Raw genomic sequence first — 56,385 nt, 5'->3', positions numbered from 1 at the left:
CGCCACGCTGCTCACGCCGTCGAGCCCGAGCAGTTCCACCAACGACAGGCACGCCACCAGCGCGCCGCGCACATTCGCCACGCCGAGCAAGGCCCGGGAGCGCTGGTGCGGCAAGGAATGAATCGCTTGCAGCGGCGCCACTTCCACCAGGCTGCGGGTGGCCAGGCCCAACCATTCTTCGCCGAGGCGGAACATTAGCAGCGAGCGGGTTTTCACCTCGCTTTCGACCGCGACCGAGACTTGTCCGCGGTCTTCCTGTTGCAACGCATAACGGTCGAGCAAACGCGTAGCGGCCGCCGAGTACACCGCGCAATTGCGGCAATGAATGTGTTCGATCAGCAGCGGGCAGGACTTGTCGCCGTGGATACCGATACGGTTCCAGCAATCGTCGATGGCCTGGGCATCTTCATGGGTGAGGCTAAAGCTGTCGGCGGCATTCATCGTTTGCGCTCACTGTTTGCGCGCTCGCTGCGGGCGGCGCGGTCCTGCAATCGTTTGGCGCCCGCCGTGTCACCCTGTGATTGCAGCAAGGCCGCCAGGTGCATCAACGCGTCGGGATGTTGCGGTTCGAGGTACAACGCCTTGCGATAAAAGCCCTGGGCTTCGAGAGCGCTGCCGGCGACATCGCTGAGCAGTCCCAGCCAGTAAAACACCTGGGCTACCGGTTCATGGCTGCGCAAATAACTTTCGCACGCGGCGCGCGCTTCGGCGCTTTTGCCTTCATTGGCCAGTGCGGCGATGTTTGCCAGCAACGTAGCGGCGTCGGGACTGGCGGCTTTTGCCGCCACCGGCAGCGGCGTCACCGTTGCGAAGGGCCGCAGGCGTACCGGTGCCGGCGTGACGCTGCGCACCGGTTGGCGCACTGGCAACGGCGTCGGCACGAAGGCCGCAAAAGGCTCGGGCTCTGGCGCGCTTTGGCGACTGAACGCAAAAGATTGAGGGATACCAATCGAACGCATGCCCAGGCGCCCCAGCAAACTGCCCTCGGCGGGGCCGATAAACAGCACACCCTCGACATGGGTCAGGCGCTTGAGCACTTCGAACACCTGTTGTTGCGTCGGCTGATCGAAATAGATCAGCAGGTTGCGGCAGAACACGAAATCATAAGGCGATTCGTTGGCCAGCAACGACGGATCCAGCAGATTGCCGACCTGTAAACGCACCTGTTCCAGCACGCGCTCGCTGAGGCGATAGGACTCGTCCTCGGCGGTGAAATGCCGCTCGCGAAACGCGATGTCCTGGCCGCGAAACGAATTCTTGCCGTACTGCGCGCGCCTGGCTTTCTCCACCGACAGCGGGCTGACGTCCATGCCTTCGACTTTGAATTGATGCGGTTTGAACCCGGCATCGAGCAAGGCCATGGCAATGGAATAGGGTTCTTCACCGGTGGAACACGGCAGGCTGAGAATCCGCAATGCGCGCATGTTGTTGATATCGGTCAGGCGCTTGGCCGCCAGTTTTGCCAGGGCGGCGAAGGATTCCGGGTAACGGAAAAACCAGGTTTCGGGAACGATCACCGCTTCGATCAGCGCTTGCTGCTCATCCTGCGAGCCCTGCAAGGTGTGCCAATACTCATCGGCCGTCAGCGCGCTGGACGCCGTGCTGCGCTGGCGTACCGCACGTTCGATGATCGCCGGGCCCACCGAGGTGACGTCGAGGCCGATGCGCTCTTTGAGGAAATCGAAGAAACGCTGATCGCTGCTCATGGCTGCACCTCAAGCTGCGCCAGGTCCAGCGGGGGTGACGGAAACAGCAGCGCCCGAACCTGCTCGTCCAACAGATCGGCGACGCGCACCCATTGCAGCAAACCTTGCGCGTCTTCACGCACCGGTCCGAGGTACGGCGCCTGGCGATTATCGAGGCCGTACGGCTGAAAATCCGCCGGGTTGCAGCGCAGCGTGTCGGTGGCCTGCTCCAGGATCAGCCCGAGCAATTGCGCCTCGGCGGTTTCATCCGCACGGTAATTGACCAGCACCAGGCGCGTGCTGGTGCGCGCCTGGGCCGGTTCGCCAAAGGTCAGCGCACTGAGGTCGATTACCGGCACTACCGCGCCGCGATAGGCGAACACCCCGGCGACCCAGTCCGGCGCACGGGGTATCGGCTTCAACGGCAGGCGCGGCAGCACTTCTGCCACCTCGATCGCTTGCAAGGCATAGCGCTCGCTGCCGATGCGAAACACCAGAAACAATGCATGCATCGCCGGCTTCACGGCGGTGCGTTTGGCCGTGAGTTCGCTCATCAGACTTTGAATCGCGAAACGCCACCGCGCAGCCCGACGGCCACCTGGCTCAGTTCGTCGATGGCAAAACTGGCCTGACGCAAGGACTCGACGGTCTGGCTGCTGGCATCGCCCAACTGCACCAGCGCATGGTTGATCTGCTCGGCACCGGTGGCCTGGGCCTGCATGCCTTCGTTGACCATCAACACCCGCGGCGCCAGCGCCTGAACCTGATGGATGATCTGCGACAGCTGCTCGCCGACCTGCTGCACCTCGGACATGCCGCGACGCACTTCTTCAGAGAACTTGTCCATGCCCATGACCCCGGCCGACACCGCCGACTGGATCTCGCGCACCATCTGCTCGATGTCGTACGTGGCCACGGCGGTCTGGTCCGCCAGGCGCCGCACTTCGGTGGCAACCACAGCAAATCCACGACCGTATTCACCGGCCTTCTCGGCTTCGATGGCAGCGTTCAGCGACAGCAGGTTGGTCTGGTCCGCGACCTTGACGATGGTCACCACCACTTGATTGATGTTGCCGGCCTTCTCGTTGAGGATCGCCAGTTTGGCGTTGACCAGATCCGCGGCGCCCATCACCGAGTGCATGGTCTCTTCCATTCGCGCCAGGCCCTGCTGCCCGGAACCGGCAGCTACCGAGGCCTGATCGGCAGCGGTGGAGACTTCGGTCATGGTCCGCACCAGGTCACGCGAGGTGGCGGCGATTTCACGGGAAGTGGCACCGATTTCGGTGGTGGTGGCGGCGGTTTCAGTAGCAGTGGCTTGCTGCTGTTTAGAGGTGGCGGCGATTTCGGTCACGGACGTGGTGACCTGCACCGACGAGCGCTGCGCCTGAGACACCAACGAAGTGAGCTCGGCCATCATGTCGTTGAAGCCGGTTTCCACGGCGCCGAATTCGTCCTTGCGCTCCAGGTTCAAGCGGCCGCTGAGGTCGCCGGTACGCATGACTTCGAGGATCTGCACGATGCGGTTCATGGGCGCCATGATCGCGCGCATCAGCAGCAGGCCGCAGAGACCGGCGGCCAATACCGCCACCAGCAGGGAAATGCCCATGATGACTTTCGCGGTGAACACCGCATCATCAATGTAGGCCATGTCCTGATCCGCCACGGCTTTGTTTTCGCGCAGGATGTCATTGAGCTTCATGCGCCCCGCCGTCCAGGTCGGGGTCAGTTGTTCATTGAACAACTTGATGGCCTCGGCTTCCTGATTGCGCTTATGCAAGTCGAGCACTGCGGCCAGGATCTTGCCGTAATTCTCATGGAATTTTTCGAAGGCTGCGAATTCGAGCTTGTCTTCATCCGTGGTGACGGTGGCGCGATAGCTATTCATCGCGTCCTGCACGCGTGCTTCAAAATTCTTGAAGTCTGCGGCGTCCTCGGCACTGATGCCCTGCCCTTCCTTCAAGCCCAGCATTTCCTGGGTCTGGAGATAGCTGTCGACCCAGGCGCCACGAATCATCGAGCTGTAATACACCCCGGGGAGCGCGTCGTCACGAACGCTTACTTCGCTGGCCTCGATTTTCAACAGCCGGGAATACGAGACGACGACCATCAGCAACATGATGGCGATAATTACCGCAAAGCTCGCCAAAATGCGTTGGCGCAACGTCCAGTTCTTCACAGTCAGTCCTCGGGGCCATTTCAAATGCTGCGCAGTATAGCCGAGGGCGGTGTTTCATTTATAAGACGGATGCGCGGCAGTTACATCTCAGGGGGAAACGTCGTGTTTTGGCTTTGAATGAGGTGGTGTGGCTGATGACGCCTTCGCGGGCAAGCCTCGCTCCTACAGGTTCAGGGGCATTCGCAAATATTGTGGACGACGCTGAACCTGTAGGAGCGAGGCTTGCCCGCGAAGGCGATCTTGAGGGTTACAAAGAAGCCTGGCGAACCTGCTTCTCCAATTCGGCCTTCAAACCCGGCTCCAGCTTCAACTGGCGGGCCAACTCATCCAGGTAAGACTTCTCCATGAAGTTCTCCTCGTCCACCAGCATCACGCTCGCGATGTACATCTCGGCCGCCATTTCCGGCGTGCTGGCGGCGCGCGCAACATCGGTTGGATCGAGGGGTTTGTTCAGTTCGGCGTGCAGCCAGTGTTGGAGTTCCTGATCATTGTCGAGTTTGATGAACTCACCTTCGATCAACGCACGCTCGCGCTCGTCGACATGACCATCAGCCTTGGCCGCCGCCACCAGCGCCTTGAGAATCGCCTGGCTGTGTTGCTCGACCTGCGCCGTCGGCACGCGGTCCACGGTTTGCGGCTCTTGTTTCGGTGCAGTGCCCTGCTGGGCCTGCCAGTTGCCGTAAGCCTTGTAGGCAATCACGCCCAATGCCGCGAGGCCGCCGTAGACAGCGACCTTGCCGCCGACTTTGCGAGCCTTCTTGTTACCCATCAACAGGCCCATCGCGCCAGCGGCCAATGCACCGCCACCCGCGCCTGACAACAAACTGCCAAGGCCACCCGAACCACCGCCACCACCAAGCAATCCGCCCAATCCACCGCTGGACGCCTTGTTCTGCGCGCCACCGGTCTTGTTCTGCAACAGGTCCTGGCCGGATTTGAGTAATTGATCGAGCAATCCACGGGTATTCATTCTTGCCGCCTCCACAAAAGGGGTTAACCGGACACATAAGGCCACCAGCCTAGATCGAAAGTGCCCAGCCCTTCCCGGCGAGAGTGCTTCCAGATGTTGCTCACCTTCTGTAACGCTAAAAAGCCCATCGATTAAAAAGATATACACTCAAGCGAATCTATAAAAACCGCCCACCGGGTACTTCTTCATGATGACTTTGCGTCAAATTCGTCATTTCATCGCCGTGGCCGAGACCGGCTCGATCTCTGCCGCCGCGCAAACCGCGTTCATTTCCCAATCGACACTGACCCTGGCCATCCAGCAACTGGAGCAGGAAATCGGCGTCGGGCTGTTCAACCGCCATGCCAAGGGCATGACGCTGACCCACCAGGGTCATCAGTTCCTACGCCAGGCACACCTGATTCTGGCAACGGTGGACAACGCCAAACGCAGCCTGCAACAAAGCACCGATCAGGTCGCCGGGCAGTTGATCGTCGGTGTAACCAGTCTCGTCGCCGGTTATTACCTCGCTGACCTGCTCACCCGCTTTCAACGCGCCTACCCCAACGTCGAGATCCGCGTGATGGAGGACGAACGCCCGTACATCGAGCATTTGCTGGTCAGCGGCGAGATCGATGTCGGTGTGCTGATCCTCTCCAACCTCGAAGACCGCCACGCCCTGCAAACGGAAGTGCTGACCCATTCGCCCCACCGTTTATGGCTGCCGGCCCAGCATCCGCTGCTGGAACACGACAGCATCAACCTGGCCGACGTCGCCCGTGAACCGCTGATTCAACTGAACGTTGATGAAATGGACCGCAATGCCCAGCGCATGTGGTCGGCGGCGTCGCTTCAACCGCGCATCACCCTTAAAACCGCTTCGACCGAAGCGGTACGAAGCCTGGTGGCCGCCGGATTGGGCGTGTCGATCCAGCCCGACATGACCTATCGCCCCTGGTCATTGGAGGGCGACATCATCGAAGCGCGGCCGATTGCCGACCTGAGCCAGACCCTCGACGTCGGCCTGGCCTGGCGCCGCGGTACGGCGCGCCCGGCACTGGTCGACCCGTTCCTGACCGTCGCGCGCGAGCAGCCCCACGGCGGGCGCAAGCCATCTATTTAATCGAACGCCACCTTCAGTATTTAGTATTTGTCGACCTCGGATCCGGGCACTAGTCTTGGAACATCTATAAGACGGCCGGGCCCCAGTCACAGGGAGCAGCATGGCCACACAAGAAAAGAGAACCCGAAAAATGGCTGGCGCGCAGACCCCGTTGTTCACCGCGTTGTTGATCGATGGCGAACTGGTCGCGGGTCAGGGTTTTGTCGAGCCGATCCTCAACCCGGCCACCGGTGAGGTGATAACGCACATCGCCGAGGCCAGCACCGAACAAGTCGAAGCCGCAATCCTCGCCGCGCACCGTGCGTTCGCCAGTTGGTCGCGGACCACGCCGCAGCAGCGCTCGAACCTGCTGCTGGACATCGCCAACGCCATCGAAAAACAAGCCGACCTGCTCGCCCGCCTCGAATCCCTGAACTGCGGCAAACCGTTGCACCTGGCGCGTCAGGACGACTTGAGCGCGACGGTCGACGTGTTCCGCTTCTTCGCCGGCGCGGTGCGCTGCCAGACCGGCCAGCTCAGCGGCGAGTACCTGCCGGGCTACACCAGCATGGTGCGTCGTGATCCGATTGGCGTGGTCGCCTCGATTGCGCCGTGGAACTACCCGATCATGATGGCCGCGTGGAAAATCGCCCCGGCTCTCGCTGCCGGCAACACGCTGGTGTTCAAGCCTTCCGAGCACACGCCGCTGTCGATTCTGGCCCTGGCGCCCGCGCTGGCCGAGATCCTCCCACGCGGTGTGATCAACATCATTTGCGGCGGCGGTGAAGGCGTGGGCAGCCACTTGGTCAGCCACCCGAAAATCCGCATGGTGTCGCTGACCGGCGATATCGTCACCGGACAAAAAATCCTGCAAGCCGCAGCGAAAACCCTGAAGCGCACGCACCTCGAACTCGGCGGCAAGGCCCCGGTGATCGTCTGCAACGATGCCGACATTCAGGCGGTAGTCGAAGGCGTGCGCACGTACGGTTACTACAACGCCGGCCAGGATTGCACCGCCGCTTGCCGGATTTATGCACAGGCCGGCATTCATGACCGCCTGGTGGCCGAACTCGGCGCGGCGGTCAGCAGCCTGCGCTTCGCCGGTAAACGCGATGCCGACAATGAAATCGGGCCGCTGATCAGCACCCGCCAGCGCGACCGCGTGGCCAGTTTCGTCGAACGCGCCCTGGGTCAGCCGCACATCGAGCGCGTGACCGGCGCGGCCGTGCATTCCGGCGCCGGCTTCTATTACCAACCGACGCTGCTGGCCGGCTGCAAGCAGAGCGATGAAATCGTCCAGCGCGAAGTGTTCGGGCCGGTGGTCACCGTGACCCGCTTCGATGGGCTCGAACAAGCGGTGGACTGGGCCAACGATTCGGAATACGGCCTGGCTTCCTCGATCTGGACCCAGAACCTGGACAAGGCGATGCAGGTCGCCGCGCGCTTGCAGTACGGCTGCACCTGGATCAACAGCCATTTCATGCTGGTCAGCGAAATGCCCCATGGCGGCCTGAAACGCTCGGGCTACGGCAAAGACCTGTCCAGCGATTCGCTTCAGGACTACAGCGTGGTGCGGCACATCATGGCGCGCCACGGACAGCATTTATAAAAGCGCACTACGCTAACAATTAGCCGTAAAGGCATTAGCGCAGAAACGCTGGAACACCGCGAATCCTGTAGGAGCCTGGCTTGCCAGCGAAGGCGTCCGTCCAGTTGACCATCAGGTTGACTGACCCACCGCTATCGCCAGCAAGCCGGCTCCTACAGGATCGTGTTTACAACGCTGAACCACGTTCAAAACTGCCCCGACCATAATTTAAAGAAGAGGGAATTCCCATGTTCGTGCACAAGACCGCACTGCTCAGTGCAATCACCACAGCGCTGTTGGCCAGCGCCAGTATCCAGGCCGCCGAACCGCTGAAAGCCGTCGGTGCCGGCGAAGGTCAGCTGGATATCGTGGCTTGGCCCGGCTACATCGAACGTGGCGAAAGCGACAAGGCCTACGACTGGGTGACCAGTTTCGAGAAGGAAACCGGCTGCAAGGTCAACGTCAAAACAGCCGCCACTTCCGATGAGATGGTCAGCCTGATGTCCAAGGGCGGTTACGACCTGGTGACCGCATCGGGCGACGCGTCGCTGCGGTTGATCGTTGGCAAACGCGTGCAGCCGATCAACACCGCGTTGATTCCGAACTGGAAGAACATCGACCCGCGCCTGAAGGATGGCCAGTGGTACGTCGTCAACAAACAAACCTACGGCACCCCGTATCAGTGGGGCCCGAACGTGTTGATGTACAACACCAACGTCTTCAAGACCGCCCCGGACAGCTGGGGCGTGGTGTTCGAGGAACAGAACCTGCCGGACGGCAAGTCCAACAAGGGCCGGGTCCAGGCCTACGACGGTCCGATCTACATCGCCGATGCAGCGCTCTATCTCAAGGCGAAACGGCCGGAACTGGGGATCAAGGACCCGTACCAGCTCAACGAAGAACAGTACAAGGCCGCGCTGGACCTGCTTCGCAAGCAACAGCCTCTGATCCACCGCTACTGGCATGACGCGACCGTGCAGATGAGTGACGTCAAGAACGAAGGCGTCGTGGCGTCCAGCACCTGGGGCTACATGGTCAACGGCCTGGTGGCGGACAAGCAGCCAGTGGCCTCGGTCATTCCGAAAGAGGGTGCAACAGGTTGGGCCGACACCACCATGCTGCACGCCGACGCCAAGCACCCGAACTGCGCTTACAAGTGGATGGACCATTCGCTGCAACCGAAAGTCCAGGGTGACCTGGCCGCCTGGTTCGGTTCGTTGCCGTCGGTTCCGGCGGGGTGCAAAGAGAGCGAACTGCTCGGTGCCGAAGGCTGCAAGACCAACGGCTTCGACCAGTTCGACAAGATCGCCTTCTGGAAAACCCCGCAGGCTGAAGGCGGCAAGTTCGTGCCGTACAGCCGCTGGACCCAGGACTACATCGCGATCATGGGCGGTCGCTGACGCCTGAAGGTCCTTCGGACCTTATCGCCGGCAAGCCGGCTCCTACGAAGTACGCGTCCCCCCCTGTAGGAGCTGGCTTGCCAGCGATGCTTTTCAGATTTGATATTTCGGAGCACCGCACCATGACGCTTGCAGTCCAGTTCACCAACGTTTCCCGTCTGTTCGGCGAAGTGAAAGCCGTAGACCGGGTTTCCATCGACATCCAGGACGGCGAGTTCTTCTCCATGCTGGGCCCTTCCGGCTCGGGCAAAACCACGTGTTTGCGCCTGATCGCCGGTTTTGAACAACCGAGCGCAGGCTCGATCCGGATTCACGGCAATGAAGCCGCCGGGCTGCCGCCGTATGAGCGTGACGTCAACACGGTGTTTCAGGATTACGCCCTGTTCCCGCACATGAACGTACTCGACAACGTCGCCTACGGTTTGAAAGTCAAAGGCGTCGGCAAGGCTGAACGCCAGAAACGCGCTGAAGAAGCCCTCGACATGGTCGCCCTCGGCGGCTACGGCGCGCGCAAACCGGTGCAACTGTCGGGCGGTCAGCGCCAGCGTGTGGCCCTGGCCCGTGCATTGGTCAATCGCCCACGGGTGCTGCTGCTCGACGAACCGCTGGGCGCCCTCGACTTGAAGCTTCGCGAGCAAATGCAGAGCGAGCTGAAAAAGCTGCAACGCCAGCTCGGCATCACCTTCATCTTCGTCACCCACGACCAGACCGAAGCCTTGTCGATGTCTGACCGTGTGGCCGTCTTCAACAAGGGTCGCATCGAGCAGGTCGACACGCCGCGCAACCTCTACATGAAACCGGCGACCACCTTTGTGGCGGAATTCGTCGGCACCTCCAACGTGATTCGCGGCGATCTGGCGCAGCAGCTCAGCGGCAATCCGCAGCCGTTTTCGATTCGCCCGGAACACGTGCGTTTCGCCGACGGCCCGTTGGCCAGCCACGAAATCGAAGTCAGTGGTTTGCTCCACGACGTTCAGTACCAGGGCAGCGCCACCCGTTATGAACTGAAGCTGGAAAACGGCCAGACCCTGAACATCAGCCAGGCCAACAATCAATGGCTGGACGTCAGCGCGCAACATCAGACCGGGCAACGCATCAGCGCACGCTGGGCACGGGAAGCGATGATCCCGCTGCACGACACCGTTGCCGGCGGGGTGTGAGATGACCAGCGTGGCTCTCCCTCAATCCCCGGCCAGCGGCTCGCCACTGCGCAGGTTTTCCAACCTGCTGTATCGCCGGCCGAACTTTTACCTGTCGCTGCTGCTGGTGCCGCCGCTGTTGTGGTTCGGCGCGATCTACCTCGGTTCGCTGCTGGTGCTGTTGTGGCAAGGCTTCTACACCTTCGACGACTTCACCATGGCGGTCACGCCCGACCTGACCCTGGCGAACTTCACCGCGCTGTTCCAGCCGTCGAACTTCGACATCATCCTGCGCACCCTGAGCATGGCTGTCGTGGTGTCGATTGCCAGCGCCATCGTCGCGTTCCCGATCGCCTACTACATGGCGCGCTACACCACCGGCAAGACCAAGGCGTTTTTCTACATCGCGGTGATGATGCCGATGTGGGCCAGTTACATCGTCAAGGCGTATGCGTGGACGTTGCTGCTGGCCAAGGGCGGCGTGGCGCAGTGGTTCGTTCAACACCTGGGACTGGAGCCGGTGTTGCAATTTGTGCTGGGCATTCCGGGCGTGGGTGGCAGCACCTTGTCGACCTCGCACCTGGGGCGCTTCATGGTGTTCGTCTACATCTGGCTGCCGTTCATGATCCTGCCGATTCAGGCCTCGCTGGAACGCCTGCCGCCGTCGTTGCTGCAAGCCTCCGCCGACCTCGGCGCCAAGCCGCGCCAGACCTTTATGCAAGTGATTCTGCCGTTGTCGATTCCGGGCATCGCCGCCGGGTCGATCTTCACGTTTTCGCTGACCCTGGGCGACTTCATCGTGCCGCAACTGGTGGGCCCGCCGGGGTACTTCGTCGGCAGTATGGTGTACGCCCAACAAGGCGCGATCGGCAACATGCCAATGGCCGCGGCGTTCACGCTGGTGCCGATTGTGTTGATCGCCATTTACCTGACCATCGTCAAACGACTGGGGGCCTTCGATGCACTCTGAGAAAGCTTCTTTGGGTCTGCGCATCGCAGCCTGGGGCGGGTTGGTGTTTCTGCACTTCCCGATCCTGATCATCTTCCTCTACGCGTTCAACACCGAAGACGCGGCGTTCAGCTTTCCGCCCAAGGGCTTCACCCTGAAGTGGATCGGCGTGGCGTTCGCACGGCCGGACGTGCTGGAAGCGATCAAGCTGTCGCTGCAGATCGCCTCCGTCGCGACGTTGATCGCGTTGGTGCTCGGCACGCTGGCGTCGGCGGCGTTGTACCGGCGAGATTTCTTCGGCAAGCAAGGCATCTCGCTGATGCTGATTTTGCCCATCGCATTGCCGGGGATCATCACCGGGATCGCGTTGTTGGCGACCTTCAAGACGCTGGGCATCGAGCCGGGGATGTTCACCATCATCGTCGGCCACGCGACCTTCTGTGTGGTGATCGTCTACAACAACGTCATCGCCCGTTTGCGCCGCACTTCGCACAGTTTGATCGAAGCCTCGATGGACCTCGGCGCCGATGGCTGGCAGACCTTCCGCTACATCGTCCTGCCGAACCTCGGCTCGGCGTTGCTGGCCGGCGGCATGCTCGCGTTTGCGCTGTCGTTCGACGAAATCATCGTCACCACCTTCACCGCCGGCCATGAACGCACCCTGCCGCTGTGGCTGCTCAACCAGCTCAGCCGCCCACGGGACGTGCCGGTGACCAACGTCGTCGCGATGCTGGTGATGATGGTGACCATGCTGCCGATTCTCGGCGCCTATTACCTGACCCGTGGTGGTGAAAGCGTGGCGGGAAGTGGCGGGAAGTAACGAACAACTCAATATCCACTGTAGAAACCGAATCCTGTGTAGGAGCGAGGCTTGCCCGCGAAGGCGTCCTCGAGAGCGCCAAAAGCTTCGCGGGCAAGCCTCGCTCCTACACAGGATCCGGTTTCGGAAGAAAAATAATAGATTCAAAGAGGACAACGCCATGCAAACCAAACTCTTGATCAACGGCCAACTGCTCGACGGCGAAGGCCCCGCCCAACCGGTGTTCAACCCGGCCCTCGGTCGTGTGCTGGTGGAAATCAACGAAGCCAGCGAAGCCCAGGTCGATGCTGCCGTACGCGCTGCCGATGCCGCGTTTGAAAGCTGGTCGCACACCCCGCCGAAAGAACGCTCGCTGTTACTGCTCAAACTCGCCGACGCCATCGAAGCCCATGGCGAAGAGCTGGCCAAACTCGAATCCGACAACTGCGGCAAACCCTACAGCGCTGCGCTGAACGACGAGATCCCGGCGATTGCCGACGTGTTCCGTTTCTTCGCCGGCGCCAGCCGCTGCATGAGCGGTTCGGCAGGCGGTGAATACCTGGCCGGGCACACCTCGATGATCCGCCGCGACCCGGTGGGCGTGATCGCCTCCATCGCGCCGTGGAACTACCCGTTGATGATGGTCGCCTGGAAAATCGCCCCGGCCCTCGCCGCCGGTAATACCGTGGTGCTCAAACCGTCGGAACAAACCCCGCTGACCGCGTTGCGCCTGGCACAACTGGCGTCGGAAATCTTCCCGGCCGGCGTACTCAACCTGGTGTTCGGCCGTGGTCCTACCGTAGGCAGCCCATTGGTCACCCACCCGAAAGTGCGCATGGTGTCGCTGACCGGTTCCATTGCCACCGGCTCGAACATCATTTCCAGCACCGCCGCCAGCGTCAAACGCATGCACATGGAACTGGGCGGCAAGGCCCCGGTGATCATCTTCGACGATGCCGACATTGATGCCGCCGTGGAAGGCATTCGCACCTTCGGTTTCTACAACGCCGGCCAGGACTGCACCGCCGCGTGCCGCATCTACGCACAGGCCGGCATCTACGAAAAATTCGTCGAGAAACTCGGCGCGGCGGTCAGCAGCATCAAGTACGGCGTGCAGGATGATCCGTCGACCGAACTTGGCCCGCTGATCACCGCGCAGCATCGCGACCGGGTAGCCGGGTTTGTCGACCGCGCCGTAGCGCAACCGCACATTCGCCTGATCACTGGCGGCAAGGCAGTTGAAGGCAACGGTTTCTTCTTCGAACCAACGGTGCTGGCCGATGCACAGCAGGACGACGAAATCGTCCGCCGCGAAGTGTTCGGACCAGTGGTGTCAGTGACCAAATTCAGCGATGAAGCACAGGTGCTCGGTTGGGCCAACGATTCGGACTACGGCCTGGCGTCGTCGGTGTGGACCTCAGACGTCGGCCGCGCGCATCGCCTGTCGGCACGCTTGCAGTACGGCTGCACCTGGGTGAACACGCACTTCATGCTGGTCAGCGAAATGCCCCATGGCGGTCAGAAACTGTCCGGGTACGGGAAGGACATGTCGATGTATGGGTTGGAGGATTACACCGTTGTGCGGCATGTGATGTTCAAGCACTAAAAGCATCGCGAGCAAGCTTCGCTCCTACGGGTTTTGCGTCGTACGCAATTTTTGCGAACACCCTCAATCCTGTAGGAGCGAGGCTTGCCCGCGAAGGTGTCACCTCGGTTTCAAGGTAGAAACCGGCACCACGCACCACCAGGTTCTACACCAAAACAATAACCACCGATCCGGGCAGCGCCATCACGGCCCTGTCACGGTTTCGGACATCCGAAATCTGCCGATTTTCCGGAGCTAACACACCATGAGTGCACTACCTGAATTCTCCGCAGCCGTTGCCGACAGCGATGCCGAGCAACTCCGAAAGCTGGGTTACACCTCCAACTTCAACCGCAGCATGAGCCTGTGGGAAAACTTCGCCCTGGGCTTCACTTACCTCTCACCGGTCGTAGGGGTTTATACCCTCTTCGGCCTGTGCCTGGCCGCCGGTGGACCACCGATGTTCTGGGCGTATTTGCTGGTCGGTTGCGGCCAATTGCTGGTGTGCCTGATCTTCGGTGAAGTGGTCTCGCAGTTCCCGATTTCCGGTGGTGTTTACCCATGGGCTCGCCGCTTGGTGGGCAAACGCTGGGCGTGGATGGTCGGCTGGATCTACTCCATCGCCCTGTGCGTGACCATCGCCGCCGTTGCGGTTGGTGCCGGGCCTTACCTTGCCGCGATGATGGGCTTCGAACCGAGCAACAACACCAACATCGTCATCGCCCTGGTGCTGACCCTGTTCGCCACGCTGGTCAACCTCAGCGGCACCAAAGTGCTGGCGCGAATCGCCATGTTCGGCTTCCTCTGCGAACTGGTCGGCGCGGTGATCGTCGGCATGTACCTGCTGATTTTCGAACGTCATCAATCGATCAGCGTGTTGTTCAACACCTTCGACATCAGCGTTGACGGCTCTTATCTGCCGGCCTTCCTCACCGCCTCGCTGGCGGGGATGTTCCTGTACTACGGCTTCGAGGCCTGCGGCGACGTGGCCGAAGAAACCCCGAACCCGAGCAAGAAAATCCCGGTGGCCATGCGCATGACCATCTACATCGGCGGCGTTGCGGCGATGTTTGCTTGCCTGGCACTGATCCTCGCCGTGCCGGACATGCAAGCGGTGATCAACGGCACCGACAAAGACCCGGTCGGCACCATCCTCAACAACGCCTTCGGCCCGGTCGGTTCGAAAATGGTCATGGGCGTGGTGATGATTTCCTTCATCTCCTGCGTCATCAGCCTGCAAGCGGCGGCGAGTCGTCTGCTGTATTCCTACGCCCGGGACGAAATGGTCATCGGCAGCTCACTGCTGAAAAAGATTTCGCCTACAACTCAGGTTCCGGTTGCTGCACTGTTCGTCTCCGGCGTCCTGCCGGCGCTGATCATCATTCTGGGCTTCTTCCTGCAAGACGCCGTGGCCACCATCGTCAGTTTCGCAGCGATCGGCATCTACCTCGCGTTCCAGATGATCGTGCTTGCAGCCCTTTATGCCCGCCTGAAAGGCTGGAAACCGAGCGGCAAATTCACCCTCGGCGCCTGGGGCTGGGCGGTGAACATCGGCGCGCTGGTCTACGGCGTCGGCGCCATCATCAACATGGCCTGGCCGCGCACACCGGATGCTGCGTGGTACATCAACTATGCGATGGTGCTGAGCACGGCGATCGTGATTGGCTTGGGGCTGGTTTATATGTGGATTGCCAAGCCGTATGACCATGGTACGGCGCCTGCTGGGGATGCCTGGAAGGTTAGTCACTAAGGCATTTGCTCTTCAATCGACAGCCTGCCCGCAGCAATGTGGGCAGGCTTCATGTTGCTAGAGAGTCTGCGGTTTGGAGAGTGCTTCGAATTCATCCATCAGCAAATGAATCTCGGTGCTGGGGTTGGGTTCGCCACTAACCGCGACGTCCTCAAGAACCTTGGGGGCCAGGGTTCTCGCCTTTTGGAACGGCTCGCCCAGTAGTTGAGCGAAATAGTTGGTGTCTTTGCCCTTCTCGTATTTATCCATACTTGGTTTTTCTCTGAGGCTCCTGGTCACCAAGTCGCCCGGAGAGTTTTTCCCAACAGCTCTGAACGGCTTTCGATTGAATCCAAAGTGCAGAAGTAGCCAAAACTCAAAACAGGGGTATGAGGCAATAACGTGGATTTTTGGATGTGCCTTCGCCATATCGATGGCTCGTTCAAAGCATGGGTGCGTATCGCGATCCAGTGCACAAAACACCCTGTCGAACCACTTCTGACGTGCAATGGCTCTTTCCACGATGCCGCTTGGGTGTGTGACTCCGCAGTGGACGATCTCAACCAGGGCGTTGGCGCGAAAATAAAATGCGGCCTCTTGCAGATATCGTTTTCCTGACTGGCTGTCCTCACAGAGCACCAACACTTTAGGTTGAGGTTTAAATCGCGGAGCCTTTCGATCAAATGATCTTGCCGAGCGCACCATGGTCATCCCCGCCTTATCAGCGGTAGACCGCGGTATCGACCCTCAAAATAGAGTTTCTCGACGTCCTCGCCTTCTCGCCCCTCAAAATCGTGAACCGAAAACAGATCGGTTGAACCATTGGCATCGCGTTCGGTGATCCAGTACTGATCGCGTCGAAGCGTCTTGGCATCCATCAAGTGTGTGTCGTGAGTAGTGAAAATCAACTGAGTGTCCCGCCCGCTGTCCAGGTGTTTCTCAATCAACTCCGCGACGATGGCGGGATGAAGGCTGCTGTCCAGTTCATCGACAGACAGCACCCCGCTCCCGTCTGCGTGATTGATCATGAACCACGGTAACCAGAACCCAATCAGGTTTTTGGTGCCGCCCGACTCCTCCGAAAAATCGAAATCGGCTCTTCCCAAAAGACTTGTATGCGTCAGGGTCACTTTGTCTTTTTGTGCCGCAGCGAAAAACTCCTTAAGCGTGAGTTTTTTGTCAGTCGGGACGGAGTCCGCGTCGGTATTGAGCTGAATATTGGTCACCGGGATATCCACTGCTTTTAGAAAGTCTCGTAAGTCGCACGTGTAATTCGACGCCATCTGCAGAAACCTGATCGATGCGGCAGACAGGCCAATCATGTTGTTCTGCTCAATCACGAGAAGGCCGGTTTGAAACCAGCTGAACGGCCGACGCAACTGCGTCAGCTCTTCGCTGCTGTTTGCAACGGCCTGCGAAATAAAAAGCATCTTGGGGCTGGTCAGGCGTTGCCAGGCTTTATGCACTTCTTTGCCGCCCTCAAGGCTTGGGCCGAAAACATACTTCTCACCCTCCTCATCGAAACGACGTTCATACAGCAGCGTTTCTTTGCCTTTTGGGTATGAAACCAATTGCTCTTCGGTTATCCGCTGTGCCGTCATCCGCAGAACAAACCGATAGCGAAGCCCACTCTGGATGAAGTTGTATTCAAAGAAGCTGGGGGCGTTTTTGAGTTGCGAGTCGAAACGAAACGGTGATACCGGGAGAGCTTCGTCATTTGACGAGCCTGAAAAAGCGAGCAAATGGCCCATGATTCCCATGGCCCGGACCAGCGAAGATTTGCCTGACGCGTTGGGTCCGTAAATAGCGGCCACTTTCAACAAGTCAGGAAGCTTTTCTCCCTCTACGGGAGGCTTGAACACGTTACGTTTTTTACTCAGGCGCGGCGTTGCGGCCATGGATAAGGTTTTCTTCTCACGGAAGGAGCGGTAATTGGCCACTGAAAATTCGATCAACATGCAGTAAACCCGCAGTTCATGACTGAAAGCGGAAAACCTATAGGAAAAACTAGCTGTGCGGCGAGGTGCCTCTGCACTTCAAGTAAAAACAGGAAATTCCTACAGATCGAGCCTCCCTGAAAAGACTCTGATTCCTACGACAAGCGTCGCCAGAGTAGACTTGTCGCCGCGAGCGCCTGACCGATAGGCTTTGTCCCGTCGCTGCAAAATCAGCGATCCGGAGTCGAAGCCGGGAAATGTCAGAACGGTGCTTACGCGCCCCCATAGAACTGTGGCTGCTTTTCTATCCCCAGTTCTGCTTTATGGCGGGCCGTGTGGCGCGGGCCTTTCGGCTTCCGTTTTGACCTGGAAGTGTCCCGACTTCGAACGCCACTCGGTTCGCCACCCAACCTGTCGAAGGGTTGGTGGTGACTTTCCATTTCAAAACGGAATTCAAGTCATGTCAGAGCACACAAAAAACACACCCGCCTCCTGCTTCACCCCAACCATCTTCCCCCGCCACAACCGCTTCCTCCACGCCATCATCCAAGCCAACCAAGCCTGGTTCTGCGTCCATGACCTGGGACGCTTGATGGGCCGCCCGCTGGACCAACGACTCACCCATAAACTCGATCCCGATCAACGCCGATATGTCTGGCTGCTGAAGAACGGCAAAACGGTCGAATCGCTCATGGTCAGCGAGTCCGGAATGTACGCATTGCTGGTCCACCATTTCATCCCGGAAAACCGCAACCTGCGCCAATGGCTGAGCAACGAAGTCATACCTGCGCTACGCGAGTCGAACGCGGCATCCGTCGAAAACATTCCAAGCTTGAGTTCGTTGCAATGGGGCGGCCTCTCGGTGCCGCTGCTGCACTGGCAAGATTCGGCGTGGATCAAGTGGCGGGATATGCCGGATCTGGTGCAGGCGCAACGACCGTTTCCGATCATGGGCATTTGCAGTTGAAGGCAGGCTGAGACATGAAAAAGGCCCGTTCAGCCTGACTGATGGGCCTTTTTTTTGCCTTCATTTCCCCCTCGGTATCAGCCAATCGCACTGCGCTACGACCTTGCCTGCACCGCTCACCCACCTGCCTTTCTACAGCTTTTGCACCCATGGTTTTTTTTAAAAATCATGGCACTTTGGTTTGATTGAACTACCGTCAAACAATAAGAAGTCATAACGGCTCCAGTTTCCAAGTTAGCTTCAATGATCAGATTGGCAAAAGGAGTTAGCTCACTATGATCATGGCAGGCGTATTCCGGCTCTGTACCTACATGGCCGTTTACTTTTCGGGGGGGGCAGGTCGGCGGACAGTAGCGTCCGTAACTGCCAGCGTCACTCTGGCGCGCAGTCCAGGTAACCGCCTCACTAAAAACCGTTTTAGCAAAGGTCGCTCGCTGTTCAGCCCGGTCAGCGAACTGCGCCCGCTCGTGTGTTGCACGCAAGGAATAACGCCAAAGCCATCGATAAGTGGTGTGGCGCATTGGGGGGGATAGTCCGATCCCCGTGAAGTGATCAGAGACAACTTTGTCTGCCTATAGATGGCCTATCCAGTGAGGATGCATTAAATGAGCCTTCGTCCCGCGCCCGCTTTCAAGAAAATTATCCATGGCCTGTTCTGGACGGGCCTCAGCGTGAATGCGGCTCAGGCCGCACCTGCCAATTGTTCGCAACTGGACAGTTGGTCGACAACGTTCGAGGTCGGTCAGGGGTTGCAGAATGAACTGCGCAGCCCCGTTCCGGTAACGCAACTGGCGGTGGGTGACCCGAAAATTGCCGACGTGCAACCCAGCGGCAACAACGCGTTCATACTCACGGGCATTGCACCGGGGACCACCAGCCTGATGGTCTGGACTGCCTGTTCGAAAACGCCGCGCCAAAGCATGGTGTTCGTCAAGGGTAAAGCCACATCGGCACTGACCAGTGTGCCGTCGGTTCCCTCCGACGACCCGCTGCTGCCGAGCCAGGTGCAGACCGATATCCGTTTCGTCGAAGTCAGCCGGACCAAGCTCAAGGAAGCTTCCGCCTCGATTTTCGGCATCCGTGGCAACTTCCTGTTCGGCTCGCCGAGAACCTTGCCCACCATCGGCGGCATTGTCACGCCCGCGATACCGGTGAACAACAACAACTTCAACCTCACGTTTGCTACCGGCAGTACCCTGGTGGCACTCAACGCGCTGGAAGGCAGTGGTTTCGCCTACACCCTGGCGCGGCCAAGCCTGGTAGCGCTCAGCGGGCAGAGTGCGAGCTTCCTGGCCGGCGGTGAAATACCGATTCCGGTGCCCAGTTCAGGCAGCGATAACGTGTCCATCGAGTACAAGGAATTCGGTATCCGCCTGACTCTGACGCCGACCATCGTCGGGAAAAATCGTATCGCGCTGAAGGTGGCGCCAGAAGTCAGTGAACTGGACTTCACCAACGCCGTGAGCATCGCCGGCACGATAGTCCCGGCCCTGAGCGTGCGCCGTACCGATACCAGCATCTCCCTGGCCGACGGCGAGAGCTTCGTCATCAGCGGCCTGATCAGCTCCCGCAACAATTCCCAGGTGAACAAGTTTCCGGGGCTGGGCGATATCCCGGTTCTGGGCGCATTTTTCCGCGACAACACCATCAACCGTGAAGAGCGCGAACTGCTGATGATCGTCACCCCCCATCTGGTCCAGCCACTGGCTGCCAATGCAACACTACCGTCATTGCCTGGCGAACAGCTGCGCAATTACGACCCGAACTTCTACCGCATGTTTTTCCTGGAAAATGGCGACTTCGACAGTCTCAGCGGTCTCTCGCAATGATCCGGAGCCTGAACCAGACTCGCCTCGCCCTCACTCGTAACGGTGACGTTGAACGCCTGCCGGGCCAGTTTCATTGCCATTGGCCGGGCGTTCAACATGTTGTAGCCAGAGGACATACGATGAAAGCAGTCATTGCAATAGCGACGACGTTAATGCTCGCAGGTTGCGCCAGTAATGGCCTGACTTCGCGACCGCCCAGCTGTGCCAAGCCCGGTTCGGAGCAGGAACTGGCCCTGAACCTGGCCGACAACATGGCCGACGAAGGCCGTTTGTATGCCAGCCTGGCGAATCTGGAAGGTTTGCCCGATGACCTGGTCCAGGTTCGCCTGCGCAAGGCTCGGGTGTTGCGCATGATGGGGCGTAGCGGCGACGCGCAGCCGTTGTACGAAAGCTTGCTCGGCACCTGTCTGACGGCTGAAGGGGAACATGGCCTGGGCCAGTTGGCCGCCGCCAAAAATGATAACGCCTCCGCTGCCACTCACCTTGAGCGTGCGGTGAAGATGGCCCCCACCGACGACAGGATGCGAAATGACCTGGGGGTCGTCTACCTCAATCAGCGACGGATCCCTGAAGCACGCTTTGAGTTCATGACCGCCATGGAGCTCAAGCAGGCAAACACATTGGCGGCACTCAATATGGTGACGCTGCTGATCTACCAGGATAACTGGAAGTCGGCTGCTGACCTGGTGACCCGCGCCGACTTGAGCCCCAAGCAAGTCGCCGAAGCTCAAACCCGCGCGGAAAAACTCAAGGCCTCCGCCAAAAAAGTGGTGGCTACCGAGGGGAATCGCAAGACGGAAGTAGCCGATGCCTCTTCCAGTGCGAACAAGTAGAACGTACGAGGAATCGAGATGAAGACCAAAAGGCTGTTGATCGTGTGCATGGCTTGCCTGTCCACCACTGCCTGGGCTATTGAGCCGGGCCCCTCTTCGCCGTACCAACAAGGCACCGAACAGTGGTTGCAGTTGCAGATTCGAGGTGTGGTTGCCTCCCCTAATCTGCAAACCGCTTCGGCCGCCGAACGTGAACTGGCCATGCAGCGCTGGCTGAATAGCTTCAACTTCCCGATTCCGATGTTTTTTGAACAGGATGCTGGGGGAGATATGAGTAGCGGCAACTGAGGCATGTCGATGGGTGATCAGCCTCTGGCGTAGTCCAGAGTAGCCTGGCTGCAAAGCCGGGCTTGATGTCGTGTTCAGGAAAGTAGTCTCTACACATTATCCAACCCTGGTTGGATGATCCCGCGGCGGGAAATGTGTGGGTCCATAGCAGGAAAGTGCAGATCAGGCTCGGGTGGAGGCCATCGCACTTGATAGCCTCCACCCGTTTTACCTCACCCGAATACTTTGAGTACACCGATCATGGCCGGGCCGATAGCGACCAGAAAGAAGCTCGGCCACAGGCAGAAAATCAGCGGGAATATCAGCTTGGTACCAATTTTCGCCCCCATCTCTTCGGCGGCCTGCGTACGCCGGTCACGGAATTCATCGGCATAGATGCGCAGCGTATCGGCCACGCTGGTACCAAAGCGAATACTCTGCGCCAACAGGCTGACCAGCCCTTGTACGTCATCCAGGCCAGTGCGCACAGCCAGTTGTTTGAGCGCCGCGGTACTGGAAATGCCCGCGCGGATTTGCGCATTGACCAGGGCCAGTTCTTCAGCCAGTTCGACCTGACTGACCGACATCTCCTCAGCCACCCGTTCGATCGTCGTGGGCAAGGCCAGGCCCGACTCCACGCACACGACCATCAGATCCAGCGCATCCGGAAACGCGGCACGCAACCGACCTTGTCGCAACTGCTTGCGCTTGGCGACATACAGTGCTGGCAGCAACCATCCGATACCGGCTGCCAAGACCACCACCAGCAACCCCATGGCCAGGGAAACCCTGGGGATCATCGGCAATAGCAGCAACGCAATACCGACTAATAACAGCGGCGTCATCAAGCGCACAGCCCAGTACATCTGCACCGCTGAAGTGGAACGGTACCCAGCATGCGTCAATAACGTCTGGGTGACGGACGTCTGAGCCGATTCGGCCGAGGCAAAGCGCTGGCCGACCCGTTCCAGTAACAGTTGCAGATTACCCGGGGCTTCTTGCCCGGCGGTGTTGCCTAAATGACCACGCTTGATCAGCGCCAGACGACGCTGCACCGGATCCTGAAGCCCCAAAATCAGCAAGCTCACGGCGACAACTGCAAGCACCGTACTCAAACCGATCGCGCCGAGGAACAACAGGCGCGCCACCTCCTCGCTTCCCGTGACCCGACTGAACAACCCGAGCAAAAAGTCCATGACCTGTACCTCCCGGTAGCGAAAACCGCTTAAACCTGAATCCGAATGATTTTGCGTATCCAGAAAATCCCGAGCAGCATGGCGAAAAACGCCCCGATGATCAGTTTGTGGCCTATGGGATCATTGAGCAGCACAGGCATGTAGGTGGGGCTTGTGACAACGATCGCAATCGCCAGCACGAATGGAATCGACACCAGCACCCAGGCTGACATCCGCCCTTCGGCCGACAGGGTCCTGACCTTGCGCTGGAAGCGAAAACGCCCGCGGATCAGGCGACTCAAACGCTCCAGCACCTCGGTCAGATTACCGCCGGTCTCGCGATGGATGAGGATTGAGGTCACCAGCATCATCACCGTCATGCTCGGCATCCGCTCCAGCAGGCCGAGCATGGCCCGACGTACATCGTTGCCATAGTTGATGTCCGCGAAAGTCAGGCCAAACTCCTGAGCGACCGGCCCCTTATGCTCCTCGCCGACCAGGCGCAGGGTTTCGTTGAACGGGTGCCCGGCGCGCAGGGCACGGCAGATGGCATCCAGTGCATCCGGCAGGCCTTCCTCAAACCCGGCGAAGCGTTTGCCACGGTCACGAGAAATTTTCAGCAGTGGTAGCCAGAACGCTCCGAAGCCCGCCAGCAACGCCATCCACCAGACTGACGAGACCATCCAGATCGAGAAACCTGCACAGGCGCCCAGGAACAGCCCGAGCAACAACACCCGATAAGCACGATATTCATGACCGGACTGCTCGATCATCTGGGTCAGGCTCGCCATAAAGGGCAACTGCTCGAGCATGGCCTCCAGCGGCGTCAAGCGCGTCAGGTACTTCTGTCGCAACACCGTCTGCATATTGGGCAGGTTGTTGGCTTTCTCCAGAACGTGCAAACGGCCGCGGATACGCTTGCGCATCTTGCCGGCCTCGCCGAACACCGGCACCACCACCCCCTGAGACAGGAGGAACACAGCGATAAACACCATGCCGAGGAACATCAGAATGAATTCACCAGGAATATTGTTCATGACTGCCGTGCCTCCATCCATTCAGGCCTGAACATCGTAAGCGGCAACTCGATGCCGCGTTTGGCCAGCACATCGCGGAACGCGGGGATCATGCCGCTGGGCCGGTAATCACCAAGCACTTCGCCGTTTTCGCCCATGCCATGGCGCACGAAGGAAAAGATTTCGGTCATGGTGATGATCTCGCCTTCCATGCCGTTGATTTCCTGCACGCTGACCAGTCTGCGCTTACCATCCTCCTGGCGTTCCAGTTGGATCACCACATCAATGGCCGAAGCGATCTGCTGCCGCATGGCCTTGATCGGAAAGGTCGCCCCGGTCATCGACACCATGTTCTCGACTCGCCCCAACGCATCCCGTGCGGTGTTGGCGTGGATCGTGGTCAACGAGCCGTCGTGGCCGGTGTTCATCGCAGTCAGCATGTCCAGCGCCTCGACGCCGCGCACTTCGCCGATCACTATGCGGTCCGGACGCATCCGCAGGCTGTTGCGCACCAACTCCCGCTGGCTCACTTCGCCACGGCCCTCAATGTTCGAAGGCCGGGTTTCCAGGCGCACAACATGGGGTTGCTGCAGTTGCAGTTCGGCCGAGTCTTCGATGGTGACAATCCGCTCGTTTTGCGGAATGAAACTGGACAGCACGTTGAGCATGGTGGTCTTGCCGCTGCCGGTACCGCCGGAAATCAGCACGTTCAAGCGCCCACGGACAATCGCCTTGAGCAGCAGGGCAATGGCCGGGGTCAACGTCCCCACCTGGATCAGACTGTCGGTATTGAGCAGGTCCACCGCAAAGCGCCGAATCGACATGCTCGGGCCATCGATGGCCAGCGGCGGGATAATCGCGTTGACCCGCGAACCGTCCTTGAGCCGGGCATCCACCAACGGCGAGGACTCGTCGATACGCCGACCCAGGCTTGAGACGATACGGTCGATGATGTTCAACAAATGCTGATCATCGCGAAAACGCACATCGGTCCGTTGCAGTTTGCCGAAGCGCTCGACATAGACCGAGGCAGAGCCGTTGACCAGAATGTCGGACACGCTGTGATCGGCCAGCAACGGTTCCAGAGGCCCCAGGCCGAGCACCTCGTCGGTGATCTGCTTGATGATCAACTGACGGCTGACGGTACTCACCGGTGCCGAATGCTCATCGAGCAGGCGCTGGCAAATATCGCGAATCTGCCGAGCAGCCTCGGCCTGTTCAAGGGAGTCCAGCAAGGACAGGTCCATGACTTTGAGCAACTGCTGGTAGATCTTTTCCCGCCACTCAGCCTCCACCGGGGTGACCTGGCTTTTGGTTTCGTAAAGAACGTCTGGTGCCACACGTTCCCACGCCATTATTTCCTCTGGCGGATCCAGCAGATCGTCGCCCGGTTGGGCAGCGGCGGGTTTACCGGACTGTTTGCGCAAGCGGTTACGAAAGTCGCTGATCATGGTTCATCCCCCGAAAACACGGTTGAAGGCGCGTTTGAACAAGCCTTTGTTGCCGGCTACTTGCTGACCGACCAGGTCCTCGGTCATGTCGCGCAGTGCAGTAGTAATCGCTGCCCTCGGCGCATGCAGCCCCAACGGCACACCAGTGTTCTGACTCTGGCTGACCAGATTGAAGTCGTTGGGTAATTTCGACAGATTGGTGCAGCGCAGCGCCTCGCCGATATCTTTAAGGCTGATCGCTGCGGCCTTGTCATAACGGTTGACCACGATCTGCAATTGATCCCCGCGCACACCCAGGTCATCGCGAAGAATCCGCACCAGAGAGCTGGCATCGCGCAGATGGCTGACGCTCTGTTGCACCACCACGTACACCCGATCCACCTGCTCCAGCACAGAACCGGTGAGGTGATCGATTTGCCGCGGCAGGTCGACCACCACCCAGCCATAGCTGGCGCGGGCCAACTGCAACAGGGTGTCAAGTTGCTCGGGTTGGGCATCCTGCGGCAAACACAGCTCACCGGCCCGACCGCCCAGCACATGCAAGGTCGGGCTGAAGTGACTGCAAAAACCGCGTAACGCGACGCTGTCCATGCCGTTGATCTGATGCAACACCTCCAGATGGCTGTGCGTCTGCGCCACATCCAGATAATGCGTCACGCTGCCAAATTGCAGGTCCATATCCAGCAGCAGGGTACTGCCGCCTTTCATGCTGAGCTGTTGTGCCAGGTTGCAGGCCACCAGCGTTCCGCCGGAACCGCCCTTTGCGCTCATCACGGCGATCAATTTCCCGTCAGCCCCACTGCCGCTCCGAACCTCCGTGACCAGCCGATTCATGGCGGCGACCAGTTCGGTCTCGGCGATGGGCTCCGGCAGCACGTCCCGGGCACCGGCCTGCATCGCCAGGCGCATGGCTTCCTGTTCGCTCAGCAGTCCGCACACCAACATCGGCGGACGCTCATGGGCCGGGTGTTGCAACAGTGCCGACAATTCCTCGCGCCACAGGTGGCTGACGCGCAACAGCAACAGATCGGGCATACGGTCCAGACTGTAGAGCGGGTCGACATGCCCATTGCTCACCAGGCGAGTGCTGACCTCCAGGCCAGGCATGCGCTGACAGACACTCTGCAGATCGCGTAAAGAGTTGGCATCACGGCTGCTGATCAGCAACCGCAACCCGGTTTTGCCAGTCGAACTGGCAATCGGCGTTTCCTTCATATTCAGCATGGTGTGATCTCCCCGGAATCAGAGTGACGCCCGAGACTTTCGCGTGGCAACGTTGCCCTGAATGCAGGCAAGGTAATGGGCACGCCGAACCCGGGAATAAACAGATTGAAAACGAAGTTTTGCAGACTCAACTGGACATAGCGGATGGCACGAAAGCCGTTTGCGCTGACCAGGTCAGCTGGGTTGGCCACCAGGGCGCCATTTGCGTCCAGGTAGGTCAACGTCAGATTAGTGGTGGCCAGATTGCTGATCAGCTGGCTCGTGCCTGCGTCGGTCGCGGCATTGAAGATTGCCCGCCGCAACACCACCGGATCGCTGATATTGCAGACGGCTGCCAGGCGCGCACCACGGCGCGCGGCCTCATCCAGTGCATTGACCGTGAAGTACAGGCGGCCCATTTCCAACACGCCGAACAACAGCGTGAACACCAGCAGACCAACGAACGCGAACTCCACCGTATAGATTCCGCGCATGTGTTTTCTATTCATCACAGTGCCCTCATCACGGTAGTGGCAACCAGGGGAATGTTCAGCGCAATCTGATTGCCAAAAAAACCCGGAATCGAGCCGGCACAATTGCCACTGCCAATCACCGGGCAGAACGTATAGGTGATGGTGACTCGCACATGGTCGGTGCCCACCGCAGCGACGACCACGTTGTCAGGCGTCAACCCGGACAACACAGCGGTGCCGGTGTTGGCAGGCACGCCATACACCGCAACGTTTTTCGTCTGGGTCTGCAGCGCATTGCTCAGAGAGACCGCACCCAGCGTCGAGTCCCAGGCGTGGTTTGCGACAAAACGGTCGGCATCACGGCTGGCCTGCAGCAATACGTTGTACTGATAGAGCATGCGGCCGATCTCACCGAGGCTCAGTAACAGCAGCAACAACACCGGCAGGACGAGGGTGAATTCCACCATGGCCAAGCCTTGCTGGCGCTTCGGATGTTTAAACGCGTGAAGTCTCATGACGCCTCCTATGAGTCAGTGCTCGGAGTACCGCTGCCGTTGAGATAGGTTTTGTAAAGCTGGATGATCTGTGGGCCGGAATCGGTTGACGGCGTAGGGCCGGCCACGTTGTCGCCTTCGCACTCCTTCACGAACTGCCCGAAGATCTGAGCGTCCCCGCCACCGCCATCCATTGGTTGCACCACGTAATAGCAGCCAAAACCGAGGACAGGGATCGAGGTTGAACCGCCTTGTTTGCCAGTGCAGTTGCCGACCACAATTTTCATCATCCGGCGCTCGAACACGCCATGGCTCTCACAACCACTGCCAGACCCTGCCACACACCCGGCAACGCTCGTGCGCCAGTCGTTGTAGTCAAATATCGCGTCGCCGCCCGCCGTGAGATTGCCGTTGCTCGAGGTGACGGCTTGCCCCTTGTACTTCGCCTGTGCCGGTGTGACCGAGTCGTCGTAAGTGATCGCGGGGTTGCTGGACGCGGTCACCATGTCCGGCGGATAGTCCGAGGCACTGACCGGGCCGTTGTAGATGCCGAAGCGTGTGTTCAAGCCTTGGGAGGTAGGGCCGACCTTATTGCCAGGTGCGGTCTGGACGTTGTCCCCCACAGTGCGGCAGACCTTGCCACCTCCGGCCAGGTCCTCCCTGACCGTACTGCCGCCCGAACCAAAATCGAGCAACTGAAAATTGCCTGGACCAATGGGCGACGAATTGCCGGCAGCCGTCTTCAATACCTGCAAATCACCAAACTGGAAGCCCCAGAACACGCCGGCGCCAGGGTTGTATTGAGTCGGGTCGCCACAGACCATCAAAGGTGCGAGATCACAAGGGCTGGTAGGGCTGGGTCCGGCAGTGGCGATTGCCGCCACCGCTTTGGCCCCCAGACCGCCAGAACCGAATACCTGGGCGAAGTTCCAGAAAAAACCGGTCAGGTTATAGCTCGGTACCGATACCCGAACGTATTTGGCATTCGCTGGCCCGGGATAGGTGAACGGCCCATAGACACTGCTTGCCAATTCCACCACCGCGAATGTGGCTGCGTTGCCACCAACTGCCGTTGCCAATTCTGTGTTGCCCGTGGCATTCGCATTTTGCGTCAGCGTATTGAGTGCGGCAGTGCGCGTCGTACTGGCAATATTGACTCCACCTTCCACCTGACTCAGGGTTTTGGCACCACTCAGGGCCGCGGCGTCCACCGCATTCTGCAAGCGCGTTTTGTTCAGCATCATGTGCCCGCCGTCCAAAGCCAGTGCGGCCACCATGCCAATCATCGCCAACGCGATCACCATCAATACACTCACCGATCCTTTCTGGCGCCTTGGCGTCGCAGTGAACGGCTGCTGAATACGACGATTCATCATCAAGCCCTCATTTGCCAATACTGATGCGGATCGGCTCCGCCAAGACCTGGTGTCCAGGACCTGTTACGACCTGTCAGCGAATGTTGACTACTTTGGTTTCGACCCCGCGGATGACGGTGACAGCCCCACCACTTTCGCCGCCGCTGCGTTGCACCACGCGTTTTGGCACCGTGGCGGTGGCCACCGTCATGACCGGTGCGACAGGCGCAACAGGTGCAACGGCCGCGATTTTTTTCTCGGAGTTCAGCGGATTGCGCAAGGTCAATTGCAACTTCCCTTCCGTTTGCGCCGTGACCAGGGTTTCAGCCTCTGCGGTCGTCATTTCCAGCGTCACTGCACGCACCACCACCGGTTGGGTCTTGTCGGTACCTGCCGTCTGGTCCACCGCCAATACCCGCAAGTTCTCGAGGATGGTCCTGGACACGGCGCTGTTGCTGCCGGCACTGGTGGTTTTGGTCGCGAGTACATCGACCCGGTTACCCGGCAACAGGAACCCGCCCACACCGACCACATCGTCCACCCGTACCGAGATGGCACGCTTGTCTGTCGCAATCAGCGAAGCCAGGGTGCTGCCACCCAAGTGCTCACTCAGACGCGCACCGCGCACAATGTCGCCCTTCAGAATGTCGAACGTTGCGATCTTGCCCACAGCCTTTTCGCTCATGTCGAAGGCGTCTTCCGGGATCGTATCCATGGGCATGCGTACGGTCGTGACCTGCTGAGCCTCGACCATCTGCCCGAATGGAATCTCTACTGTGGCGACCACTACGCTTCGAAGGTGATCATCCGGGCTGGCATTGAGCCGGGCGCTCAGCCAGGAGTCGGCCATCCATGCAGCACCAAGGCCCATGACCAGGGAAACGCCTATCAGGGAAAGAGTACGAGAGCTCATGTCAGTATCTCCGTATCAAAGAAAGTCGAGCTGGACGAAGTAGTTGTGCCAGGCCCATTCCAACTCTTGCGGTGACAGTGGTCCGGAACCGCCCATGTAACGTTGACGATCGAGCGCCATGCTCAGGAGATCGCGGGGATGGCAAGGCACCAGGGGCATGCCTTCACTTGCATAAAGCCTTTGCAGCACATAACGCACCAGCAACTGGTCATAAGGCACGCCCAGACGCTCGCTTTCCTGACGCCAGATCTTTTCGTACTCCTCAGGCTTCAGATAACCGAATTGCAGCTTGTAGCCAATCCGGCGAAGAAAGGCCTCATCGGCCAACTCCAGGGGATTGAGGTTGGTGGAAAACACCAGAATCAGATCGAACGGCAGCTCGCAATGCCGACCGCCGCCCAGGTTGAGGAAATCGCACTTCTCTTCCATCGGGACGATCCAGCGATTCAACAGCTCGGCGGGTGCCATGCGCTGGCGCCCCATGTCATCGATGATGAACAGGCCATTGCTGGCCTTGAGCTGCAAAGAAGCCTGGTATTGACGGGTGTTAAGGTCATAACGAACGTCCAGTTGCTCCATGCTCAACTCACCGCCAGTGACGACGATCGGGCGTTTGCAGCGCAGCAATCGACGGTCGATCCCTTCGCTGAGCATCAGATTGTTCTGTTGAACGTTATCTTCGAACCGCTGATGCACTTGCGGGTCATAGATCTCGATCACGGACTCGTTGATGACGATGGCATGAGGTACCCAGATGGCCTCGGTGAACAGACGGATCAACCGACGGCTGATGTAGGTCTTGCCAGTACCCGCGGGGCCATAAATCATAATGGCGCGCCCGGAGTTCATCGCCACACCTAACTGATCGAGCATGCTGTCGGTAAGCACTACGCCAGCAAAGGCATTGCGCATATCGTTGGCGTTGATGCGACCATGGTGAATGGTTTGCAGTTTGATCAGGGACCGGTAGGTGTCCACCGGGAAGGGTGCCGCACCGATATAGCCACTGCGCGACAAGGCATCGCGGGCGGCGCTGCGACCGCGTTCGGTCAGGCCATAACGCAGCATTTGCCCACTTGTCGATTGCGACCCCAACTGGCCAAGCACTTCGACACGACCGTCCTTGCGCAGAAACGCCAGGACTTCATCAAGTACGGCGCCGGTCAGCGCCAGGCGCTCCACCAGCCGCGGCATGTCCAGCACGCCAGCGTCATACAAGTGCTTGCATACCAACTCGCCGAGGAAACTGTCTGTCAGTCCAGTTTCGCGGATTGTGCACGGCTGGGGAGCCAGTCGTTGCACCGCGCCCCGAGCGCTGGGGTAGGCATCACTATCGACAATGATGTGCATGACTAGCCTCCGAATCCACCGGCAACCAGTTGCCAGTAGACGCTGATTAAAGTGCCTATCAAGATTGCAATCGAATAAGGGAAAGGCTTGCTGGCTACTTCATCTGAAGTTGGCGCCAGATAGGCCTGCGCCTTCAGAATCAACCAATAACGTCCCAGGGTCTGAAGCAGCTGGCCGCGATACAGCACAATCAAAAAACCGCACACGCCACCGGCTATCAGGCTGAACAAGGCAGCCCACAATGCAAAATGGAAGGGTAAAAAGCTGCCGACCATGGCCATTAACTTGACGTCGCCGGCGGCCATGCCACCCAAGGCGTACATCGGCAGAAACAGTGCAAAACAGACCAGGATGCCCAACAGGCTGTCACCCAACCCGCTGACGCCACCTAAATACATTTGACCGCCCAGTCCCAGGGCAAGGCCCAACAGGACCAGCATGTTGGGAATGCGGTGGCGACGCAGATCGCTCACCACCGCCACGCCCAATAGTCCTAGCAGTAAAACAGTCATTACCAACAATTCCATGGACATGGCGCGTCCCCCCCTAACCGGGATTATCGTTAGCAGCCAGCACCTTTGACCGCTGCGCAAAGTGCTGTAATCCTGGTGTTCACCTCGGCCCCCAAAAGAATAAACATTGCGGCAACCGCTACCGTCACTAATCCACCGGCCACGGCGTATTCCACAATTGTCAGGCCATCTTCATCTTTGGCGAACTTGGTGATTGAAGTTCTGATTGTTAGCAGATTCATTTTTGTATACCTCGCTTCAGCCGTGATATGGATCAGAAAGTACGTTGGCGGGGACAGCGTGAAGTCTATTGAGTTGCCCGGTCTATCAGAGGAACTGTAAAACTGGTTGCTCTATGGATATCACCGCGCCCCACCACAACGAGTGGTTGTCATCAGCAGGCGGCACCTTTGACCGCAGCGCACAGTGCTGTGATCCTGGTGTTCACGGCGCCACCCAAAAGAATAAACATCGCGGCAACAGCTACCGTAATTAAGCCACCGGCTACCGCGTACTCCACAATGGTCAGGCCATCTTCATCTTTGGCGAACTTGGTAATTGAAGTTCTGATTGTTTGCAGATTCATTTTTTAGTACCTCGTTTCAGCGGTCATACGACTCAGAAAATACATTGGCGGGGTCTGCGCGAAGTTCATTGAGTTGCCGGTCGATCAGAGAAACTGTAAAACCGGCTGCTCCGTGGATATCACCGCGCCCCACCACAGTGGGTTACTGTCATCAGCAGGCAGCGCCTTTGACCGCAGCGCACAGCGCTGTGATTCTGGTGTTCACGGCACCGCCCAAAAGAGTGAACATTGCGGCAACAGCTACCGTGATTAATCCGCCGGCCACCGCGTATTCCACAATGGTCAGACCGTCTTCGTCTTTGGCGAACTTCACTACCGAAGCCTTGATTGTTTGCATGATCATTTTGGCCACCTCACTCAAATGTTGTGTTTCTGAGGCAGAACTTTCTGTGCTGCCTGATGCAACCCTAGTCAGTAAGCAGGCATAGGCGTTAGGAGGATTTTGCACATCGTTAGGACTTTTTTGCGCAGCGGCCGGATACGGTTCATTGGCCTTTGCAGAAGTCACGAGAGGGGTAAACAAGGCATTGAAACGCAACGGCAATTGCCATTGATTCAGAAGCGACAAGTGGTTAAACCCGGGTTCGTCGACAACACACCCGCAAACACTGGGACCGGGCAGCCTTCCAGGAAACACATAGATCGAACAGATCTGTAATTCGTCGTTTTTATAAGGATTCAATCTGCAAAGTGATGGCGTATTGGCAATACTAGCGAGTAGAGAGTCAATCAGACCTGCCGAGTAGAGACATGACGTCCAATTTGACCAAAAGGCCATCGCTCCTATGGTTCGATCTGACTCATGATCGATCCACGAAAGAACTCATCGCACAGTTCGAGGGTACCTGCGACTGCAAACTGGCGAAAAACTCCGCGCTGCCCATCGGGGAACAGGCGGACATGATCTGCATGCATTTCGATCGCCCCGACACACCAGGTTTGAGGCTGTTGCTGGAGATCAAACGCAGCACACCGGGCATCCCGATCACCATGTTCACCGTGCAGCACTCAGAGGAACTGGCCGTCTGGGCCATGCGTTCCAGCGTCTGGGAATACATGGTGCTCCCGCTCTCGCTCACAGAGAAAAGTCGCTACCTGACTGCTGTAGTTCAGCTCTGCGAGCTGCGCCGAAATGTGACCGACCTGCGCAAGACGATGCTGATCGACCACTCCCCAACCCTGCCGGACAGTATCCGGCTGACCTCAGGGCACCAAAAACACCAGGCGCTGAGCAATGTCATGCTGTACATCGAACAGCACTTTCGAGACAGCATCGATCAAAGGGATTTGGCGCAGCGCTGCGGCATGACGACATTTCGCTTCAGCCGCCTGTTCAAGGAAGCCAATGGACTTGGCTTCACGGATTACATCTTGAACAAGCGCATGAACTTCGCCAAAGAGCTGCTCGACAACAGCCAGATGCCTATTACCAGCATCGGCTATGAGGCCGGCTTCAAGGATCCGTCCTACTTCGCTCGTGCCTTCAAGCAGTTCGCAAACTGCACGCCCAGTGAATACCGCTTGGCACGTCAAGTCAGAGCGACTGCAGCAGCGCAACTGGCGCAGGATGAAAATATCACTGAAGCGCTCGAAAGCCTGATCGAAAGCCTCAGCGGTTGATCGGCACCCGCAAGATTGCGCCCATGCCGGGCGCACATGAAAAAGGGGCAGACTTCACAGTCCGCCCCTCGGCTTCTTACTCAAAACCGCGAAACACTGCGCATCGCATCCACCAGATACCGCATCGCAATCCGGTCGTTCTCCGACAACTCGCGATACCGCTCCACCAGTTTCAACTCCTCGGAATTAAGCCGGCGCCTTCGCCGCCCCATACCCAGGCACGGAAAGATCCCCAACATTTCAGTGATGCCTTGTACTTTCGACATGGACGATGTCCCTCTCTACGTCAAAAAGAAAACTGCAAAAACCGCATCGCCCTACCCTTTTTCAGCGGTCACCTCGTGCCAACTGAATCCCACCGGCCTGAGGGCAGAAACCGGTCATGCCCATAGAATAGGAAGTAAATTGGCGCTGAAAAGCGGTTTTTAGAGTAATTAGTCAAAAAAAGCAGAAATGCCGCATAAATCAGAAATCTCTGTGGGAAACGTTTACCGGAAATGTCTTGTTTCATAGCGGTGCCACTGCCACGCCATCAATCATTTTTGCTCTGCCACCGAACGGTTTAAGCTATTTGGCATCTGTTTAAAGTCCGTTGCGTTTGGCCGAAGGCATGTCCGAACCTCCATTTCTGATCCAGCACGTGCCAGGAACGGCGCGGGATTGTTCACGACAGGTTGTACTTATGCACCGCAGGAATTTGCTCAAAGCGTCCATGGCCATCGCTGCCTACACCGGTTTGTCTGCCTCCGGCCTGTTGGCTGCGCGGGCCTGGGCCGGTAATGGCACGGCTGACGGCGAGGCACAGGCGTTCGATTTCGAAGCCCTGAAAATCCAGGCCAAGCAGCTTGCCGGCAACCGCTATCAGGACACCAAGCAAGTGCTGCCGCCGACCCTGGCGACCATGACCCCACAAAATTTCAACGCGATCCGCTACGACGGCAATCATTCGCTGTGGAAGGATCTGAAAGGTCAGCTGGATGTGCAGTTTTTCCATGTCGGCATGGGTTTCAAGCAGCCGGTGCGCATGTACAGCGTCGACCCCAAGACGCGTCAGGCGCGGGAGGTGCATTTCCGCCCTTCGCTGTTCAACTATGAAAACACCACGGTCGATACCAAGCAGCTCACGGGCGATCTGGGCTTCTCCGGGTTCAAGCTGTTCAAGGCCCCGGAACTGGATCGGCACGACGTGCTGTCTTTCCTCGGCGCCAGTTATTTCCGTGCGGTAGACGCCACTGGCCAATACGGCCTGTCGGCGCGCGGTCTGGCGGTCGATACCTACGCCAAGAAGCGCGAAGAATTCCCCGACTTCACCAAGTTCTGGTTCGAAACCCCGGACAAGGACAGCACCCGTTTCGTGGTCTACGCCCTGCTGGACTCGCCAAGTGCCACCGGTGCCTACCGTTTCGATATCGATTGCCAGGCCAGTCAGGTCGTCATGGCCGTCGACGCCCACATCAATGCGCGTACCGCCATCGAACAACTGGGCATCGCGCCGATGACCAGCATGTTCAGCTGCGGCACCCACGAGCGGCGCATGTGCGACACCATCCACCCGCAGATCCACGATTCGGATCGCCTGGCGATGTGGCGTGGCAACGGCGAGTGGATCTGCCGTCCGCTGAACAACCCGGCGACCCTGCAATTCAATGCCTTCGCCGACACCGACCCGAAAGGTTTCGGCCTGGTGCAGACCGACCACGAGTTCGCCAGTTATCAGGACACCGTCGACTGGTACAGCAAGCGGCCGAGCCTGTGGGTAGAACCTACAACCGCGTGGGGCGAAGGCTCTATCGATCTGTTGGAAATTCCTACAACCGGCGAAACCCTGGATAACATCGTCGCGTTCTGGACCCCGAAGAAACCGGTCGCTGCCGGTGATTCCCTGAACTACGGCTACAAGCTGTACTGGAGCGCTTTGCCACCGGTCGGCACGCCGCTGGCGCGGGTCAACGCGACCCGTTCGGGCATGGGCGGCTTCACTGAAGGTTGGGCGCCGGGCGAGCATTACCCACCAGTCTGGGCGCGCCGGTTTGCGGTGGACTTCACCGGCGGCGGGCTGGATCGCTTGCCGCAAGGTACGGGCATCGAACCGGTGGTGACGTGCTCCAACGGCCAGGTCAAGGATTTCAACGTGCTGGTGCTGGATGACATCAAGGGCTACCGGATTACCTTTGACTGGTTCCCGACCAATGACAGTGTGGCCCCGGTGGAGCTGCGGTTGTTTATTCGCACCAATGACCGGACGTTGAGCGAGACCTGGTTGTATCAGTATTTCCCGCCGGCGCCGGAGAAGCGTAAGTACACCTGAGTTTGAAGGGTTGTCTGGGCGGGCCCTTTCGCGGGCAAGTCGGATCGCCGCACCGCTCGCTCCTACAGGTTAGTGTCGAACAAGAATGATGAGCTCGACACGACCCTGTAGGAGCCGAGCTTGCTCGCGAAAACGGCCTGGCAAACAACAAAAATCCCAGCACAGAAACGCAAAAGCCCCGATCAATTTGATCGGGGCTTTTTGCTTTTAGCGCATCACTCAGTCACGCAAATCCGACTCATGAATCGGCTGATCCCGATGCGTCGCGCGTTGATACTGCGCCGGCCAGATGGCCTTGTGTCCACCCAAATCATCATCCGCATGCAATGGCCAGTACGGGTCGCGCAGCAGCTCACGGGCGAGGAAGATAATGTCCGCCTGACAGGTGCGCAGAATGTGCTCGGCCTGGGCTGGTTCGGTGATCATTCCTACGGTGCCGGTGGCGATGCCTGACTCCTTGCGCACTCGTTCGGCGAAGCGGGTTTGATAACCGGGGCCTGTAGGAATTTCCGCGTTGACCGCCGTGCCGCCCGACGACACATCGATCAGGTCCACACCCAAATCTTTGAGGCGACGCGCCAGTTCAACGGTTTCATCCGGATTCCAGCCGTCTTCCACCCAATCGGTGGCCGAGACCCGCACGAACACCGGCAATTCCTCAGGCCACACCGCACGCACCGCTTCGGTGACTTGCAGCACCAACCTAATTCGATTCTCGAACGAACTACCGTATTGATCGCGCCGCTGATTGCTCAAGGGCGATAGGAATTGATGCAACAGGTAACCATGAGCCGCGTGAACTTCGACGACTTTGAAACCGGCGATCAGCGCCCGTTTCGCTGAATCAACGAACGCCTGGATGACCTCGGCAATTTCACTCTCATTCAGCTGCTTCGGTGGTGTGTGCTGTGGGTCGAACGCAATGGGCGAAGGACCGACCGGCGTCCAGCCGCCATCTTCAGGTTTGACGCTACCGTGCTTGCCGATCCACGGCCGATGGGTGCTGGCCTTGCGCCCGGCGTGGGCCAGTTGAATACCGGCGACAGCGCCTTGGGCGGCGATGAAACGCGTGATGCGTTGCAGGGGTTCGATCTGTTCGTCATTCCACAGGCCGAGGTCTTCGGCGGTGATGCGTCCATCGGCCGTCACTGCCGTGGCTTCAGTAAAAACCAGACCGGCCCCACCGACAGCACGGCTGCCGAGATGAACCAGGTGCCAGTCATTGGCCAAGCCATCGACACTCGAATACTGGCACATCGGTGACACCGCGATGCGGTTGAGCAGGGTCAATTGGCGAAGGGTATAGGGTTCAAGCAGCAGACTCATGGGGCACCTCTCGAATCAGTGGGCAGGCTCCAGGGTTCTGTTTGAAAGTCGACGAGTGACAGGAAAAAGGTGCAGCACCCGCCCCCGCGGGCAAAAAATTCGACAAGACGTCACAAGGAAAATCAAGCAGTGCTTAGAGCCTAGTCGACATTGACGGTTGAGGGAGGGTTCCGAGAGATTCGTCGTGAGGGACATCGCCTTCGCGGGCAAGCCTCGCTCCTACAGCGATAGCGTCAACGCGGTTCGATATGAGCAATCATCAACTGGACCGTCTCATTCCCGCGAAACTCGTTAAGGTCGAGTTTGTAGGCCAGTTCCACCCATTTGATGGTCGGGTTCGGCCAGATATCGCGGTCGATTCCGAACGCGATGCCGTCCAGCTTCACCGAACCGCATTCACTTCTCAGCACCACTTTGAGGTGCCGTTCACCAACAACCCGCTGTTCGACCAACTGGAACACACCATGGAACAACGGCTCCGGGAAGTGTTGCCCCCAAGGACCGGCATGCCGCAAAGCACGGGCCAGTTCGAGGTGAAACTCTTCGACGGCCAAAGTCCCGTCCGACAGCAGTCGCCCGGTCAGGTCTTCTTCACGTAATTGCCTACGCACTTCAGCGTCAAAAGCTTCGGCGAACAGCGGAAAATTCGCTTCCGGCAAGGTCAAGCCTGCCGCCATGGCGTGGCCACCGTACTTGCTGATCAAATTTGGGTGCTGAGCAGCCACCACGCTCAAGGCGTCACGAATATGGAAGCCCTGCACCGAACGCCCCGATCCCTTGAGCATGCCATCGCCTGCATCGGCAAAGGCGATGGTCGGACGGAAATAGCGCTCTTTCATACGCGAGGCGAGGATGCCGATGACACCCTGGTGCCACTCGGGATCGAACAGGCACAGGCCGAACGGCATCGATTCCACCGGCAAATCCTTGAGCTGGGCCAGCGCCTCGCGCTGCATGCCCTGCTCGATGGATTTGCGATCCTGGTTCATGCCGTCCAGCTGGATAGCCATTTCCCGAGCGAGCCCGGCGTCTTCGGTGAGCAGGCATTCGATGCCCAGGCTCATGTCATCCAGGCGCCCCGCCGCGTTCAGGCGCGGGCCGACAATGAACCCAAGATCCGTGGACGTGATGCGCGCATGATCACGTTTCGCCACTTCGAGGATCGCCTTGATCCCCGGCCGCGCACGTCCGGCGCGGATTCGCTCGAGGCCTTGGTGGACGAGAATCCGGTTGTTGGCGTCCAGCGGCACCACGTCGGCGACGCTGCCGAGGGCCACCAGGTCCAGCAACTCGCCGATGTTCGGCTGCGGCCTGCTCTCGTACCAGCCGAGGCTGCGCAGACGCGCGCGCAGGGCCATCAGCACGTAGAAGATCACCCCGACGCCGGCGAGTGCCTTGCTCGGAAAACCACAGCCTGGCTGGTTGGGATTGACGATGGCATCGGCCAGCGGCAATTCATCGCCCGGCAAGTGGTGGTCGGTGACCAGCACGTTGAGGCCAGCCTTTTTCGCCGCCGCCACGCCTTCAACGCTGGAGATGCCGTTGTCCACGGTGATCAGCAGCTGCGGCGTGCGGGTCAGCGCCACCTCAACGATTTCAGGCGTAAGGCCGTAGCCATACTCGAATCGGTTCGGCACCAGATAATCAACGTGAGCCGCGCCCAGCAGGCGCAAGCCCAACATGCCCACGGTACTCGCCGTCGCGCCGTCGGCGTCGAAGTCGCCGACGATCAGAATCCGCTGACGCTGCTCCAGCGCGGTCACCAGCAAATCCACCGCGGCATCGATGCCCTTGAGCTGCTGGAACGGAATCAGCCGCGCCAGGCTCTTGTCCAGTTCAGCCTCTGAAACCACGCCCCGCGCCGCGTACAGACGGGTCAGCAGCGGCGGCAGGTCACCGAGGAATGGCAGGGTGTCGGGCAACAGGCGAGGTTCGATGCGCATGGGGTGACAGGTACTTCTCTTGAATACGTAGGATAAAACCGGATGACGTGGCGAAAAATCAGCCGCGTTCGCCGCTCAGCCACTGCAACTGGACTTCGTGCTGACCACGGTCGTCGGTGACGAAAATCGTCCCTTCGCTGATCATCACGTCCCACTTGATAACGCGCGGCATGTCTTTGGCCAGGGTTTCCAGGACTTCCTGCGGCACAGCAGCGATGTGCACGTTTTTCAGGTTCTTGATCGCCGGGATCACTTTGGTTTCCCAGACGCGCAAGCTGCCGTAGGCCAGCAGGCTGGTGCGTTCGGTGCGACGCGAGCACCACGTCAGGCGGTCGGCGTCGGGCTGACCGACTTCGATCCAGTGCAGTACGCGATCATCCAGGCTCTTTTCCCACAGGGCGGGTTCATCCACGTCTGACAGACCACGGCCAAACGACAGCTGCTCGTTGTACCAGAAGGCGTAGGCCAGCAGCCGCACGGTCATGCGCTCTTCGGTTTCCGAAGGGTGACGGGCGATGGTCTGCTTCACCGTCTCGTAAACGCTGCGGTCGAGGTCGGTAAGGTTCAGTTCAAACTTGTAGGTCGTGGACGGCTGGGCCATGAACGGGCTTCTTGATACGTGGAAAGGCGGCAAGTCTAACCGATGCGGCAGGCTTCGCGGCCATCAACCTTGAGCGACTGACGGCGGGCTGTGCTAAAACGCTCTATCAGCCAAGCCTTTGTCCTACAGGATCCAGCATGCCGTTCACCGCCAAACCCCTCTCAGGTCTGAAAGTCATCGAATTGGGCACGTTGATCGCCGGGCCGTTTGCCTCGCGCATTTGCGGCGAATTCGGTGCCGACGTCATCAAGATCGAATCCCCCGACGGTGGTGATCCGTTGCGCAAATGGCGCAAGTTGTATGAAGGCACGTCGCTGTGGTGGTTCGTTCAGGCACGCAACAAGAAGTCCCTGACCTTGAACCTGAAACACCCGGACGGCCTGGCGATCCTGAAAAAGCTGCTCAGTGAAGCGGACATCCTGATCGAGAATTTTCGCCCCGGCGTGCTGGAAAAGCTCGGTCTGGGTTGGGACGTCCTGCACGCACTGAACCCGAAACTGGTGATGGTGCGCCTTTCGGGTTTCGGCCAGACCGGGCCGATGAAGGATCAACCAGGTTTTGGTGCGGTCGGTGAATCCATGGGCGGCCTGCGCTACATCACCGGGTTTGAGGACCGACCGCCGGTACGCACCGGGATTTCCATCGGCGACTCGATTGCGGCGCTCTGGGGCGTGATCGGTGCGCTGATGGCTTTGCGTCATCGCGAGGTCAATGGCGGCCAGGGTCAAGTGGTCGATGTGGCGCTGTACGAAGCAATCTTCGCCATGATGGAAAGCATGGTCCCGGAGTTCGACGTGTTCGGCTTCATTCGCGAACGCACCGGCAACATCATGCCCGGCATCACGCCCTCCTCGATCCACACCAGCGCTGACGGCAAACATGTGCAGATCGGCGCCAATGGCGATGCGATTTTCAAACGATTCATGCTGATCATCGGCCGTGAAGACCTGGCCAACGACCCGGCGCTGGCCAGCAATGACGGGCGTGACAGCCGTCGCGACGAGATTTATGGGGTGATTGATCGCTGGGTCAATGCGCTGCCGCTGGACACCGTCATCGAGCAGTTGAATCAGGCTGATGTCCCCGCCAGCCGGATCTTCAGCGCCGAAGACATGTTCAGTGATCCGCAGTACCTGGCTCGGGAAATGTTCCTGAAGGCTAAGCTGCCGGACGGCAAAGATTTCAAGATGCCGGGAATTGTGCCGAAACTCTCAGAGACACCCGGCAGTTCGCAATGGGTCGGGCCGCAGTTGGGCGAACACAATGCGCAGGTACTCAACGATCTTGGCTACGACAAGGAACAGATCGCAAAGCTGCGTGAAGACGGGGCCATCTAAGCTGAAACGCCTGCTTTCGCTGCTCATCACAGACTGCCTGTCGCACGGCAGGAGGGTGATGTGCGCGCTCGCGGCGACAGCCTTGCTCATCGGTCCGACCTCGTCGGCGATGGCGCAGCCCAAGGAAACCATGATCTGGCTGTTGCGGGATCTGCCACCGCTGACGATTTTCGAAGGACCGAAAAAGGGCCTGGGCGTCATCGACCAACTGTTGCCGCTGTTGATCGCCGGCATGCCGCAATACGAACACACCTTGATGCGAGTCAACCGTGCTCGCGCCTTGCAAATGCTCCACGAGCCGTCCCTTACCTGCGATGCGGCGCTGAACCGGAGCAAGGAACGCGAACGCTGGATCGCGTTTTCCATTCCGGTGTTTCGGGCCATGAGTAACGGCGTGGCCGTAAGGCGCGTTGACCGTGAGACGCTTGCCCCCTTCATCCAGGACGGTGAACTGGACCTGGCGGCCTTCCTGGCGAGCGGCGGCGAGAAGTTGGGCATTATCGCCGAGCGCAACTACGGTGATTACCTCGACGCACTGCTCAAACAGGCACCACCTGACTCGCTGACCCCGCACTACGGCAACGACGCCTTGGGCAGCCTGTTGCAGATGCAACGCCTGGGGCGCTTGCGGCTGCTGTTGGGATACCGCCCGGAAATCCGCTATCAGGCCCAACAGCAAGGGATCGCCGAGGATGAATTGCAGTTCTACCCGATTCGCGGCGCCGAGAAATTCTTGTCCGGTTACATCGGCTGCACCGACACGCCCAAAGGCCGGCAGGCGATTGTCGAGATCAATCAATTGCTGCGCAAAATGCCCCACGATCGCTTGAGCGAGGCGTACGCCGCGTGGCTCGACCCGGAAAGTCGCGATGCCTATCTGGAGGAATCCAGGAAGTATTTCGAGCAACAGGCGCTGGAATGACAAATCGCGGGCAAAAAGAAACCCCGAGAAGTGGGGAGACATCTCGGGGTTAAACGTGGTCTACAAAGAGACCAGTGGCAGCACGACTACAAGCACCGGAGCACAATGCTTGATCCTGCTGTTACATGCTCTGACTGACCTTGGCCCGGGAAGGTTCCCACAAAAGACAATTCAATTACGGCTGGCCACGACCTTGTCCTGTGCAGCATTGCGCAATGCCGCGATAACGCAGGGTTCCAGGCGTCCTTCGGCAATCATCAGATCGCGATGCAAGCCGTCGACCACATCCGTGAGCAGACGTTTGTCGGTCAGTTGGGCCTGATTGAACTCCCGCTCGACCACGATGGCGCCGGTCGTGCCCTTCAGTGTCACCAGGCATTCGCCGTGGGCGCCTGAGGGGGTCAACGTTACCTGGTACGGGCTCAGAGCCTCACCGAGCAATAGATTGATACTTTCCATCTCGATCACCACTCAATAGTCCGAAAACAAAGTGCCTGGGGCGTGTTCACATTAAGTGACCATTGGCCCGAGAAGAAAGTTCTGGATTCCAGGTGCAGGCGCGTCGGCGTCTCTGGTGGGTAGAGCATGCATGGGGTAGATGACAGGTTTGTGTATGGCCTGGGTTTTGGTGGTTGGTTGGGATTGGGATTGGGATTGGGTGAATATCCGTTTCTTCGGTGAGAGCGGCTATTGGTTTCGCCCTTACGGCGAGTCACTTGGAAGAGCCCCAAGTAACCAAGGGCTCTTGCCTCTTTCGTTCGGTGGCTCGCTAATGCTCCCCATACCCTCGCTCCGGTCCTGCTCCGTGGGCCCGCCGCCATCGGCCATCCCTGGCCGGGGGCGGCTAACCCGGCATCCATGCCGGGTTGCCCACTGCGCAGAACCTCCACTCGGCCTCTCGAGGGGGCGTGTACCTCAAGATCAAAAGCGGAAGGCGAGCTAACGCTCGGCCTGATGAGTGGTGAGAAGCAAAAGCGTACGCGATTTCCTGTAGGAGCCGGCTTGCCGGCGAAAAACGCCCAGACACCGCGTTCATTCAGACAGCTCGCGTTATCGTTGACGCCCATCGCCAGCAAGCTGGCTCCTACAATTTCGAACGGTGTGAACCCAATCCCTGTAGGAGCCGGCTTGCTGGCGATAGCGGTGGGTCAGTCAGCACATTTATTGACTGGACGGACGCCATCGCCAGCAAGCCGGCTCCTACAGGGGAGTGGTGCACAGTCCGGAATGAGTGAACGCATCAAAGAAGGACAACGCGAACAACCGAAGAGCCAGGTCGGCTTTCAGGCCGCCTCGGCGGCTGTGGCGGTAGTCGCCCCCTCGAGAGGCCGAGTGGAGGTTCTGCGCAGTGGGCACCGCGGCAGGGATGCCGCGGTAGCCGCCCCCGGCCATGGATGGCCGATGGCGGCGGGCCCACGGAGCAGGACCGGAGCGAGGGCATGCCGAGCATTAGCGAGGCACCGAACGAAAGGGGCAAAAGCCCTTTGGTTACTTTGGGGCTTTTCCAAAGTGACTCGCTGTAAAAGCGAAACCAATAGCCGCCATTACCGCAGCAACGGATATGCCCCCAATCAATCCAACCGATTACAACGGCTTCCCACGATTCCCATGCTGACTGACAAAAGCCTGTACAGCCTTAAGGTCATTCGGCAACACCGTGCAACGCTCATCCCGCTCAAACAGGTCAGCCAGGTGCACCGGCAATTCCAGCGCTTTACCCACACCCGCCTTCTCAACCGCATCCGGGAATTTAACCGGGTGCGCAGTGCCAAGGATCACCATCGGAATATCCAGACTACGACGGCATTCACGCGCAGCCTTCACACCGATAGCCGTGTGCGGATCCAGCAACTCACCCGTCTGCTCGTAAACCTCAGCAATCGTTTCGCAGGTTTGCGCATCATCCACAGCCAGCGAATCGAACAGTTTGCGCGCTTCGGTCCAACGCTCCTGTTCAACGCTGAAACCGCCGCCCTGCTTGAACGAATCCATCAACCCGGCAATCGCCGCGCCGTTGCGACCGTGCAGGTCGAACAGCAGACGCTCGAAGTTCGACGACACCATGATGTCCATCGACGGCGACAGCGTGGCGTGCAGGGTTTCCTTGACGTACTGATTGCCGCTCATGAAGCGGTGCAGGATGTCGTTGCGGTTGGTGGCGACGATCAACTGATTGATCGGCAGGCCCATGTTGCGCGCCAGGTAACCGGCGAAGATGTCGCCGAAGTTGCCGGTTGGCACCGAGAACGACACCGAACGCGCCGGGCCGCCCAGTTGCAGGGCTGCGTGGAAGTAGTAGACGATCTGGGCCATGATCCGCGCCCAGTTGATCGAGTTCACCGCCACCAGACGCGTGCCCTTGAGGAAACTTTGGTCGGCGAAGCTCGCCTTGACCATTTCCTGGCAGTCATCGAAGTTGCCTTCGATAGCGATGTTGTGGATGTTCTCGCCGAAGATCGTGGTCATCTGCCGACGCTGCACTTCCGATACGCGGTTGTGCGGGTGCAGGATGAAGATGTCGACGTTTTCGCAGTGTTTGCAGCCTTCGATGGCGGCCGAACCGGTATCACCGGAAGTGGCGCCGACGATCACCACGCGCTCACCGCGTTTTTCCAGCACGTAATCGAGCAGGCGACCGAGCAGTTGCAGGGCGAAGTCCTTGAACGCCAGGGTCGGGCCGTGGAACAGCTCCAGCACCCACTCATTGCCGTTCAGTTGACGCAACGGTGCCACGGCGTTGTGCGAGAACACGCCATAGGTTTCTTCAAGAATCTTTTTGAAATCGGCATCAGGAATGCTGCCGGTGACGAACGGGCGCATCACCCGGAAAGCCAGTTCGTGATACGGCAGGCCGGCCCAGGAAGCGATTTCTTCCTGGGTGAAACGTGGCAGGTTTTCCGGGACGTACAGACCGCCGTCAGTGGCCAGACCGGCCAGCAGGACGTCTTCGAAATTCAGGGCCGGTGCCTGGCCGCGGGTGCTGATATAACGCATGACTGACTCCAATGGACAGTGTTCGCAAACCCGGGCCCGCACGCAGGCCCGGTGAACGATAACGACTTAGTTCAGGTGCTCGACGCGGATCCGTACGACCGGACCGACCACGCCCGTGAGGGCTTCGAGGGCGGCAATCGCGTCGTTCATGTGCTGTTCCAGCACACGGTGGGTCAGCAGGATCATCGGCACCAGGCCGTCATGCTCTTCGACTTCTTTCTGCATGATCGATTCGATGTTGATGCCGCGCTCCGACAGGATGCTCGCAACCTGAGCCAGCACGCCCGGATGGTCCTTGGCCTGAATGCGCAGGTAGTAGGCGCTTTCGCAGGCTTCGATCGGCAGGATCGGATGCGCCGACAGCGAATCCGGCTGGAAGGCCAGGTGCGGCACGCGGTTTTCCGGATCGGAAGTCATGGCGCGAACCACGTCCACCAGGTCGGCGATCACCGACGAAGCGGTCGGCTCCATGCCGGCACCGGCGCCGTAGAACAGGGTCGAACCGGCTGCGTCACCGTTGACCATCACTGCGTTCATCACGCCGTTGACGTTGGCGATCAGGCGATCGGCCGGGATCAGCGTCGGGTGCACGCGCAACTCGATGCCAGCCGCCGTGCTGCGAGCGACGCCCAGGTGCTTGATGCGATAGCCCAGCGCTTCGGCGTAGTTCACGTCAGCCGTGGTCAGCTTGGTGATGCCTTCGGTGTAGGCCTTGTCGAATTGCAGCGGAATGCCGAACGCGATGGAGGCCAGGATCGTCAGCTTGTGGGCCGCGTCGATGCCTTCAACGTCGAAGGTCGGATCGGCTTCGGCGTAACCCAGGGCCTGCGCCTCGGCGAGAACGTCTTCGAAGGTGCGACCCTTCTCGCGCATCTCGGTGAGGATGAAGTTGCCGGTGCCGTTGATGATGCCGGCGACCCAGTTGATCCGGTTGGCGGACAGGCCTTCACGGATCGCCTTGATCACCGGAATGCCACCGGCCACGGCCGCTTCGAACGCAACGATCACGCCCTTCTCGCGAGCCTTGGCGAAAATTTCATTACCGTGAACGGCGATAAGCGCCTTGTTCGCGGTGACCACATGCTTGCCATTCTCGATGGCCTTGAGTACCAGCTCGCGGGCAACGGTGTAGCCGCCCATCAGCTCTATAACGATGTCGATCTCAGGGTTCGTGGCCACTTCGAAGACATCGTTGGTAATCGCAATACCGGTCGTTTGGAACTGAGGCTTTGGCGTGCGAATGGCAATTTGTGCCACTTCGATTCCACGCCCGGCACGACGAGCAATTTCCTCGGCGTTGCGCTGAAGTACGTTGAAGGTACCGCCACCGACGGTCCCTAACCCACAGATGCCTACTTTGACCGGTTTCACTGTGAACTCCCCATAAAACGGCCGACTCAAGGCCGGCCGTGAAAACAGCCGCATGCTCGCGGCTCTCTGTTAATGGCCCGGCAAATGTTGCCGCCGGACCATGATCGTCAAAGGCTGGCCGTGACGATGCGAATTTACTTCGCGCCCAGCGCCAGTTTGGCGACTTGTGGCGCAGGCTGGTAGCCCGGAATGACCTGACCGTCGGCCAAAACGATGGCCGGTGTGCCGTTCACGCCAATCGACTGACCGAGGGCGAACTGTTTGGAAACCGGGTTATCGCACTTGGCGGCCTTGATTTCCTTGCCGTCGACCATTTTGTCCATGGCCGCTTTCTTGTCTTTCGAGCACCAGACCGCTTGCAGCTGTTCGTCACCCGGCGAGCCCAGGCCCTGGCGCGGGAACGCGACGTAGCGCACTTCGATGCCGCGCTTGTTCAGCTCAGGCACTTCGGCATGCAGTTTGTGGCAGTACGGGCAGGTGGTGTCGGTAAACACGGTGATGTGCGATTTGGTTTCGCCGATGGCCGGGTAGACCACGGTTTCCGCAACAGGAATGGCGTTGACCAGCTTGGAAATGCCCAGGCGTTCGGCTTTTTCGGTCAGGTTGACCGGCTTGCCGTCCTTGAGCTGAAACATGTAGCCCTGAACCACGTATTGGCCGTCGGCACTGGCATACAGCACGCGGCTGCCCTGCAGTTTGACTTCATACAGGCCCGGCAGCGGACTGGCGGAAATGCTTTCTACCGGCACTTCGAGCTGGAGGGTTTCCAGGCTCTTACGAATGGCTTTGTCGGCCGCGTCATCGGCGACGGCAAGGGTGCTGACCAACGCAATGGCTGCGGCGGCGAAAATCTGGGTCAGACGCATGAGAACTCCTGAAGGCGGACAAATGGGACGACCAGAACGCCCGTGCCGAAACACCGGGTCATAACCGCCCATCGTACAAACCGACAAAGCCTACCACATAAGGGCTGTGTGGCCGAATGTGGGGTGACAAGACAACATCGCGATCCCTGTAGGAGCGAAGCTTGCTCGCGAAGGAGGTCAACGATAACGCATGCTGTCTGGATGAACGTGTTGTCCGGACCTCTTTCGCGAGCAAGCTTCGCTCCTACAGGGATCGCGCAGCAGGGAATGTGATCATCCGCGCGGGTGGTGTTTGGCGTGCAGGTCCTGCAAGCGTGCCCGGGCGACGTGGGTGTAGATCTGAGTGGTCGACAGATCGCTATGGCCGAGCAGCATCTGCACCACTCGCAAATCCGCGCCATGGTTGAGCAGGTGCGTGGCGAACGCGTGACGCAGCGTGTGCGGCGACAGCGATTTGCCGATCCCGGCGACCTTGGCCTGATGCTTGATCCGGTGCCAGAAGGTCTGGCGCGTCATCTGCTCGCCGCGCTGACTGGGGAACAGCACATCACTGGGACGTCCGCCGAGCAGCTCGCCACGGGCGTCGCGCATGTAACGCTCGACCCAGACAATCGCCTCCTCGCCCATCGGCACCAGCCGCTCCTTGCTGCCCTTGCCCATCACCCGCAGCACGCCCTGGCGCAGGTTGACCTGCTCCAGCGTCAGGCTGATCAGTTCCGTCACCCGCAAACCGCAGGCGTACAGCACTTCGAGCATGGCGCGGTCACGCTGGCCGATCGCTTCACTCAGATCCGGCGCCTTCAGCAGTGCTTCCACATCGGCTTCCGACAAGGATTTTGGCAACGGCCTACCGAGTTGAGGCATATCGACGCGTAACGTCGGATCGACCGCGATCAACTTTTCCCGCAACAGATAGCGATAAAAGCCACGCACACCCGAGAGAAATCGCGCAGTGGAACGGGGTTTGTAGTTCTGCTCCAGGCGCCAGGCCAGGTGATCGAGGATCAGCTCGCGACCGGCGTTGATCAACTCCAGCCCCTTCTCCTGCAGCCAGCCATTGAACAAGGCCAGGTCACTGCGATAGGCATCGCGAGTGTTGTCGGAAAGGCCTTTCTCCAGCCATAACGCGTCGAGGAATTGGTCTATCAGTGGATGATCGATGGCAGGCATGGGCACTCGAAACATGCAGTCTTGAGACTGCGCGCGAAAAAAAGGTGAACAGTAAAAACCACCGCTAGTCTTTCATAGCCCGCTACTTCAAGGAACAGGAAGACTCAATGAACGAGCAACAGATTCTGTTGGCTTTTGGCGGTATTGGTGCGGCGGCTCTGGGGTGTCAGTGGCTGGCGTGGCGACTGAAATTGCCGGCGATCCTGTTTCTGTTGCTGAGCGGGATTCTGGTCGGTCCGATCCTGGGCTGGCTCGACCCACAGGAAATGTTCGGCCCATTGCTAATGCCACTGGTGTCGCTGGCGGTGGCGCTGATTCTGTTTGAAGGCAGCCTGACGCTGCACCTGTCGGAATGGCGCGAAATCGGCAGCGTCGTACGCCGGCTGGTGACGATTGGCGCGATCTCGACCTGGGTGGTCATTGCTGTCGCCACGCATTGGCTGCTGGGTTTCGACTGGTCGCTCGCGATACTTTTCGGCAGCCTGACGCTGGTCACCGGGCCCACGGTCATCGTACCGATGCTGCGCGTGGTACGCCCCAAAGCCTCGATTGCCAACATCCTGCGCTGGGAAGGCATCGTCATCGACCCGATCGGCGCCCTCCTCGCCGTGGTGGTCTACAGCTTCATCATCGCCCGTACGTCAGATGACGGCTTGAGCCAAAGCCTGCTGACCTTCGGCGGAGTGATTCTGTGCGGCACCGCATTCGGGATTGCCGGCGGCTGGGTGCTCGGCACGATCATTCGGCGCCAATGGTTGCCGGAATACCTGCACAACCTGGCGGCGTTGGCGGCGGTACTGGGGATTTTCATTACCGCCAATCAAGTCATGCACGAATCCGGTTTGCTGGCCGTGACCTTGATGGGGATCTGGCTGGCCAACATGAAGGACGTGGATGTGCGGGACATCCTGCACTTCAAGGAAAACCTCAGCGTGCTGCTGATCTCCGGGCTGTTCATTTTGCTGGCGGCGCGACTCGATTTGAACGCCTTGATCGGCCTCGGGCCGCTGGTGCTGATTCTGCTGCTGATCATTCAGTTCATTGCACGGCCATTGAACGTCATGCTTTCCACGGCAGGCTCGAGTTTGAGCTGGCGCGAGCGGGCACTGCTGTCATGGATCGCACCTCGCGGAATCGTGGCGGCGGCGGTTTCGGCGATTTTCGCCGTTCGCCTGAATGAGGCCGGACTCGAAGGCGCGTTGCTGCTGGTGCCGCTGACGTTTGCGGTGATCATCGGCACGGTGGTGCTGCAAAGTGCCACGGCCCGGCCATTGGCGCGTTTGCTGAAAGTCGCCGAACCGGCGCCCAGCGGCTTTCTGATCGTCGGCGCCAACGCCCCGGCACGTACCTTGGGCAAAGCCCTGCAACAGCTGGGCTGTCGAGTGCTGCTGACGGATTCGAGCTGGGAGAATATTCGCGCCGCGCGCATGGACGGTTTGCCGACGTACTTTGGTAACCCGGCGTCGCAGCATGCCGATGCTCATCTGGATCTGGTCGGGCTTGGGCATTTGCTGACATTGTCGCCGTCCGGCGAATTGAATGCGTTGGCGTCGATGCGTTTTCGACACGATTTCGGCCATCAGAGACTGTTTGGTCTCGCCAGTGGTCAGGAAAGCCACCGCACTGACAAGCACCGCGCCAGCCATGAACATCGCGGGCGTTTGCTGGGCAATGAGGAACTGACCTACAACAAACTGGCTAATCTGCTGCACCAGGGGGCCGAGCTGTACAGCACAACTCTGACGGAGGGGTTCGGCTGGGAGGATTACAGGACGCTGCATGGGGAACGCGCGACATTACTGTTCGCTCGCGATGACAGCGGATGGGTGCATGTGGCGACGCCGGACAGTGCGCTGAAGCCTTCGGCAGGGTGGACGTTGCTGGCGTTGATTCAACCGCAGGTCGGCGGCGCCTGATAGATCGATTCGCGGGCAAGCCTCGCTCCTACAGGTATGTAAGGAACCCTTGTAGGAGCGAGGCTTGCCCGCGAAGGCCGCACCTCGGTCCCGCGTCAGGCGGCAAACCCAGGCAACACCGGCACCGGCCGCTTGTCTTCATCAATCGCCACAAAGCTGAACTGCCCATGAATCGCCTTCTCGCGACCATCACAGCTCATGCTTTCAACAAACACTTCAACCTCAACCTTGAGGCTGGTGTTGCCGACCTTGATCACCCGCCCGACCAGTTCAACGATGGAGCCGGCAGGGATTGCGTGATTGAAGTCGATGCGGTCCGTGGAAACGGTCACCAGCGGTAGCCGGCAAAAGCGGGTGGCGGTGATGAACGACACTTCATCCATCCAGGCCAGCGCAGTGCCGCCGAACAGGGTGTTGTGGTGGTTGGTGGTCGACGGGAAAACCGCCTTGGTCACGCGGCTCACCGAGAGTTCGGTGCGGCGTTCGATTTCTTGCTCACGAGCGGTCATGGGTCTACAGCCTGAAACGAAATTCCGGGTTAAATGGCGGGCAACAAAAAAGCAGCCCGTAGGCTGCTTTTTTCTGCATCGGAAGCTGGACTTAAGCCAGTTTTTCCTTGATGCGAGCTGCTTTACCGGACAGGTCACGCAGGTAGTACAGCTTGGCTTTACGTACGTCACCGCGACGTTTAACGGCCATGCTGTCGATTTGCGGGCTGTAGGTCTGGAAAGTACGCTCTACGCCAACACCGTTGGAGATTTTACGAACGGTGAAAGCACTGTTTACGCCGCGGTTACGCTTGGCGATAACAACACCTTCGAACGCTTGCAGACGCGAACGGTCGCCTTCCTTCACTTTCACCTGAACGACAATGGTGTCGCCCGGGGCAAAGGTAGGGATCTCTTTGGTCATCTGCTCTGCTTCGAGTGCAAGGATGATTTTGTTAGTCATGCTGTGCTCCTAAGGTAAATCAACGGACTTACCATCGATACGTTGTTAACTATCGTCCCGCTCGCGGATGTATTCCTCGAGCAGCTTCTTCTCTTCTCCAGAAAGCGAGCGGCTTTCCAGAAGATCGGCGCGTCGTTCAAAGGTCCTACCAAGGGACTGCTGTAAACGCCAACGCCGGATGTGCGCGTGATTGCCACTTAGCAATACGTCGGGAACACGCTGATCCGCATACACCTCCGGTCGGGTGTAGTGCGGGCAATCCAGCAAACCATCCGTAAAGGAATCTTCCTCGGCGGAGTCCGCATGCCCTAAAGCTCCAGGCAGCAGTCGTGTAACCGCATCGATCAGGACCATCGCCGGCAGCTCGCCGCCAGACAGTACATAGTCGCCAATCGACCACTCTTCATCGACATGAGCATCAATAAAACGCTCGTCAATGCCTTCATAGCGGCCGGCAATCAGGATCAATGCATCCAGATTCGCCAACTCGCGTACCGCCGACTGAGTCAGTTGACGGCCTTGGGGGGACAGGTAAATCACCTTCGCCGCCTCCCCGGCTGCTGCCTTGGCCTGAACCAGAGCATCTTCCAGGGGCTTGATCTTCATCACCATGCCCGGGCCACCGCCAAATGGGCGATCGTCCACAGTGTGATGTCGATCCGTCGTGTAGTCTCGCGGATTCCAACAGGTGAGCTGCAAGAGCCCCTGTTTCACCGCCCGACTGGTGATGCCGTACTCGCTGATGGCGGAGAACATCTCGGGAAACAAACTGATCACTTCTACGCGCAAGTTAGCCACGCTTAGAAGTCCGCGTCCCAATCCACCTTCATCTCGCCTGCGGCAAGGTCGACAGCCAACACGCATTGCTCCGTATAGGGCAACAGGCGTTCGCGATCATCCAGGCTGCCAGCGCAAGGCTTGACCACCATTACATCATTGGCGCCGGTTTCCAGAAGATGATCGATTTTCCCGAGCAATTGCCCAAGGTGATCAATAACCTTCAGACCTTCCAGCTGGTACCAGTAGTACTCGCCGTCGGTCAATTCAGGGAACAGGTTGCGCGGCACGCAGATCTCATAACCGGCCAGAAGACGCGCTTCTTCACGATCATCAAGACCCTTGAGCTTTGCGACCAGGAACTTGTCGCTCCCGCGTCCGCTGACCAGCTCGACCTGTTTCACATTGCCTTCGCGCTTGAGCGTCCAGGTTTTGTACTGCAACAGGTTTTCAGTCGGATCAGTAAAGGAATACACCTTCACTTCGCCGCGAACGCCATGAACAGAATAAATCTTGCCGATAACGATCAAATCATCAGCAATGGCTGGCGTCGCGTTCATATTGCTCAGGCCGCAGCCTTAGCAGCGTCCTTCAACAACTGAGCAACACGCTCAGAAGGTTGTGCACCAACGCTCAGCCAGTAGGCTACGCGCTCTTGGTTCACGGACAGACGGACTTCTTGACCACGAGCAACAGGGTTGAAGAAACCAACCTGTTCCTTGTGCGAACCGTCGCGCGGGTTGCGGCTGTCGGTTACGGTCAAGTGGTAAAACGGGCGCTTTTTGGAGCCGCCAAGGGCAAGACGGATTGTTAGCATGTGAACATCGTTCCTGTAGTCGGTGCTGCAAATCTAAAGGCACAGCGGGCATAGGTGCCCGAAAGGCCGCATATTCTAAGGAATATCCGGACTTTTGCAAATGTCTTTTTCCGGCGGCCTATCGGACGCCATCCAGATTTGCTATAGAGCCGTCGTTGAAAACGGCCAGTCAGCTCCCGCCAAGTGCGGGTTTGCTGGAGATCCCACTTCCGTGTGGGCTGCGCAAGAGCAAGCCCCTGCGCGAATTCTTTACATTTTCGGCATGCCGCCGCCGGGCAACATACCGCCCATGCCGCGCATCATTTTGGCCATTCCGCCTTTCGCGGAGAATTTCTTCATCATCTTCTGCATCTGCTTGTGCTGCTTGATCAAGCGACCGATGTCCTGCACCTGGGTGCCGGAACCCATGGCGATCCGACGTTTGCGCGAACCGCTGATCAGCTCAGGGTCGCGGCGCTCGGCCGGGGTCATGGAATTGATGATGGCTTCCATCTGCTTGAATTGTTTCTCTGCCGCGCCCTGGGCATTGCCCATTTGCGCCAGGTTCACACCGCCGATGTTCGGCAGTTTGTCCATAAGGCCACCGAGGCCGCCCATGTTCTTCATTTGTTGCAGCTGATCGCGGAAGTCTTCGAGGTCGAAGCCCTTGCCCTTCTTCAGCTTCTTGGCCAGCTTGTCGGCCTTGTCCTTGTCGAGCGTCGCTTCGGCCTGTTCGATCAGGCTGAGCACGTCGCCCATGCCGAGGATCCGCGAAGCGATACGCTCCGGATGGAACGGCTCAAGGGCTTCGGTCTTCTCGCCCATACCGATGAACTTGATCGGCTTGCCGGTGATGGCACGAACGGACAGTGCGGCACCGCCACGGGCGTCGCCGTCGACCTTGGTCAGGATCACACCGGTCAGCGGCAGTGCATCGCCGAAGGCCTTGGCCGTGTTGGCGGCGTCCTGGCCGGTCATGGCGTCGACCACGAACAGCGTTTCGACCGGGTTGATCGCGGCGTGCAACGCCTTGATCTCGCCCATCATCTCTTCGTCGATGTGCAGTCGACCGGCGGTATCGACGATGACCACATCAATAAACTTAAGCTTTGCTTCTTTTATAGCCGCTTGCGCGATGTCGACCGGCTTCTGGCTCAGGTCGGACGGGAAGAACGTCACGCCGATATCGTTGGCCAGGGTTTCCAGCTGCTTGATCGCCGCAGGACGGTAAACGTCCGCGGACACGACCATTACCGACTTCTTCTTGCGCTCTTTAAGGAAGCGCGCAAGTTTACCGGCGGTGGTGGTTTTACCGGCACCCTGCAAACCGGCCATCAATACGACGGCGGGCGGAACGGCGCTCAGGTTCAGGTCTTCGTTGGCCGCGCCCATCAGGCTTTCGAGTTCGGCCTGGACGATCTTCACGAAGGCCTGGCCCGGCGTCAGGCTACGCGACACCTCGGTGCCGACGGCGCGTTCCTTGACCGAATTGACGAAGTCCTTCACCACCGGCAAGGCGACGTCGGCTTCGAGCAACGCCATGCGCACTTCGCGCAGGGTGTCTTTGATGTTGTCCTCGGTCAGTTTGGCCTTGCCGGTGACATGGCGCAGCGTCTGCGAGAGACGGTCGGTTAAGTTTTCAAACATTGCGCGATCCTTTCAGGCCCTGTGTAGACCGGGATAATGGCGGCCCAGACCGGAATCAACATGTGCTCGGCGAGCCTGCGGCGTGGGCAGGTCGCGGATTATAGCGAAGACTGCGACTGGCGGACACCTCGCACTTTCGTGGTGTGTGGGTTCTATGCCAAACTCAGCGCCTTTCGGGCTTGCCTAACAGGATTTATGCTCCCCTTGTCACCCAGTTTGCTTACCACCCTCGCCGCCGCCTGCTTATATGCCGCTGCGACCATTTATCAGGGCTCTCGCCTGGCCACCGGCGCCAAGGCGAACAAACGCCTGCTGGTCACGCTCGGCGTGCTCGCCGTGCTGGCTCACAGCGCCAGCCTGTTCACCCATCTGTTGACACCGATTGGCCTGGGCCTGGACTTTTTCAGCGCCGCCAGCCTGATCGCTGCGGCGGTCATTGCCCTGACGCTGCTGGCCTGCTCGCGGATCCCGGTGGAAAACCTGCTGATATTGCTGTTCCCGCTGGGCGCCGCCACCGTGCTGCTGGCACAGTTCGCCCCGGCCGGCACGGTGCAGATCATCGACGAAGAGCCGGGCATCCTCGCGCATATCCTGTTGTCGATCCTGGCTTACGGCATGTTCACCATCGCGGTGTTCCAGGCCTTGCTGCTGCTGGTTCAGGACCATCAGCTCAAGCACAAGCACCCGTCCGGACTGATCAAGAACTTCCCGCCGCTGCAAACCATGGAAAGCCTGCTGTTCAGTTTCCTGTGGGCCGGCTGGACCTTGCTGTCGTTGTCGCTGATCTCTGGCTGGCTGTTCGTCGACAATCTGTTCGCCCAGCACCTGGTGCACAAAACCTTGCTGGCGTGCCTGGCCTGGATCGTCTTCAGCGTGCTGCTCTGGGGCCGCAACCGCCTCGGCTGGCGCGGACACAAGGCCATTCGCTGGACCCTCGCCGGTTTCTGCCTGTTGATGCTCGCGTATTTCGGCAGCAAGCTGGTCCGTGAATACATCCTGCACATCTGACGGGCGGCATAAATGGACGACTTGCCCATAGGGCCGATGCTCGCCGTAGTGGCCCTGCTGATTTTATGGTCGGGGCTGTTCACCGCCATTGAAGCGGCACACCTGCACTTGCTGGCCCAGCGCACCGCCTCGCGCGCAAGCGACAAACCGGTGGCAAAGCTGAGTTTTCCGCTCAACAGCCTGATTTTCTGCAACACCCTGTGTCGTGCACTGGTAGTGGTCATCAGCACCTTGCTGGCGATTTTCACTTGGGCCGAGAACGGTCCATGGGCCGCGTGCCTGGGGGCCGGCGCGATTCTGCTGGTGTTTGCCGACTACCTGCCGCGCACCCTGGCCGTCCGCTATCCCGACGCGGTCCTGGCGCTGGGCAACACCTTGCTCCGCGCGCCGCTGAAAATCATCTACCCGGCCGCCTGGCTGCTCAATGGCATCAGCCAGTTGCTGATGCGGCCGTTTGCCCGCAAGGCCAAAGTGGTGCAGCAGAGCGAGGACGAGACGCCGAAGGATCGTCACGACGACCAACAACCGGTTTGCCGTCCGCACGCGGTGTCCGGCATCCACGCGCTGGACAACATCACGGTCAACGACATTCTGGTGCCGCGCAGCGATGTCGACGGGATCAACCTCGACGACTCCATCGAAGAAATCCTCGAACAGCTTCGGGCCAACCGACGCACGCGCCTGCCGGTGTTCCACAGTGACATCAACCAGGTCGAGGCGGTGCTCAACACCCGGCAGATTCGCCATCTGCTGCCCGACGGCCAACTCACTCGCGAAGCACTGCTGGCCGCGTGTCACGACCCGTATTTCGTACCGGAAAGCACACCGCTACAGCTGCAACTGCTTAACTTCCACAAACAGCAGCGGCGCCTGGGCATGGTGGTCGACGAGTATGGCGAAGTACTCGGTATCGTCACGCTGGAAGACATTCTCGAAGAAATCGTCGGCGAATTTGAAAGCCAGCACAGCCTGGACAACCCGCACATCCATCCGCAGGCCGATGGACGCCTGGTGATTGACAGTGCAGCGTCGATTCGCGACCTGAACAAAAGCCTCGGCTGGCATTTGCCCAGCGATGGCCCGAAAACCCTTAACGGGCTGGTGACCGAAGCGCTGGAGACGATTCCGGACAGCGCGGTGTGCCTGAAGATCGGGCGTTATCGGCTGGAGATTCTGGAGACCGAAGACAACCGCGTGACCCGCGTGTTGATCTGGCACACGGCTGCGACACCCACAACTGTCTGACACAACTCATTCTTTGTAGGAGCCAGGCTTGCCGGCGAAGACGCTCTCAAGTACGCCTTCGCCGGCAAGCCTGGCTCCTACAGTACTGTGTCGTCAGACCGTGGCATAATCGAGCCCGCTTACCC

Annotated in this window: 54 protein-coding genes (1 of these 54 only partly in view); 19 read left to right on the top strand and 35 right to left on the bottom strand. The window is 59.2% G+C overall.

Features of this window, described 5'->3' with window-relative positions:
* The 5 genes from KGA82_RS27485 to KGA82_RS27465 form a co-directional block, all read right to left on the bottom strand.
* Positions 1 to 441, bottom strand: the 5' portion of a protein-coding gene (locus tag KGA82_RS27485; protein WP_008029751.1) for a chemotaxis protein CheW. 243 nt of this gene lie to the left of the window's left edge; the window shows 441 of its 684 coding nt (coding positions 1–441); the start codon lies at positions 439 to 441; the stop codon falls past the left edge of the window.
* Positions 438 to 1,706 (bottom strand): CheR family methyltransferase, encoded by a 1,269-nt coding sequence (locus KGA82_RS27480; protein ID WP_223453184.1) that lies wholly within the window; start codon positions 1,704 to 1,706, stop codon positions 438 to 440. The genes KGA82_RS27485 and KGA82_RS27480 overlap by 4 nt, the downstream gene beginning before the upstream one ends.
* Positions 1,703 to 2,239: a chemotaxis protein CheW gene (locus tag KGA82_RS27475; RefSeq protein ID WP_008029747.1), complete on the bottom strand. Its 537-nt coding sequence runs from the start codon at positions 2,237 to 2,239 to the stop codon at positions 1,703 to 1,705. Before KGA82_RS27475 ends, KGA82_RS27480 begins: the two co-directional genes overlap by 4 nt.
* On the bottom strand, positions 2,239 to 3,861 hold the full coding sequence (locus KGA82_RS27470) for a methyl-accepting chemotaxis protein (RefSeq protein ID WP_008043786.1): 1,623 nt from the start codon (positions 3,859 to 3,861) through the stop codon (positions 2,239 to 2,241). The genes KGA82_RS27475 and KGA82_RS27470 overlap by 1 nt, the downstream gene beginning before the upstream one ends.
* 247 nt (positions 3,862 to 4,108) lie before the next feature.
* A complete protein-coding gene (locus KGA82_RS27465) occupies positions 4,109 to 4,831 on the bottom strand; it encodes a tellurite resistance TerB family protein (RefSeq protein WP_223453183.1) in 723 nt (240 codons plus the stop codon).
* 187 nt (positions 4,832 to 5,018) lie between these two features.
* Here KGA82_RS27465 and KGA82_RS27460 point away from each other — a divergent pair, with 187 nt between their 5' ends.
* The 8 genes from KGA82_RS27460 (at position 5,019) to KGA82_RS27425 (ending at position 15,122) form a co-directional block, all read left to right on the top strand.
* Entirely contained in the window at positions 5,019 to 5,933 is a 915-nt protein-coding gene (locus KGA82_RS27460) for a LysR family transcriptional regulator (protein WP_008029741.1), read from the top strand.
* Between the two features lie 100 nt (positions 5,934 to 6,033).
* Entirely contained in the window at positions 6,034 to 7,521 is a 1,488-nt protein-coding gene (locus KGA82_RS27455; protein ID WP_081501770.1) for a gamma-aminobutyraldehyde dehydrogenase, read from the top strand.
* Between the two features lie 227 nt (positions 7,522 to 7,748).
* Positions 7,749 to 8,900, top strand: a complete 1,152-nt coding sequence (gene ydcS / locus KGA82_RS27450; protein WP_008029736.1) for a putative ABC transporter substrate-binding protein YdcS — start codon at positions 7,749 to 7,751, stop codon at positions 8,898 to 8,900.
* 122 nt (positions 8,901 to 9,022) lie between these two features.
* A complete protein-coding gene (locus KGA82_RS27445; protein ID WP_008029734.1) occupies positions 9,023 to 10,060 on the top strand; it encodes an ABC transporter ATP-binding protein in 1,038 nt (345 codons plus the stop codon).
* A gap of 1 nt (position 10,061) precedes the next feature.
* Positions 10,062 to 11,009 carry an ABC transporter permease gene (locus KGA82_RS27440; protein ID WP_192417881.1) on the top strand — a complete coding sequence of 316 codons (948 nt, stop codon included), beginning with the start codon at positions 10,062 to 10,064 and terminating at the stop codon, positions 11,007 to 11,009.
* Entirely contained in the window at positions 10,999 to 11,808 is an 810-nt protein-coding gene (locus tag KGA82_RS27435; RefSeq protein WP_008029730.1) for an ABC transporter permease, read from the top strand. Before KGA82_RS27440 ends, KGA82_RS27435 begins: the two co-directional genes overlap by 11 nt.
* 160 nt (positions 11,809 to 11,968) lie before the next feature.
* A complete protein-coding gene (locus tag KGA82_RS27430) occupies positions 11,969 to 13,393 on the top strand; it encodes a gamma-aminobutyraldehyde dehydrogenase (RefSeq protein WP_008029727.1) in 1,425 nt (474 codons plus the stop codon).
* A gap of 244 nt (positions 13,394 to 13,637) precedes the next feature.
* A complete protein-coding gene (locus KGA82_RS27425) occupies positions 13,638 to 15,122 on the top strand; it encodes an APC family permease (protein WP_223416221.1) in 1,485 nt (494 codons plus the stop codon).
* Between the two features lie 57 nt (positions 15,123 to 15,179).
* Here the strand turns inward: KGA82_RS27425 and KGA82_RS27420 are convergent, their stop codons facing one another.
* Positions 15,180 to 15,806 (bottom strand): RloB family protein, encoded by a 627-nt coding sequence (locus KGA82_RS27420; protein WP_223435972.1) that lies wholly within the window; start codon positions 15,804 to 15,806, stop codon positions 15,180 to 15,182.
* Between the two features lie 2 nt (positions 15,807 to 15,808).
* Positions 15,809 to 17,059 carry an AAA family ATPase gene (locus KGA82_RS27415; protein WP_223453182.1) on the bottom strand — a complete coding sequence of 417 codons (1,251 nt, stop codon included), beginning with the start codon at positions 17,057 to 17,059 and terminating at the stop codon, positions 15,809 to 15,811.
* Between the two features lie 439 nt (positions 17,060 to 17,498).
* Here KGA82_RS27415 and KGA82_RS27410 point away from each other — a divergent pair, with 439 nt between their 5' ends.
* The 4 genes from KGA82_RS27410 to KGA82_RS27395 all read left to right on the top strand — a co-directional run bounded on the left by KGA82_RS27410 (position 17,499) and on the right by KGA82_RS27395 (position 20,955).
* Positions 17,499 to 18,005 carry a Bro-N domain-containing protein gene (locus KGA82_RS27410; protein ID WP_223453181.1) on the top strand — a complete coding sequence of 169 codons (507 nt, stop codon included), beginning with the start codon at positions 17,499 to 17,501 and terminating at the stop codon, positions 18,003 to 18,005.
* Between the two features lie 605 nt (positions 18,006 to 18,610).
* Entirely contained in the window at positions 18,611 to 19,834 is a 1,224-nt protein-coding gene (locus KGA82_RS27405) for a type II and III secretion system protein family protein (RefSeq protein ID WP_223435962.1), read from the top strand.
* Between the two features lie 119 nt (positions 19,835 to 19,953).
* On the top strand, positions 19,954 to 20,667 hold the full coding sequence (locus KGA82_RS27400; RefSeq protein WP_008029716.1) for a tetratricopeptide repeat protein: 714 nt from the start codon (positions 19,954 to 19,956) through the stop codon (positions 20,665 to 20,667).
* An 18-nt stretch (positions 20,668 to 20,685) separates the two neighbouring features.
* Positions 20,686 to 20,955, top strand: coding sequence for a DUF3613 domain-containing protein (locus tag KGA82_RS27395; RefSeq protein WP_008042349.1), 270 nt, complete (start codon positions 20,686 to 20,688; stop codon positions 20,953 to 20,955).
* A 212-nt stretch (positions 20,956 to 21,167) separates the two neighbouring features.
* Here the strand turns inward: KGA82_RS27395 and KGA82_RS27390 are convergent, their stop codons facing one another.
* The 13 genes from KGA82_RS27390 to KGA82_RS27330 all read right to left on the bottom strand — a co-directional run bounded on the left by KGA82_RS27390 (position 21,168) and on the right by KGA82_RS27330 (position 31,805).
* A complete protein-coding gene (locus KGA82_RS27390) occupies positions 21,168 to 22,130 on the bottom strand; it encodes a type II secretion system F family protein (protein ID WP_008029711.1) in 963 nt (320 codons plus the stop codon).
* 29 nt (positions 22,131 to 22,159) lie between these two features.
* Positions 22,160 to 23,146 (bottom strand): type II secretion system F family protein, encoded by a 987-nt coding sequence (locus KGA82_RS27385; RefSeq protein WP_008029709.1) that lies wholly within the window; start codon positions 23,144 to 23,146, stop codon positions 22,160 to 22,162.
* The gene (locus KGA82_RS27380; protein WP_008029707.1) at positions 23,143 to 24,576 is read right to left on the bottom strand and encodes a CpaF family protein; all 1,434 of its coding nucleotides are present in this window, start codon (positions 24,574 to 24,576) and stop codon (positions 23,143 to 23,145) included. The genes KGA82_RS27385 and KGA82_RS27380 overlap by 4 nt, the downstream gene beginning before the upstream one ends.
* 3 nt (positions 24,577 to 24,579) lie before the next feature.
* Positions 24,580 to 25,800, bottom strand: a complete 1,221-nt coding sequence (locus KGA82_RS27375) for an AAA family ATPase (RefSeq protein WP_223435964.1) — start codon at positions 25,798 to 25,800, stop codon at positions 24,580 to 24,582.
* Positions 25,794 to 26,288, bottom strand: a complete 495-nt coding sequence (locus tag KGA82_RS27370; RefSeq protein ID WP_008029703.1) for a TadE family protein — start codon at positions 26,286 to 26,288, stop codon at positions 25,794 to 25,796. Before KGA82_RS27370 ends, KGA82_RS27375 begins: the two co-directional genes overlap by 7 nt.
* Positions 26,288 to 26,767 carry a TadE/TadG family type IV pilus assembly protein gene (locus tag KGA82_RS27365; protein WP_008042353.1) on the bottom strand — a complete coding sequence of 160 codons (480 nt, stop codon included), beginning with the start codon at positions 26,765 to 26,767 and terminating at the stop codon, positions 26,288 to 26,290. Before KGA82_RS27365 ends, KGA82_RS27370 begins: the two co-directional genes overlap by 1 nt.
* Before the next feature lie 8 nt (positions 26,768 to 26,775).
* On the bottom strand, positions 26,776 to 28,122 hold the full coding sequence (locus KGA82_RS27360) for a TadE/TadG family type IV pilus assembly protein (protein WP_223453180.1): 1,347 nt from the start codon (positions 28,120 to 28,122) through the stop codon (positions 26,776 to 26,778).
* 73 nt (positions 28,123 to 28,195) lie between these two features.
* Positions 28,196 to 29,014, bottom strand: a complete 819-nt coding sequence (cpaB, locus tag KGA82_RS27355; RefSeq protein ID WP_008042355.1) for a Flp pilus assembly protein CpaB — start codon at positions 29,012 to 29,014, stop codon at positions 28,196 to 28,198.
* 15 nt (positions 29,015 to 29,029) lie between these two features.
* Positions 29,030 to 30,364 (bottom strand): AAA family ATPase, encoded by a 1,335-nt coding sequence (locus KGA82_RS27350; RefSeq protein ID WP_223453179.1) that lies wholly within the window; start codon positions 30,362 to 30,364, stop codon positions 29,030 to 29,032.
* Positions 30,365 to 30,366: 2 nt separating this feature from the next.
* Entirely contained in the window at positions 30,367 to 30,897 is a 531-nt protein-coding gene (locus KGA82_RS27345; protein ID WP_008029694.1) for a prepilin peptidase, read from the bottom strand.
* A 29-nt stretch (positions 30,898 to 30,926) separates the two neighbouring features.
* Complete coding sequence (locus KGA82_RS27340; RefSeq protein ID WP_008042356.1) at positions 30,927 to 31,118, bottom strand: Flp family type IVb pilin; 192 nt, start codon at positions 31,116 to 31,118, stop codon at positions 30,927 to 30,929.
* Between the two features lie 152 nt (positions 31,119 to 31,270).
* The gene (locus KGA82_RS27335) at positions 31,271 to 31,462 is read right to left on the bottom strand and encodes a Flp family type IVb pilin (RefSeq protein ID WP_008042357.1); all 192 of its coding nucleotides are present in this window, start codon (positions 31,460 to 31,462) and stop codon (positions 31,271 to 31,273) included.
* Positions 31,463 to 31,613: 151 nt separating this feature from the next.
* A complete protein-coding gene (locus KGA82_RS27330) occupies positions 31,614 to 31,805 on the bottom strand; it encodes a Flp family type IVb pilin (protein WP_008042358.1) in 192 nt (63 codons plus the stop codon).
* A gap of 407 nt (positions 31,806 to 32,212) precedes the next feature.
* Here KGA82_RS27330 and KGA82_RS27325 point away from each other — a divergent pair, with 407 nt between their 5' ends.
* Positions 32,213 to 33,082 carry a response regulator transcription factor gene (locus KGA82_RS27325; RefSeq protein ID WP_008042359.1) on the top strand — a complete coding sequence of 290 codons (870 nt, stop codon included), beginning with the start codon at positions 32,213 to 32,215 and terminating at the stop codon, positions 33,080 to 33,082.
* 80 nt (positions 33,083 to 33,162) lie between these two features.
* On the opposite strand, the gene KGA82_RS27320 is transcribed toward KGA82_RS27325, so the two are convergent.
* Positions 33,163 to 33,348 carry a hypothetical protein gene (locus KGA82_RS27320; protein WP_008029684.1) on the bottom strand — a complete coding sequence of 62 codons (186 nt, stop codon included), beginning with the start codon at positions 33,346 to 33,348 and terminating at the stop codon, positions 33,163 to 33,165.
* Positions 33,349 to 33,764: 416 nt separating this feature from the next.
* Here KGA82_RS27320 and KGA82_RS27315 point away from each other — a divergent pair, with 416 nt between their 5' ends.
* The gene (locus KGA82_RS27315; RefSeq protein ID WP_008029682.1) at positions 33,765 to 35,390 is read left to right on the top strand and encodes a glucan biosynthesis protein D; all 1,626 of its coding nucleotides are present in this window, start codon (positions 33,765 to 33,767) and stop codon (positions 35,388 to 35,390) included.
* Positions 35,391 to 35,609: 219 nt separating this feature from the next.
* On the opposite strand, the gene KGA82_RS27310 is transcribed toward KGA82_RS27315, so the two are convergent.
* The 3 genes from KGA82_RS27310 to KGA82_RS27300 all read right to left on the bottom strand — a co-directional run bounded on the left by KGA82_RS27310 (position 35,610) and on the right by KGA82_RS27300 (position 39,260).
* Positions 35,610 to 36,716 (bottom strand): NADH:flavin oxidoreductase/NADH oxidase, encoded by a 1,107-nt coding sequence (locus tag KGA82_RS27310; protein WP_008029680.1) that lies wholly within the window; start codon positions 36,714 to 36,716, stop codon positions 35,610 to 35,612.
* Between the two features lie 233 nt (positions 36,717 to 36,949).
* Positions 36,950 to 38,659 (bottom strand): single-stranded-DNA-specific exonuclease RecJ, encoded by a 1,710-nt coding sequence (gene recJ, locus KGA82_RS27305; RefSeq protein ID WP_192228461.1) that lies wholly within the window; start codon positions 38,657 to 38,659, stop codon positions 36,950 to 36,952.
* Positions 38,660 to 38,717: 58 nt separating this feature from the next.
* Positions 38,718 to 39,260 carry a YaeQ family protein gene (locus tag KGA82_RS27300; RefSeq protein ID WP_007944886.1) on the bottom strand — a complete coding sequence of 181 codons (543 nt, stop codon included), beginning with the start codon at positions 39,258 to 39,260 and terminating at the stop codon, positions 38,718 to 38,720.
* A gap of 137 nt (positions 39,261 to 39,397) precedes the next feature.
* On the opposite strand from KGA82_RS27300, the gene KGA82_RS27295 reads away from it, so the two are divergent.
* Both KGA82_RS27295 and KGA82_RS27290 read left to right on the top strand, forming a co-directional pair.
* Positions 39,398 to 40,597, top strand: coding sequence for a CaiB/BaiF CoA transferase family protein (locus KGA82_RS27295; RefSeq protein ID WP_223453178.1), 1,200 nt, complete (start codon positions 39,398 to 39,400; stop codon positions 40,595 to 40,597).
* A 58-nt stretch (positions 40,598 to 40,655) separates the two neighbouring features.
* Entirely contained in the window at positions 40,656 to 41,519 is an 864-nt protein-coding gene (locus KGA82_RS27290) for a TIGR02285 family protein (RefSeq protein WP_008042362.1), read from the top strand.
* Positions 41,520 to 41,690: 171 nt separating this feature from the next.
* Here the strand turns inward: KGA82_RS27290 and KGA82_RS27285 are convergent, their stop codons facing one another.
* The 5 genes from KGA82_RS27285 to xerD all read right to left on the bottom strand — a co-directional run bounded on the left by KGA82_RS27285 (position 41,691) and on the right by xerD (position 47,920).
* Positions 41,691 to 41,978, bottom strand: a complete 288-nt coding sequence (locus KGA82_RS27285) for a DUF3509 domain-containing protein (protein ID WP_192228459.1) — start codon at positions 41,976 to 41,978, stop codon at positions 41,691 to 41,693.
* Positions 41,979 to 43,103: 1,125 nt separating this feature from the next.
* Positions 43,104 to 44,513, bottom strand: coding sequence for a threonine synthase (gene thrC / locus KGA82_RS27280; protein WP_008025609.1), 1,410 nt, complete (start codon positions 44,511 to 44,513; stop codon positions 43,104 to 43,106).
* A 66-nt stretch (positions 44,514 to 44,579) separates the two neighbouring features.
* On the bottom strand, positions 44,580 to 45,884 hold the full coding sequence (locus KGA82_RS27275; protein ID WP_032828598.1) for a homoserine dehydrogenase: 1,305 nt from the start codon (positions 45,882 to 45,884) through the stop codon (positions 44,580 to 44,582).
* Between the two features lie 134 nt (positions 45,885 to 46,018).
* Positions 46,019 to 46,750 carry a bifunctional protein-disulfide isomerase/oxidoreductase DsbC gene (gene dsbC, locus KGA82_RS27270; protein ID WP_192228458.1) on the bottom strand — a complete coding sequence of 244 codons (732 nt, stop codon included), beginning with the start codon at positions 46,748 to 46,750 and terminating at the stop codon, positions 46,019 to 46,021.
* A gap of 273 nt (positions 46,751 to 47,023) precedes the next feature.
* Positions 47,024 to 47,920 carry a site-specific tyrosine recombinase XerD gene (gene xerD, locus KGA82_RS27265; protein ID WP_008025604.1) on the bottom strand — a complete coding sequence of 299 codons (897 nt, stop codon included), beginning with the start codon at positions 47,918 to 47,920 and terminating at the stop codon, positions 47,024 to 47,026.
* Between the two features lie 107 nt (positions 47,921 to 48,027).
* On the opposite strand from xerD, the gene KGA82_RS27260 reads away from it, so the two are divergent.
* A complete protein-coding gene (locus KGA82_RS27260; protein WP_223453177.1) occupies positions 48,028 to 49,836 on the top strand; it encodes a cation:proton antiporter in 1,809 nt (602 codons plus the stop codon).
* Between the two features lie 95 nt (positions 49,837 to 49,931).
* Here KGA82_RS27260 and KGA82_RS27255 read toward each other — a convergent pair whose 3' ends face one another.
* The 6 genes from KGA82_RS27255 to ffh all read right to left on the bottom strand — a co-directional run bounded on the left by KGA82_RS27255 (position 49,932) and on the right by ffh (position 54,007).
* Positions 49,932 to 50,345, bottom strand: coding sequence for an acyl-CoA thioesterase (locus KGA82_RS27255; RefSeq protein WP_008025600.1), 414 nt, complete (start codon positions 50,343 to 50,345; stop codon positions 49,932 to 49,934).
* Between the two features lie 91 nt (positions 50,346 to 50,436).
* Positions 50,437 to 50,787, bottom strand: coding sequence for a 50S ribosomal protein L19 (gene rplS, locus KGA82_RS27250; protein WP_003175895.1), 351 nt, complete (start codon positions 50,785 to 50,787; stop codon positions 50,437 to 50,439).
* Positions 50,788 to 50,832: 45 nt separating this feature from the next.
* Positions 50,833 to 51,585 carry a tRNA (guanosine(37)-N1)-methyltransferase TrmD gene (gene trmD / locus KGA82_RS27245; RefSeq protein WP_007897583.1) on the bottom strand — a complete coding sequence of 251 codons (753 nt, stop codon included), beginning with the start codon at positions 51,583 to 51,585 and terminating at the stop codon, positions 50,833 to 50,835.
* Between the two features lie 2 nt (positions 51,586 to 51,587).
* Positions 51,588 to 52,124 carry a ribosome maturation factor RimM gene (gene rimM / locus KGA82_RS27240; protein ID WP_008025598.1) on the bottom strand — a complete coding sequence of 179 codons (537 nt, stop codon included), beginning with the start codon at positions 52,122 to 52,124 and terminating at the stop codon, positions 51,588 to 51,590.
* A gap of 5 nt (positions 52,125 to 52,129) precedes the next feature.
* Complete coding sequence (gene rpsP, locus KGA82_RS27235; protein WP_007944872.1) at positions 52,130 to 52,381, bottom strand: 30S ribosomal protein S16; 252 nt, start codon at positions 52,379 to 52,381, stop codon at positions 52,130 to 52,132.
* 249 nt (positions 52,382 to 52,630) lie between these two features.
* Positions 52,631 to 54,007 (bottom strand): signal recognition particle protein, encoded by a 1,377-nt coding sequence (gene ffh, locus KGA82_RS27230; RefSeq protein ID WP_008042378.1) that lies wholly within the window; start codon positions 54,005 to 54,007, stop codon positions 52,631 to 52,633.
* Positions 54,008 to 54,202: 195 nt separating this feature from the next.
* Here ffh and KGA82_RS27225 point away from each other — a divergent pair, with 195 nt between their 5' ends.
* Together KGA82_RS27225 and KGA82_RS27220 are read left to right on the top strand one after the other, a co-directional pair.
* Complete coding sequence (locus tag KGA82_RS27225; protein WP_192420162.1) at positions 54,203 to 55,015, top strand: inner membrane protein YpjD; 813 nt, start codon at positions 54,203 to 54,205, stop codon at positions 55,013 to 55,015.
* A 12-nt stretch (positions 55,016 to 55,027) separates the two neighbouring features.
* Positions 55,028 to 56,260 carry a transporter associated domain-containing protein gene (locus KGA82_RS27220; RefSeq protein WP_223453176.1) on the top strand — a complete coding sequence of 411 codons (1,233 nt, stop codon included), beginning with the start codon at positions 55,028 to 55,030 and terminating at the stop codon, positions 56,258 to 56,260.
* Positions 56,261 to 56,385 lie beyond the last annotated feature (125 nt).

It is taken from the genome of Pseudomonas sp. BF-RE-22, from assembly GCF_019956155.1.
GTDB lineage: Bacteria > Pseudomonadota > Gammaproteobacteria > Pseudomonadales > Pseudomonadaceae > Aquipseudomonas > Aquipseudomonas migulae.
Note: the sequence above shows the minus strand (reverse complement) of the source record. Positions and strands in the feature narration are given on the sequence as shown.

What these genes read in the sequence shown, in the direction of transcription:
- rplS (WP_003175895.1), bottom strand. Translation starts at nt 50,787, where the DNA reads ATGACTAACAAAATCATCCTTGCACTCGAAGCAGAGCAGATGACCAAA.
- KGA82_RS27330 (WP_008042358.1), bottom strand. Translation starts at nt 31,805, where the DNA reads ATGATCATGCAAACAATCAAGGCTTCGGTAGTGAAGTTCGCCAAAGAC.
- KGA82_RS27290 (WP_008042362.1), top strand. Translation starts at nt 40,656, where the DNA reads ATGTGCGCGCTCGCGGCGACAGCCTTGCTCATCGGTCCGACCTCGTCG.
- KGA82_RS27315 (WP_008029682.1), top strand. Translation starts at nt 33,765, where the DNA reads ATGCACCGCAGGAATTTGCTCAAAGCGTCCATGGCCATCGCTGCCTAC.
- KGA82_RS27365 (WP_008042353.1), bottom strand. Translation starts at nt 26,767, where the DNA reads ATGAGACTTCACGCGTTTAAACATCCGAAGCGCCAGCAAGGCTTGGCC.
- KGA82_RS27295 (WP_223453178.1), top strand. Translation starts at nt 39,398, where the DNA reads ATGCCGTTCACCGCCAAACCCCTCTCAGGTCTGAAAGTCATCGAATTG.
- KGA82_RS27435 (WP_008029730.1), top strand. Translation starts at nt 10,999, where the DNA reads ATGCACTCTGAGAAAGCTTCTTTGGGTCTGCGCATCGCAGCCTGGGGC.
- KGA82_RS27400 (WP_008029716.1), top strand. Translation starts at nt 19,954, where the DNA reads ATGAAAGCAGTCATTGCAATAGCGACGACGTTAATGCTCGCAGGTTGC.
- ffh (WP_008042378.1), bottom strand. Translation starts at nt 54,007, where the DNA reads ATGTTTGAAAACTTAACCGACCGTCTCTCGCAGACGCTGCGCCATGTC.
- KGA82_RS27370 (WP_008029703.1), bottom strand. Translation starts at nt 26,288, where the DNA reads ATGAATAGAAAACACATGCGCGGAATCTATACGGTGGAGTTCGCGTTC.
- KGA82_RS27340 (WP_008042356.1), bottom strand. Translation starts at nt 31,118, where the DNA reads ATGAATCTGCTAACAATCAGAACTTCAATCACCAAGTTCGCCAAAGAT.
- KGA82_RS27375 (WP_223435964.1), bottom strand. Translation starts at nt 25,800, where the DNA reads ATGCTGAATATGAAGGAAACGCCGATTGCCAGTTCGACTGGCAAAACC.
- ydcS (WP_008029736.1), top strand. Translation starts at nt 7,749, where the DNA reads ATGTTCGTGCACAAGACCGCACTGCTCAGTGCAATCACCACAGCGCTG.
- KGA82_RS27345 (WP_008029694.1), bottom strand. Translation starts at nt 30,897, where the DNA reads ATGTCCATGGAATTGTTGGTAATGACTGTTTTACTGCTAGGACTATTG.
- xerD (WP_008025604.1), bottom strand. Translation starts at nt 47,920, where the DNA reads ATGCCTGCCATCGATCATCCACTGATAGACCAATTCCTCGACGCGTTA.
- KGA82_RS27285 (WP_192228459.1), bottom strand. Translation starts at nt 41,978, where the DNA reads ATGGAAAGTATCAATCTATTGCTCGGTGAGGCTCTGAGCCCGTACCAG.
- KGA82_RS27445 (WP_008029734.1), top strand. Translation starts at nt 9,023, where the DNA reads ATGACGCTTGCAGTCCAGTTCACCAACGTTTCCCGTCTGTTCGGCGAA.
- KGA82_RS27320 (WP_008029684.1), bottom strand. Translation starts at nt 33,348, where the DNA reads ATGTCGAAAGTACAAGGCATCACTGAAATGTTGGGGATCTTTCCGTGC.
- cpaB (WP_008042355.1), bottom strand. Translation starts at nt 29,014, where the DNA reads ATGAGCTCTCGTACTCTTTCCCTGATAGGCGTTTCCCTGGTCATGGGC.
- KGA82_RS27390 (WP_008029711.1), bottom strand. Translation starts at nt 22,130, where the DNA reads ATGGACTTTTTGCTCGGGTTGTTCAGTCGGGTCACGGGAAGCGAGGAG.
- KGA82_RS27440 (WP_192417881.1), top strand. Translation starts at nt 10,062, where the DNA reads ATGACCAGCGTGGCTCTCCCTCAATCCCCGGCCAGCGGCTCGCCACTG.
- KGA82_RS27395 (WP_008042349.1), top strand. Translation starts at nt 20,686, where the DNA reads ATGAAGACCAAAAGGCTGTTGATCGTGTGCATGGCTTGCCTGTCCACC.
- KGA82_RS27220 (WP_223453176.1), top strand. Translation starts at nt 55,028, where the DNA reads ATGGACGACTTGCCCATAGGGCCGATGCTCGCCGTAGTGGCCCTGCTG.
- KGA82_RS27255 (WP_008025600.1), bottom strand. Translation starts at nt 50,345, where the DNA reads ATGACCGCTCGTGAGCAAGAAATCGAACGCCGCACCGAACTCTCGGTG.
- KGA82_RS27460 (WP_008029741.1), top strand. Translation starts at nt 5,019, where the DNA reads ATGATGACTTTGCGTCAAATTCGTCATTTCATCGCCGTGGCCGAGACC.
- KGA82_RS27310 (WP_008029680.1), bottom strand. Translation starts at nt 36,716, where the DNA reads ATGAGTCTGCTGCTTGAACCCTATACCCTTCGCCAATTGACCCTGCTC.
- KGA82_RS27360 (WP_223453180.1), bottom strand. Translation starts at nt 28,122, where the DNA reads ATGATGAATCGTCGTATTCAGCAGCCGTTCACTGCGACGCCAAGGCGC.
- KGA82_RS27405 (WP_223435962.1), top strand. Translation starts at nt 18,611, where the DNA reads ATGAGCCTTCGTCCCGCGCCCGCTTTCAAGAAAATTATCCATGGCCTG.
- KGA82_RS27465 (WP_223453183.1), bottom strand. Translation starts at nt 4,831, where the DNA reads ATGAATACCCGTGGATTGCTCGATCAATTACTCAAATCCGGCCAGGAC.
- KGA82_RS27410 (WP_223453181.1), top strand. Translation starts at nt 17,499, where the DNA reads ATGTCAGAGCACACAAAAAACACACCCGCCTCCTGCTTCACCCCAACC.
- KGA82_RS27455 (WP_081501770.1), top strand. Translation starts at nt 6,034, where the DNA reads ATGGCCACACAAGAAAAGAGAACCCGAAAAATGGCTGGCGCGCAGACC.
- KGA82_RS27325 (WP_008042359.1), top strand. Translation starts at nt 32,213, where the DNA reads ATGACGTCCAATTTGACCAAAAGGCCATCGCTCCTATGGTTCGATCTG.
- KGA82_RS27300 (WP_007944886.1), bottom strand. Translation starts at nt 39,260, where the DNA reads ATGGCCCAGCCGTCCACGACCTACAAGTTTGAACTGAACCTTACCGAC.
- dsbC (WP_192228458.1), bottom strand. Translation starts at nt 46,750, where the DNA reads ATGCGTCTGACCCAGATTTTCGCCGCCGCAGCCATTGCGTTGGTCAGC.
- KGA82_RS27415 (WP_223453182.1), bottom strand. Translation starts at nt 17,059, where the DNA reads ATGTTGATCGAATTTTCAGTGGCCAATTACCGCTCCTTCCGTGAGAAG.
- thrC (WP_008025609.1), bottom strand. Translation starts at nt 44,513, where the DNA reads ATGCGTTATATCAGCACCCGCGGCCAGGCACCGGCCCTGAATTTCGAA.
- KGA82_RS27380 (WP_008029707.1), bottom strand. Translation starts at nt 24,576, where the DNA reads ATGATCAGCGACTTTCGTAACCGCTTGCGCAAACAGTCCGGTAAACCC.
- rimM (WP_008025598.1), bottom strand. Translation starts at nt 52,124, where the DNA reads ATGAACGCGACGCCAGCCATTGCTGATGATTTGATCGTTATCGGCAAG.
- KGA82_RS27260 (WP_223453177.1), top strand. Translation starts at nt 48,028, where the DNA reads ATGAACGAGCAACAGATTCTGTTGGCTTTTGGCGGTATTGGTGCGGCG.
- KGA82_RS27430 (WP_008029727.1), top strand. Translation starts at nt 11,969, where the DNA reads ATGCAAACCAAACTCTTGATCAACGGCCAACTGCTCGACGGCGAAGGC.
- KGA82_RS27475 (WP_008029747.1), bottom strand. Translation starts at nt 2,239, where the DNA reads ATGAGCGAACTCACGGCCAAACGCACCGCCGTGAAGCCGGCGATGCAT.
- KGA82_RS27225 (WP_192420162.1), top strand. Translation starts at nt 54,203, where the DNA reads ATGCTCCCCTTGTCACCCAGTTTGCTTACCACCCTCGCCGCCGCCTGC.
- rpsP (WP_007944872.1), bottom strand. Translation starts at nt 52,381, where the DNA reads ATGCTAACAATCCGTCTTGCCCTTGGCGGCTCCAAAAAGCGCCCGTTT.
- KGA82_RS27425 (WP_223416221.1), top strand. Translation starts at nt 13,638, where the DNA reads ATGAGTGCACTACCTGAATTCTCCGCAGCCGTTGCCGACAGCGATGCC.
- KGA82_RS27350 (WP_223453179.1), bottom strand. Translation starts at nt 30,364, where the DNA reads ATGCACATCATTGTCGATAGTGATGCCTACCCCAGCGCTCGGGGCGCG.
- recJ (WP_192228461.1), bottom strand. Translation starts at nt 38,659, where the DNA reads ATGCGCATCGAACCTCGCCTGTTGCCCGACACCCTGCCATTCCTCGGT.
- KGA82_RS27480 (WP_223453184.1), bottom strand. Translation starts at nt 1,706, where the DNA reads ATGAGCAGCGATCAGCGTTTCTTCGATTTCCTCAAAGAGCGCATCGGC.
- KGA82_RS27420 (WP_223435972.1), bottom strand. Translation starts at nt 15,806, where the DNA reads ATGGTGCGCTCGGCAAGATCATTTGATCGAAAGGCTCCGCGATTTAAA.
- KGA82_RS27385 (WP_008029709.1), bottom strand. Translation starts at nt 23,146, where the DNA reads ATGAACAATATTCCTGGTGAATTCATTCTGATGTTCCTCGGCATGGTG.
- KGA82_RS27335 (WP_008042357.1), bottom strand. Translation starts at nt 31,462, where the DNA reads ATGAATCTGCAAACAATCAGAACTTCAATTACCAAGTTCGCCAAAGAT.